Raw genomic sequence first — 56460 nt, forward strand, 5'->3', positions numbered from 1 at the left:
GAACCGCTGCTGCCCGGGTGCTTCCACATCGACACGCCTTGGGCTTATCACAACCCCTACACCGATGACCCGATCCGACTGGGTCAAATCTGCGCCGAGTTGCTGGAGCGCGAGATCGTCTTTCAGGGGCCAGACACGGTGGCCGCTTTCATTGCCGAGCCGGTGCAGGGCGCGGGCGGGGTGATCGTGCCGCCGGCCAACTACTGGCCACTGGTGCGCCAGATTTGCGATAAATACGGTGTGCTCTTGATCGCCGACGAGGTGGTGACCGGCTTTGGCCGCAGCGGCGAGCTGTTTGGCACGCGCCTGTGGGGGGTGAACGCCGACATGTGGTGCCTGGCCAAGGGCATTTCTTCCGGCTACATCCCACTGGGGGCCACGGCCATCAACCGCCGCATTGCCGACGTGTTTGACGCAGACACCACGGGCACGGCTTCGGTCTCGCACGGCTACACCTACAGCGCGCACCCGATCGCAGCCGCTGCGGCGCTGGCCACGCTCGACCAGATCGAGGCGCTGGACATCCCCGGCAACGCCGCCCGTGTGGGCGCGCACTTGCAAACCCGCTTGCGCAAGTTGGTGGACACCTGCAGCTTTGTGGGCGATGTGCGCGGTGTGGGCCTGATGCTGGGCATCGAGATGGTGAGCGACAAGGCCAAGCGCATTCCCATGCCCCGCACCAGTGACATCCCGGCGCGGGTGGCCAAGGCCGCCTACAAAGCGGGCTTGATGGTGCGCATCTCCGGCCCCAACCTGATCCTGTCGCCCCCGCTGGTCATCACCCGTGAGGAGGTCGACTTCATGTGCGACGTGCTCGAAGCCGCCTTTGCCGCCGTGCAGGAGGGCCGCGCATGAAGAGCCCGGTCATCCTGATCGTCGGCACGGTCGACACCAAGAGCGACGAGATCGGCTTCATGCGCGAGCAGGTGCTGGCCGCTGGTGGCCAGGCGCTGGTCATGGACGTGGGGGTGCTGGCCAAAGGCCGGGTGGTCCCGGACATCGCCAACACCGACGTGGCTACGGCTGCAGGCGTGACGCTGCAGCAGGTCATGGACAGCGGCGACGAAAACAGCGCCATGGCTTTGATGGCGCAAGGCGCATCTGCCTTGGCTGCCCAACTGCAGCGCGAAGGCCGCATGGACGGTCTGCTGGTGCTGGGTGGCACCATGGGCACCGATCTGGCGCTGGATGTGGCCAGCAGCTTGCCGCTGGGTGTGCCCAAGGTGGTGCTGTCCACGGTGGCGTTTTCGCCGCTCTTGCCGCCCGAGCGCATGCCGCCCGATTTGATGATGGTGCTTTGGGCCGGGGGCTTGTACGGCCTCAACAGCCTGTGCCAGTCGGCCTTGGCCCAAGCCGCAGGCGCGGTGGTGGGGGCGTGCCGCGTGGCACGCGTGCCGCGTTTTGACAGGCCGGTGGTCGGTATGACTTCTTTGGGCTCGAGCTGCCTCAAATACATGGTGCAGCTGCAGCCTGAGCTGGACAAGCGCGGCTTTGATTTGGCCGTGTTTCACACCACCGGCATGGGGGGCAGGGCGTTTGAATCGCTGGCCGCACAAGGCCAGTTTGCCTGCGTGATGGACTTCAGCTTGCAGGAGATGGTCAACCAGATGGGCGGCTCGGTGGTGAGCGCGGGGCCTGACCGTTTGATGGGCGCAGGCAGCAAGGGCGTGCCCATGATCGTCGCCCCTGGGGCCACCGATCTGGTGGATTACCCCGCCTGGGGCCAGATGCCCGAGCGCTTTGCCGGGCGGCCCTCGCACGACCACAACCGATTGATCGCTTCGGTGGGCATCGACGCCGACATGCGCCGCGAATTCATCCGCGAGCTGGCCAGCCGATTGCGACAGGCCCGTGGCCCGGTGCATCTGGTGTTTCCACTGCAAGGCATAGAAGAGTGGGACCGGCCCGGCGCGCCGCTGCATGATGCCGAGGGTTTGGCGGCTTTGATGGATGAATGTGGCCAATGCGATTGGGGCGCGGCCGAAGTCTCGCGCATCGACGCGCACATCAACGACGCGGCTTTTGTGCAGCAGGTGCTCAAGGTCTTTGACGACTGGCTGGCCCGTGGCTTGGTGGAAAAGGTCGCGCCATGAGCGCCGCATCGACCAAGGCCTTGGTGCTGGACTTTGGCGGAGTCATCAGCCGCACCCTCTTTGAAACGCATGATTTGAGCGAGGCGGCGCTGGGTTTGCCGCCCGGCACGCTGACCTGGCGTGGCCCCTTTGATCCGGAGACCGATGCGCTTTGGCAGGCCATGCAGGCCGACCACATCACCGAACGCGAGTACTGGATGGCCCGCACCCGCAGCGTGGGTGACCTGGTGGGTGAAGAATGGAACAACATGCAGACCTTCGTGCAGCGAGCACGGGGGGCGGATGTAGAAGCGGTGATCCGGCCTGAAGCGGTGGCCGCCGTTCACCAAGCCAAGGCGGCGGGTTGCAAACTGGCGGTACTGTCCAACGAGCTGGACCTGTTTTATGGCGCGAGTTTTCGCGAGCGTTTGCCTTTGCTGCAGCTCTTTGACGTGATCATCGACGCCACTTACACAGGCATCCTCAAGCCCGACCGTCGGGCTTACGAGATGTGCACCGAGGCGCTGGGTGTCGCGCCCGCAGACTGCGTGTTTGTGGACGACCAGAGCCGCAATGTGCTGGGTGCGATGAGACTGGGTTGGCAAACGGTCCAGTTCGATGTGATGAATCCGGCGGATTCTTACCAACGGGCTTTGAAATTGCTGGGTATTCGATAAAGCGCTCAGTGGCATGTAGACCTTGTTTGCGGATAATCATCCGATGTTTGCCAAGGGAAAATTCATTCCCAATCCTTTCCGTTGAGAAAACAGGTCATGACCCCATGCCAGAACTTGGAAGTATTTAAATGAGCACATCGGAATGGATAGGCCGCAAGGTATCCGGTTGGTTGCCATCAGGGAAAAGCAAGGTGCAGACCTTGACACCCGTTCAACCCCAGACGACAGATGTCCGACATCAAAAAGCTGTCGGTCCAAAAGAGGTGCAAGTTCGCTCTTCCAAAGAACGCCTCAATGCTACTTTGCGTCAAAAAGAGGAAGCCCTGTCCCCGCGTGTTTTGCGCAGAACGTTGAGTGAGTTGCAGGCCATCGTGGACCCCAGTGTCAGCGAGGTGGAGGGTGGAAAACGTGCCAAGGGTGTCGCCCAGTGGTACAGCAAAGCTCCACCCGAACAGCGCGAAGACTGCTGGCTCCTGATGAGTGAGCAATTTGCCCCCGATGCCACGAAAGTCAGGGCTGCGCGTGAGCATTACGAAGCCGCCTTGGGCACCCCCGATGAAGGGGTGGCTGAGATCCGCATGCGCAAAGCTTTGGTGTCGCCACGCACGCGTTTGCTTCAACGTTTTGCCGTATTTCCAGAAGGCATGCGTTTCCTCGTCGATTTGCGCCAAGAATTGATGCCTGCGCTCAAATCCAACAAGCGTTTGTTGGCCCTCGAAGCGGAATTGGAAAACCTGTTCACCACCTGGTTTGATGTGGCGTTCTTGGAATTGCGTCGGATCAGCTGGGACTCCCCGGCCAGTTTGGTCGAGAAATTGATCAAATACGAGGCGGTGCATGACATCAAAAGCTGGGGAGATGTGAAAAACCGGCTTGATTCCGACCGCCGTTGCTATGGTTTTTTTCACCCCCGATTGCCCGATGAGCCCTTGATCTTTGTCGAGGTTGCTTTCATGAATGAGATCGGCGTCAGCATCAGCCCCTTGTTGGATGAAGCGGCTGAAGCGGTGGATCTGAGCCGAGCCACCACGGCCATTTTTTATTCCATCAGCAATACACAACCGGGTCTCAAGGGTGTGAGTTTTGGTGATTCGCTCATCAAAAGGGTGGTGGAAACTTTGAGGGCTGACTTTCCCAAGCTCAAAACCTTTGCCACCTTGTCGCCCATTCCTGGTTTTCGGACTTGGTTGAACAAAAATGCGGCCCGCATGTTGGAAGCCACCCCTGAGAAATTGCGATCTCAACTTGGACGAGCCGTGGGCTTTGAACCTGCGGCGGCTGGCCATGTGTTGTCGGCATTGGACCAGGTGCCCACTTTGTCAGATCGCTCGGTGTTGCGGCAATGGTTGTTGTCTTGTGCAGCGCACTATTTGGGCAAGGAAATGAGTGACGACCGTCCTGTTGACCCAGTGGCGCGTTTCCATTTGGGCAATGGCGCCCGCGTTGAGCAAATCAACTGGGCTGCCGATCCGTCGGCAAAGGGTTTCAAACAGTCTTTTGGGCTGATGGTCAACTATCTGTACGATTTGCGAAAAATCGACCGCCATCGCCATGGCCTGTCTCAAGGTAAAGTGCCTGTTTCGGACAACCTTGAGCAACTGTATTTTTGAATTAATTGTTGAAATTAAAAATAAGGAGACCTTCATGCAGCTTTTTCCACATTCTTTTGAACGGCGTGACCTGTTGAAACTGGCCGTTTCAGCCGCTGCGGCCAGTGTTTGGAGCGCTCAAGCACAAAGCACTTGGCCCACCAAACCCGTGACCATGGTCGTTCCCTTTCCTGCTGGGGGCGGCACAGATGCTTTCGCGCGCCCTCTATCAGCCCAATTTGCCAAGCTGACCGGTAAGCAACTCATCATTGACAACCGGGGAGGCGCAGGTGGCACCTTGGGCGCAGGGATCGCCGCCAAATCCACGCCCGATGGTTACAACTATTTCATGGGGGCTGTTCACCACACGATCGCGCCCAGCATGTACCCCAAGTTGGATTACGACTTGGAACGTGATTTGGTCCCCTTGATTTTGGTTGCCAATGTCCCCCAGGTTTTGGTGGTCAACCCCAAAAAAGTGACTGCCGCCGATTTCAAAGGCTTTTTGGAGTTCGTCAAGAAAAATCCCGGCCGCTTGAACTACGGTTCTGCCGGGGGGGGCACCTCGCACCACTTGGCTGGGGAGTTGTTCAAGCTTCAAACCAAAACCTTCATCACACACATCCCTTACCGAGGAGCAGGACCTGCTTTGCAGGATTTGATTGCTGGCAACGTGGACATGATGTTCGACGGATTGGGTTCTTCTGCCGCTCATATCAAAGGGGGTAGGATCAAGGCACTGATGGTCTCGGGTGCCAAACGCAATGCAGCTTTCCCGGATGTCCCGTGTTCTGCAGAGCTGGGTTTGCCAGACTACACCGTGTCAACTTGGTACGGCGTCTGGGCGCCCAAAGGAACACCAGCCGATGCGCTAGGTCGTGCCATTGAAGAGATTCGCCGTGCTTGCCTGACCGATGAGGCCAAGGCGGTTTGGGCCAACCAGGGTGCCGAATTTCCCAACTTGACCACCAACCAATTTGAGGCGTTCATCAAAAAAGAACTCACCAAATGGTCGCAAGTGGTGAAAGCCTCCGGCGCCAAACTCGACTGATTACCTTCAACGATTTTCATGGGCCTGCTCGCAGGCCCATTTTCACGCTCACTTTGAAATCATGAAAAACCAGAACTTGTTCACAGCCCTGCGCGCTGCGTTCCCAGCAGATGTCTCGGCCATTGCGATCGAAACCGATGAGGGTCTTCAGTACAGTTGGCGTGACCTGGACCGTGCCACGGCCATGATGGCCAATCTTCTGAAGTCGCTGGCTTTGCCCGAAGGCAGTCGGGTGGCCGTTCAGGTTGAAAAGTCGGTCGAAGCCTTGATGCTGTACTTGGCCACTTTGCGAGCTGGGTATGTGTTTTTGCCCTTGAACACCGCCTATCAAAGTGCAGAAATTGAATATTTCCTTGGCAATGCCGAACCTGCTGTGGTGGTCTGCAGTGGTGCCAACTTTGGCTGGGTCAGCAAAATCGCCTTCAAGGCGGGCACCCAACATGTGTTCACCTTGAATGAGGACCGCACAGGCAGTTTGCTAGAACGTGCTGCGCATCAAAGCGATCAACACCAGGCAATCCCTCGTCAAGCCGACGATTTGGCCGCTATTTTGTACACCAGTGGCACCACCGGTCGCAGCAAAGGGGCCATGCTCACGCATGGCAATATGCTGAGCAACGCACTCACGCTCAAGGATTATTGGGGCTGGAAAAAGGGCGATGTGCTCATCCACGCCTTGCCCATTTTTCATGTGCACGGTCTTTTTGTGGCCATTCATGGGGCCCTGATCAATGGCAGCAAGATGATCTGGATGGCCAAGTTCGACCCTAAGCGTGCGATCAGCTGCATGAACCAAGCCACCGTTTTCATGGGTGTGCCCACCTTGTATGTGCGCATGCTGTCCGAGTCGAGCCTGAACAAAGCAGCGGTTAAAAACATGCGTTTGTTCATCGCTGGTTCTGCGCCATTGCTCATTGAGACTTTTACCGAGTGGCAAGAACGCACAGGCCACACCATTTTGGAACGCTACGGCATGAGCGAAACCGCCATGCTGACGTCCAACCCTTATGGGCCTGACACGCGTTATGCCAAGCAGTCAGAGCGCCGTGGTGGTACTGTGGGTTTCCCTTTGCCGGGTGTTTTGCTCCGCGTCATGACGGACGATGGCCAAAATTTACCGGTCGGAGAAATCGGCGGCATTCAGGTCAAGGGCCCGAACGTGTTCAAGGGGTACTGGCGCATGCCTGAGAAAACCGCCGAAGAATTCACGGCCGATGGTTTCTTCAAAACCGGTGACGTCGGTCAAGTCGATGAAAGAGGTTATGTGACCATCGTGGGACGGAGCAAAGACCTGATCATCAGCGGCGGTTACAACGTCTACCCGGCTGAAATCGAGGGTTACATCAACGAGATGAAGGGTGTTGCTGAAAGCGCAGTGGTGGGCGTGCCCCACCCGGACTTTGGTGAGGTGGGGGTGGCGGTGGTCATTGCCAAACCCAATGCAAGCGTTCAGCCCGAGGTCGTTTTGGCCGAACTCAAGGCAAAACTGGCCAATTTCAAAATTCCCAAGCGCTGTTTTGTGGTGGCCGAGCTGCCTCGCAACACCATGGGCAAGGTTCAAAAAAACCTGCTGAGGGACCAGTACAAGTCATTGTTTACCGGATGACCGCCTCCGCATTGGCCAAGCGTGTGCTTGGCCAATGCCCGAGTGACTTAACGCAGCACCAAAACGGGGATGTGCGAATGGGTGAGGACCTGCTGGGTTTCACTGCCCAAAAGTAGGCGCTTGATGCCTTTTCTCCCGTGCGATGCCATCACGATCAATTCGGCTTTGTGTTTTTTGGCCGTCGCAATGATGGCTTCGGACACCACATCCGACTTCACGGTCACGGCTTTCACGACAACCGATTTGGCTTTTGCAGATTTTTCGATGACAGCCAATTGCGCCTGAGCCGACTCGGTCCATTGTTTTTCAATGCGGCCGATTTCTTCCGCTGACAATGGGATGCTGCCTTCAAAGTAAGCGGACGGGTAGCGGGGCACCACTTTGAGTGCAATGAGGTCTGCGCCACAAGTCGCTGCGAGTTGAATCGCACTGGTAACGGCTTTTTTAGACAAGTTCGAGCCGTCGGTGGTCACAAGAATTCGCGTGTACATGGTGTGCTCCAGAAGTTGAGGGAAGACACAGAATAAAAGTGCAGTCTGTCCGGCCACTTGATGTACATCAAGGATTGAGCCTCTTTTTTGACGTATCGTTGAGGCATGACTCAAGTCAAGGAATTGCCTCCATCGCCTTTGGCTGAACGGCCCGATACGCCAGATCAGCAAGCACAGCTTTTAGACGAAGCTTCAGAATGGACCGCCTTCAGCTTGCCAGAGAAATCCGAAAACGGGTGCTGGCGCTCCAGTGTGGTTTTTGAAGGCATGCACTGCGCTGCTTGCGCCATCACCCTCGAAGACGCTTTGTTGGCGGTGCCTGGTGTGAAGTCGGTTCAAATCAGCGGAGCCAGTCATCGTGGGCAAATCGTTTGGTCCCCTGATCAAACCCGGCCCTCGGAATGGATGCATTCTGTCGAGCGACACGGTTACAAAGCCTTGCCCGCCAATGACGCGCACGCTCACCAGCGTCGTCGTGAAGAGGCCCGCCGCATGGTATGGCGCTTGGCCGTCGCGGCCATGTGCATGATGCAAGTCATGATGTACGCGACGCCAACGTACCTGTCTCAAGCCGGTGAAATTTCTGACGAGGCCTTGTATTTGTTGCGTTGGGCATCTTGGGTTTTGTCTTTGCCTGTGCTGTTTTTTTCATGCACGCCTTTTTTACGCAATGCTTGGCGCGATTTGCGTGAACGCCAAATCAGCATGGATTTCCCCGTTGCCTTGGGGATGGTTGTCACATTTGGTGTCAGCACGCTGGGGACTTTTGAGCCCCATGGGCCTTTTGGGGCGGAAGTCTTTTTCGACTCATTCACCATGTTTGTGTTCTTCTTACTCATGGGGCGCTGGTTGGAGCAGCGCATGCGCGATCGCACAGCCGGAGCCTTGGAAGCCGTTTTGAACCGATTGCCGGACAGTGTTCGCAAACGGGAAACTGACGGCTCTTGGCGGCTCATGTCGATTCGGAAACTTCAAGTGGGCGACGTGATCGAGGTTCTGCCTGGAGAAGCTTTTGCGGGCGATGGTCTGGTCGTAGCGGGTCAAACCCAAGTGGACGAGGCATTGTTGACGGGTGAATCGAATCCGCTCAGCCGAGGCGCTGGTGATCGGGTGATTGCTGGGAGTCACAATTTGAGCGGCACCTTGGAAGTCCGGATTGAACAGGTGGGGGCCTCGACGCGTTATGCGCAGATTGTGGCTTTGATGGAAAGTGCGTCCAGCTCCAAACCGACCATGGCCTTGCTGGTAGACCGCTGGGCGAAACCCTTTTTGTTGGCTGTTCTGGCGGCATCTTTGGCCGCGGCCGTCTATTGGTGGCCCACCGACCCAGCCCACGCGATCATGGTGGCCGTTGCTGTCCTCATCGTCACTTGCCCTTGCGCATTGTCTTTGGCTACCCCGGCAGCCATGTTGGCCACAGCCGGGGCATTGGCCAGAAGCGGTGTGTTGGTTCGCAGACTCAGTGCCTTGCAACACCTGGCCAACATCGACACCGTGATTTTTGACAAAACAGGCACTTTGACCCGCGATACCTTTCAGGTGCTGCATACCCACACCCGAACCGGCGTGAACACGTCACAGGTTCTGGGTTGGGCCGGTACTTTGGCGCAGCATTCTTTGCATCCAGTGTCTCGGGCCTTGTGGTCAGAGGCCAGAAAACAAGCAGAGATGGCAGGGCAACTGAAAGCGTTGGAGGCCATGGTGGTGCAAGACGTGACCGAATTGGCCGGGCAGGGTGTTCAGGGGCAATTGCGCTTGGCCAATTCAATGGCCTTGGACTTGAGACTGGGGTCGTCCCATTTTTGTTCTGCCCCAGCGTTGACGGGTCACCACTTGCAAGTCAGCTTGGCCGATGCGTCGGGTTGGTTGGCCACGTTTGAATTGGCCGAAGAAGTGCGTCCTGAAGCTGAACGGGTCGTGAAGCACTTGTTGGTCATGGGTTTCAAGCTCCAGGTCTTGTCGGGTGACGGCCAAGCCGCGGTGTTGCAAGTGGCCGAATCGGTAGGCATTGACCATGCACAAGGCGGCTGCAGTCCGCAGCACAAATTGCAAGCATTGCAAGCCTTGCAGGCCCAAGGCCATCGAGTGGCCATGGTGGGCGATGGCTTGAACGACGGTCCGGTTTTGGCGGGCGCCGATGTCTCATTTGCCCTGGGCCAAGCGGTGCCATTGGCCCAGTCCAAATCTGACTTTGTGTTGATGGGCGGTCATTTGGATGCCTTGGTGGACACCGTGATCCGCAGTCGAAACACCATGCAAGTGGTCCAACAAAACCTGGTGTGGGCAGCCTTCTATAACGCCGCCTGTGTGCCATTGGCGCTGATGGGTTGGTTACCAGCTTGGGCAGCAGGTCTGGGCATGGCGTTGAGCTCGGTCATTGTTGTGCTCAACGCTTTGCGTCTGTCAAAGCCTCTGTCTGAAAAGGGTGCTTTGATCAATACGGCATCTGCGCTGCCCTGAAAAAAGCTCTAGAAAGTACCTATGGATATTTTGTACCTTTTGATTCCTTTGTCCGTGATCCTGGTTTTTGCCATCTTGGCGGGGCTGTGGTGGGCCATCGACAAGGGTCAATTTGAAGACATTGAGGCCGAAGGGGAGCGCATTTTGCGTGACGATTGATTTTGATCAAGTCTCATCGGTATATACCCGGTCACACTGTGGCGTAGTTTTTGTAATAGAAGAGGTAAAAATGATGTTTGCCAATGCGCAGGCGACGACCTACAACGACAAAGTTGTCAGGCAGTTCGCCATCATGACGGTGGTTTGGGGTGTGGTGGGCATGCTGGTTGGCGTGATCATTGCGGCTCAACTGACCTGGCCGGAGCTCAATTTCGGCATTTCCTGGCTCAGCTATGGCCGCCTGCGGCCCTTGCATACCAACGCGGTCATCTTCGCGTTCGGTGGTTGCGGTTTGTTTGCGGCCGCCTATTACGTGGTTCAGCGGACCTGCAACGTGCGCCTGATCAACGACCAAGTGGCTGCCTTCACTTTTTGGGGTTGGCAGCTGGTCATCGTCTTGGCGGCCATTTCTTTGCCTTTGGGCCTGACCCAAAGCAAGGAATACGCTGAACTCATTTGGCCCATCGACGTGCTGATCGCCGTGGTCTGGGTGGCGTTTGCCTTTGTCTTTTTTGGTACAGTGGGCATTCGCAAGGTGCGCCACATTTATGTGGCCAATTGGTTCTTCGGTGCCTTTATCATCGCCGTGGCTTTGTTGCACATCGTCAACAACATCCAGTTGCCCACAGGCCTGCTGCACTCGTACTCTGCTTATGCAGGCGTTCAAGACGCCATGGTGCAATGGTGGTACGGCCACAACGCCGTGGGCTTTTTCTTGACAGCTGGTTTCCTCGGCATGATGTATTACTTCATCCCCAAGCAAGCCGAGCGTCCTGTTTACTCATACCGCCTGTCGATCGTGCACTTCTGGGCGCTGATCTTCACTTACATGTGGGCCGGTCCTCACCACCTGCACTACACCGCCTTGCCGGACTGGACCCAGTCTGTGGGCATGGTCTTCTCCCTGATTTTGTTGGCACCCAGCTGGGGCGGCATGATCAACGGCATCATGACCTTGTCAGGCGCTTGGCACAAATTGCGTGATGACCCGATCCTGCGTTTCCTGATCGTGTCCCTGTCTTTTTACGGCATGTCGACCTTCGAAGGTCCGATGATGTCCATCAAGACCGTTAACGCGTTGAGCCATTACACCGATTGGACCGTGGGCCATGTGCACTCGGGTGCCTTGGGTTGGGTGGGTTTGGTGACCATGGGTTCCATGTACTACCTGATTCCCCGTTTGTTCGGCCAGAAAAAGATGTACAGCGTCAAAGCCATCGAAATCCACTTTTGGACCGCCACCATCGGCATCGTGATCTACATCGCCGCCATGTGGATTGCCGGTGTGATGCAGGGCCTGATGTGGCGCGCCATCAACGCTGACGGCACCTTGACCTACACCTTTGTGGAGTCCGTCAAAGCCACTTTCCCGTTCTATGCCTTGCGCTTGCTGGGTGGTTTGTTGTACCTGAGTGGCATGGTCATCATGCTCTGGAACACATTCAAGACCGTGGCCATGGGCCGGTCGGTGGAAGTCCAGATCCCGACACTCGCCCCCGCACACTGAGGAGAAATTAAGAATGGCTCAAAACCCAAAATCAGGCGGCTTGTCTCATGAGAAAGTCGAGACCAACAACTTCTTGATGATCGTTCTGATCTTCGTCGTCTTGTTGGTGGGAGGCATGGTTGAAATTGTGCCTCTGTTTTTCCAAAAATCCACCACTGAACCGATTGCGGGTCTCAAGCCTTACACCGCTTTGCAAGTGGTGGGGCGCGACGTGTATGTGCGTGAAGGTTGTTACAACTGCCACTCGCAGATGATTCGTCCCTTCCGGGCTGAAACCTTGCGTTACGGCTCTTACTCATTGGCCGGTGAATTTGTCTATGACCGTCCCTTCCAGTGGGGCAGCAAGCGTACGGGTCCTGATTTGGCCCGCGTGGGTGGCCGCTACAGCGATGAGTGGCACCGCATTCACTTGACCAATCCCCGAGATTTGGTCCCTGAATCCAATATGCCTGCATATCCTTGGTTGGAAAAGACGGCAGCAGACCACGGCACGGTGGTGGCGCACATGTCGGCCTTGCGCACGCTGGGCGCACCATATACCGACGAAGAGATGGCCAAGGCCACTGATGAAGTCAAAGGCAAAACCGAATTGGATGCGGTCATTGCCTACCTGCAAGTGCTCGGCATTCACCGCAAATAAGGCTCAGCCATGGACATCAATACTTTGCGATCCATCGTCACCGTCCTCGCCTTCATTGCCTTTGTCGGCATCGTGGTTTGGGCATGGTCTCGGCGCAATCAGGCCAGCTTTGACGAGGCGGCGCTATTGCCGTTTCGTCAGGACGACTGAGCGGTCCTCCAGAACTCAAAAAAATACTTCAAGGAAATTCCATGAGTGACTTCATCAGCAACTTCTGGCACTTGTATGTGGCCGGCATCACGCTGGTCAGCATCATTGCCTGTCTGCTTTTGTTGTGGTTCAGCGGCAAGGCCAAGGCCATGACCGCCAACGACAACACCACCGGCCACGTCTGGGACGGGGACTTGCGCGAGATGAACAACCCCTTGCCCCGCTGGTGGGTGGGCTTGTTCATCATCACCATCATTTTTGCCTTCGTTTACCTGGCCATGTACCCCGGTGCGGGCAACTTTGCCGGTAAATTCGGTTGGTCTTCGGCTGGTCAGTACGAGACTGAAGTGGCCAAGGGCAATGCCGAAGTGGCGCCTTTGTATGCCAAGTTCTCTGGCATGCCACCCGAAGATGTGTCCAAAGACCCACAGGCTTTGGCCATTGGTGACCGTTTGTTCATGAACAACTGCGCCCAGTGCCACGGTTCCGACGCACGTGGCAGCAAGGGCTTCCCCAATTTGGCCGATGCCGACTGGTTGTATGGCGGCTCGCCCGATGCGATCAAAACCACTTTGGTGCAAGGCCGCATGGGCAACATGCCCCCCATGGCCGCAGCGGTGGGCACACCGGAAGATGTGCGCAACGTCGCGCATTACGTGCTCAGCATGTCGGGCAGCCCGCACGACTCCTTGCGCGCACAGCTTGGCAAATCGAAATTCGGTGCTTGCGCGGCTTGCCACGGCATGGATGGCAAGGGTAACCATGCTGTCGGGGCGCCTAACTTGACCGATGACATCTGGTTGCATGGTTGGGGTGAAAACGCCATTGTCAACATGATCAACAACGGGAAGGTCAATCAAATGCCTGCGCAAGCCGCCAAGTTGACTGAAGGGCAAATCCATGTTTTGGCTTCTTACGTTTGGGGCCTTTCTAACAACGCGACGGCCAAAGTAGCGACCGTGGCCAAGTGACGTGAACCCTGGGCGGCAAGTGCTTCTTGCCGCCCGTTTTAGCAAGGTCTGCATTTTGTCCTCCCCAGAAGATCGTCCCCGTTCAGTGATTCCTATCAACCCGATTCCTGTTGAGGAAGACGGTGTCATGGTGTCTTTGTACCAAGCACAACAAAAAATCCATCCCCGCAGTGTTCAGGGTGTTTTTGCCCGTTGGCGCTGGTTGATGGTGGTCATCACACAGCTGGTTTTTTATGGCCTGCCTTGGCTGGAGTGGGGTCAGCGTCAAGCCGTTCTGTTCGACTTGGGTGCGAGACGTTTTTATATTTTTGGCTTGGTGCTTTACCCGCAGGACTTCATTTACCTGACGGCTTTGCTCGTCATCTCGGCTTTGTCGCTTTTTTTGTTCACTGCCGTTGCCGGGCGTTTGTGGTGTGGTTTTGCGTGTCCTCAAACCGTTTACACGGAAATCTTCATTTGGATCGAGCGCCAGTTTGAGGGAGACCGTTCTGCCCGAATGCGCCTTGACGATGCACCTTGGAACTTGAACAAGGTTGGGCGCAAAACCGGCAAGCAATTGGCCTGGATTGTTTTCTCGTTGTGGACGGGCTTCAGCTTTGTCGGCTACTTCACCCCCATCCGTGAATTGTCTGCATCTGTACTGTCGCTGGGTTTTGGCCCGTGGGAAATTTTCTGGATTCTGTTTTACAGCTTTGCCACCTATGGCAATGCGGGCTTCATGCGAGAGCAGGTGTGCAAATACATGTGCCCCTATGCCCGCTTTCAAAGCGCCATGTTTGACAAAGACACGCTGATCGTCACTTACGACGAAGCGCGTGGTGAACCCCGTGGCCCCCGCTCCAAAAAGGCCGACCCCAAAGCCCTGGGCTTGGGCTCTTGCGTGGACTGCACACTGTGCGTGCAAGTTTGCCCCACTGGCATCGACATCCGCAAAGGCTTGCAATATGAGTGCATTGGTTGCGGTGCCTGCGTGGACGTGTGCGACAACGTGATGGACAAGGTCGGCTATGACCGTGGTTTGATCAAGTTTTCCACGCAAAATGCCATGGATCAAGGCTGGAGTTGGGCGCAAACCGTTCGTCGTATTTTCCGTCCACGTGTATTGATTTATACAGCTGTTCTCTGGTCTATCATCATCGGAGTGGGTGTTTCTCTTTGGCTGCGTGAACCTTTCAAGGTGGATATCGTGCGCGACCGCGCCACCATGGCACGTATCGTTTCCGGTGGAAAAATCGAAAACGTTTATCGCCTTCAAATCATGAATGCTGCGGAAGAGACTTTGTCCTTCCACCTTCAAGTTGAGGGCTTGCCTGGATTGCTCCTCGCGAGTGAATCTGCGGTGCAAGTCAACGCCACTGAATCACGCTGGGTTTCGGTTCAACTGCAGGTGCCCTACGATGCTGCGCCCTCAGGCTCTCACCCGATTCAATTCCACATTGAGGCCCGAAAGCCATTCGCTTCTACGGATGCACCAAACGTCGGTCATTTGCGTGAAAAAACCGTCTTCTTGATCCCTCGGTGAGTGATCAGACAAATAGAAAGAGACTCATGAGCAGCACTTCCAATTCAACTCAAGTGAGCCAGCCTTGGTGGCGCTTTGGCATGGTCTGGATGGTGGTGGGCGGACCTGCCGTGGTGGTCGTGGCGGGTTTGACCACCTTCTACATTGCTGCGAGCCATCCTGATCCTGTGCTCACAGTGACGCCCCGAACGGCCACACAAGAGCGGCAAGGGATCACCAACGCACCTGCGATGCAAGGCCGTAATCACGCCGCGACAGGCGAGTTGCCCAAGCTCAAAGAAGCAGGGAGCCAAGCGAGTTCAGAGCCTGCCGAAGCGTCTGTCTCTGTGCCCACCAAACCCTGAAGGACAAAACAATGCGCACCCAACGCTGGATGTGGATCGCCTGGCCCTCTTTTTTGGTGGCTGGTTTGATCGAAGTGCTTGCCTTTGCTTTTGTCGATCCACAAGATTTGCACTGGTTTGGTCATGAACTGGAACTGTCACGACAGGCCATTTACACCCTGGCTTTTTTTCCCTTTTGGGCGATGACCATGCTCTCCAGTGCGCTGACGACTTTGTTGGCTCTGTCTTCAGAAGAGGTCAATGGCTGACCACTGAAGTAAGGGGTGATTTATTCACAATGGATTGTGTTGTTCACCAAACGCTGCAATCCTTCTGTGTTCAAAATGCGAACATGGCGCTGCTTGACTTCAACCATGCCTTCCTCCACAAACTTTGAAAAAGTGCGACTCACCGTCTCAAGTTTGAGCCCTAAGTAACTGCCAATTTCTTCACGGGTCATGCGCAAGACCAACTCGGATTGCGAGAAACCTCTGGCATGCAAACGTTGAACCAAATTCAATAAAAAGGCAGCCAATCTCTCCTCCGCACGCATGCTGCCCAAAAGCAACATGACACCATGCTCACGCACAATTTCGCGGCTCATGATTTTGTGCACATGGTGCTGCAAGGCTTTGACCTCGCGGGAAATTTCTTCAATTCGGTCAAAGGGCATGACGCAAACTTCTGCATCTTCCAGTGCTACCGCATCACAGCTGTGCTGGTCATTCACAATGCCGTCCAGCCCAATGATTTCCCCCGCCATCTGAAAACCTGTGACCTGATCTCGGCCGTCTTCTGTGGCCAAACAGGTTTTGAAAAAGCCTGTGCGGATGGCATAAAGCGATGTGAATTTTTCGCCGTTGGTGAACAATGTGTCACCCCTCTTGACCTTGCGTCGCACCGCCACCAAGTCATCAAGACGCTTCAAGTCTTGTTCACTCAAGCCCACGGGCATGCACAGTTCGCGTAAGTTGCAATTCGAGCAGGCGACTTTGATGGCTTCGGGGTGCATGTTTATCTCAGGGTTGAAGAGAGGTTTTGCCTTGGATCAAGCATTGAGCTTAAACCGAAAAATCTTCCAAAATTGATTCAATACCCGGTCTGTGTAGAAAATCCCGGAAAACAAGTATTCCTTTTGACTTGCGTCAAAACCCATGTCGGAGCGAGAGGGCAAAGTCGATCCCGTCATTTGCATTCAATTGAACCCAGGGTCAAGCCATGTCCATCATCAGCCCAGAATTGTTGTCCCGTTTTGATGTGCCGGGTCCTCGCTACACCTCATACCCGACAGCCGATCGGTTTGTGGATACCTTTGGAGAGGACGACTACATCAAGGCACTGACCCATCGTCAATCGGGTACGGTGGGCAAGCAACCACCTTTGTCCTTGTACGTGCACATTCCATTCTGTGAATCACTTTGTTATTACTGTGCCTGCAACAAAATCATCACCAAACACAAAGACCAAGCCGCTGTTTATTTGGATTATTTGAGTCAAGAGGTGGCGCTTTACTCTAGGCATTTAGGTCAAGGCCAATCGGTCAGTCAGCTGCATTTGGGTGGTGGAACCCCCACATTTCTGAGCGATGATCAGTTGAGACAACTGATGAATATGCTGCGTAAACAGTTTGTCTTGGTTCCCGGCGGTGAGTATTCGATTGAAGTTGACCCACGCACCGTCGACGAAAGCCGTTTGGCCGTTTTGGCAGCGTTGGGGTTCAACCGTTTGAGTTTTGGTGTGCAAGACTTTGAGCCTGATGTCCAAAAAGCAGTACACCGCATCCAACCCGCCGATCAAGTGTTCAAATTGGTGGTGGCAGCTCGGCGTTTGGGTTTTGAGTCGGTGAACGTCGACCTGATCTATGGCTTGCCTTTGCAAACAGCGGATTCTTTTGACCGCACGTTGGATCAGGTCAAGCGCTTGCGCCCCGATCGCATCGCCTTGTATGCCTATGCTCACCTGCCTGAACGTTTCAAACCGCAGCGCCGAATCCATGCTTCAGAGCTCCCCACCGCAGAGGGTAAGGTTCACATGCTTTCGCGCTCACTGGATGCATTGACCGATGCCGGATACGTCTACATTGGCATGGACCATTTCGCTTTGCCACAAGACAGCTTGGCGGTGGCCAAACGCCAAGGACGTTTGCACCGCAACTTTCAGGGCTACAGCACCCAAGCGGACAGTGACCTGATTGCCCTGGGTGTGTCCTCGATTGGGAAAGTAGGCGCCACCTACAGCCAAAATGCCAAAACCATGGACGAGTACCGCGACTTGCTCGATCTGGGGCATTTTCCTGTGGTCAGAGGTTTGGCGCTCACACGAGATGATTTGATTCGACGCTCTGTGATCATGGCGCTCATGTGCCAAGGGCATTTGGAGTTTGAAGCCATCAATTTGGCTTGGCTGATCGATTTCAAAACGATGTTCGCGCCAGAGTTAGAGCAGCTGTTGTCCATGCAGTCGCAAGGCTTGGTCAAGGTGCAGAACAGCGGCATTCATGTCACCGACATGGGCTGGTTTTTTGTACGCGGTGTGGCCATGGTGTTCGACCGTTACCTGCAAACCAACCTCGATCGAAGCCGTTTTTCTAAAATCATCTGATGGAGCACGGGTATCTGGGCTGCATCGCAGACAATGTGGCCATTGACCTTGAAGCGGATACTCCATGCAAAGTTCTCTGGCCATCACGGCCTTGATGATGGGCGTGCTGGGCGGACCCCATTGCGTGGCCATGTGCGGTGCAGCTTGCGCTGGCTTAGGGCAAGCTGCAGGTGCACGTCGAGGCCAAGCCCTGCTGGCTTTCCAGATTGGGCGCTTGGCAGGTTACACACTGCTTGGCGCTGTGGCTGCGGCCAGCGTTCAAGGTTTGGGTTGGTTGACCACCCAGTCCGCCGCCATTCGACCTGTTTGGACATTGCTCCATTTGGCCGCATTCACGCTTGGGGTCTTGCTGCTGCTGCAGGCTCGGCAGCCCGTATGGTTGGATGGCGCTGCAAGAAGAATCTGGGCGAAAGTTCGTGCATTCAATAACCGCTGGGGGCGTGCAGCACCTTGGATGGTGGGTGGACTTTGGGCATTGATGCCTTGTGGCTTGCTCTACTCGGCCTTGATGGTGGCGGCTTTAACGAGTCAGCCATTGGAAGGTGCAGTCACCATGGCATTGTTTGCGATGGGCAGCAGCATCAGCCTTTGGATTGGCCCTTGGTTGTTTTTGCGCCTGCAAACCTTGGGGGATGGCGCCTGGGGCATCCGGTTGGCAGGATTTGCATTGGCTGGAGTCTCTGCTTGGGCTTTGTGGATGGGCTTGGTGCATGACCAAGCCCCTTGGTGCATCACACCCGCGTGATCAAGCGACCAGCCCTTTGTAAAGCATATAAGCCGCCAATACATAAAGCACACTGGCAAACACACGCTTGAGCTGCTTGACAGGCAACTTGTGCGCTGTGGCCGCACCGATCGGCGCCATCAAGACACTGCAAACGGCAATTACCACCAAAGCGGGGAGCCAGAGGTAACCAAAACTGAGTTCGGGCAAGTTCTGAACACCTTGGCCGCTGACGATGTAACCGGTCACGTTGGCTAGAGCGATAGGAAAGCCCAAAGCGGCACTGGTAGCCACGGCATTGTGAATGGCCACATTGCACCAAGCCATGAAGGGTACGCTGATGAAACCACCGCCAGCACCGACCAAACCAGACAACAAGCCAATCAAGCCGCCAGCCCCGAGCAGACCTTGGAAGCCGGGCACTTGACGACTGGGGGCAGGCTTCTTGTCCAGAAACATTTGAGTGGCCGAAAACCCCACAAACAGCGCGAAAAACAAGGCCAAGTAAGTACCCTTGGCAAAGGCAAAAATACCCATGCTGCCGACCAAGCTGCCGATGACGATGCCGGGGGCCAAGCCTTTGACCAAGTCCCAGCGAACGGCTTTCTTTTTGTGGTGAGCGCGAACGCTCGAAACCGAAGTGAAGATGATGGTTGCCATAGAGGTGGCAATCGCCATCTTGACCGCCAAATCAGGGCTGACGCCCCGACTGCCCAGCATGTAGGTGAGAAAAGGCACCATCACCATGCCACCGCCGATGCCCAGAAGGCCAGCCAAAAAACCTGTGCACAGGCCAAGAACAGCCAATTCGGCCAACAACAGGGGTTCAATGATCATGGGGGGATATCGCGATGTGAGGAAAAAGGTGTCTGCGAATGCCACCGGACCGGCATCCTGAACCGGGGTTCAGGTGGGCGAGGGCAGACTGGCGTTGGGTTCATCTGACGCGAGATGATCACGCTCACCAGCCAATGTACCAAGCCCGGGCTCTAAGAGCATTGGTTCAAGGAAATATAAAGCCCGGCATGCACCGCAGACTTGCTGATTGTAGGCGGATCCAATGAACCTTCACGGCGCCATGTGGGCTTTCAGATCAATTGACCGTCTTGTTCCAAAACCTGATCGAGTCGTTTGAGCAAGTCCGTCAAACGTTCTTGGGCTGCAGGAGGAACATCTGGCACGTCAGGTTGACCGACTGGCGCAGCAGCAGTTGCCTCTCCTTGATCAAATGCGAGATTCAAGGCTGCCAAAACAGCAATGCGATCACGCGCTTTGATTTTCCCGGCATCTCGGATCTTGCACATGGCTTCATCCACTTTTCGCACTGCGGACAATAAACGGTCTTCACCACCCACAGGGCAACCCAAAATATAGCTCTGGCCCATGATCTGGACGTCAAGTTGTTTGTTGCTCATGCTGTGGCCTCAGGAGATGCGGGGGTATTGCTAACCGGAAGGCGTTCAATCAGCGCATCGACACGAGCGCGGGCTGCAGCCAGGCGAGACTTGAGTTGGTCACGTTCAAGTGTGAGAACCTGAAGCTGTTGTGTCAACAAAGCATTGGTGCGCTGAAGCTCTTCGTGGCGCAGCAACAAATGATCCACACGCTCAGCTATTTGATCAATGGTGTCGAAATGGGCCATGGCAAACAATGGAAAGTAATTTCATCATTGTAGATGCTGGGGCTATTTTGTAGGCTGACAGACAGCTTGGCACCTAAAATGAAAGTTGTTGGTGCTCGCGAGCTGGTTCACGGCGCGCAGTTCAACGGGAAGCAGGAGGGATAAGCCATCATGGCTGACCTAACCTGCGCTGCCCCCGCAACGGTAAGCAGACGGGTCTTTATTTGCATGAAGACTCCGCTTTCATCTGAAACCACTGATGGCTCTGAAACAGGCCGCCGGGAAGGTGATGAAAGTCGATCTGCCAGCCCGGATACCGGCCAACAAGGTGACTTGTCGAAAGACAGGTTGGATACCCAAGCACTGTCGGGGAAGGCGGTGAGGGCGCTGTACTTGTTGTTTTATGAAAATTCATTCTTTTCGTGCGCTTTTATTAGCGCCACTTTGTTCCTATTTGTCTTTGAATACGGACCTGGCTTGGGCCCAAACGGCACCTTCTCAAATTGTGGTGACCGCGAGCCGAACAGAGCAAATCCTGACCGATGTCTTACCTCACACCACTGTTTTAGGTCGTGATGCCATCGAGCAATCACAAGTCCTCGATTTGCCAAGTTTGTTGGCCCGTGAGACTGGTTTTCAATTCACTCAAAGTGGCGGGCGAGGTGGTCAATCCACCGTTTTCATGCGTGGGGCTGCCTCGTTGCAGGTCCTCGTGTTGGTGGATGGTGTTCCCATCACCAAGCAAGACACCACGGGCGCTGTGAGCTTGGAACACATCATGCTCGATCAGGTCGAGCGCATAGAAATTGTCCGGGGTAACGTATCCGCAATGCACGGCGGCGGCGCTGTAGGCGGGGTGATCCAAGTCTTTACACGTCAAGGGACCGGGCAGCCGACGATGTACGCTGCGGCGGAGCAGGGTTCTTTGGGGTCACAGCGTGCCAACTTGGGCACTAGCGGTTCAGTGGGACCTTTTGCTTACGCCTTGTCTGTCAGCCGAACCCGCACGGACGGTATCAATGCACTTAATTTATTGCAAACCACCCATGCCAATCCAGACAAAGATGCTTATCTCAACGAGAGCCACTCTTTACATCTCTCCTACCAATTGACTGCTGAACATCAAATGGGCTTGCGTTCTTCAAGCGCCAAAGGTCATTTTGATTACGATGTGTCAGGAAGTTTTGCGACACCACAAGATCTTCACAAAGGTCGGACTCAGCTTGACTCCCAAACCCTTTACTGGGCAGGTCGCTGGAGTCCTCAATGGACGTCCCGCCTCAGTTATTCCTTAGCCAAAGAAGGCAACCACACCGATACCGTAGGAGGCTATTCTTTCACCACCATGGCTGAAACGCAGACCCGTTTGTTGTCTTGGACGCACCAGTTTGATTTGCCTTCCATGGTGTTGAGTGCGGGCTTGGATCACCAGTCACAAGGGATAGACATGGCCACCGATGGTGTCTCGGGTCTGTCCCGTGAGCGCACCGCCAAAGCGATTTTCGGTGGTGTTGTTTTCAAAAAAGAAGCTCACAATATTCAGCTCAATCTGCGACGCGATGATGTTCAAGGGCTGTCGGTCAAAGACTCTGTGTATGTAGGCTATGGGTACGACTTGAATGCCCAATGGAAACTGATCGCCAGCCACGCGACGGCGTTCAACATGCCCCCCTTGGGGTACTTGTTTGATCCGTACAGTGGCAATCCCGATTTGCGACCTGAGTCTGCCAAAACACAAGAAGTGGGTGTGCAATGGGCAACTGGACTGCATCGGTTGCGCTCGACCTGGTTTGTGTCGCGCACCCATGATTTGTTGCTGTACGACATGAATACTTGGCAATTTGGCAACATCAGCAGTGCTAAAAACAAAGGTCTGGAAACCAGCTACAGCGGCCGGTTCAACAAAACCGATTGGCGCGCAAGTGTGACTTTCCAGGATCCTCTGAATGAGGGGACAGGTCAAAGATTGGTACGACGGGCCAAAACCATGGCTTCTTTGTCGGTGTCTCAGCCTATTGGTTTGATGACACTGGGGGCCAGTGTTCGTTACACAGGATCACGTCCAGACATTGAAGGCGTGCCCCACTTGCCCAGCAACACTTTGTTGGATCTGACCGCTCGCTATGACCTGGGTCGCGATTGGACACTCTTTGGACGAGTTGAAAATGCAACAGACAGCGTCTACCAGACCGCGTACGGGTACAACCAATTGCCGCGCACCTTCACACTGGGTTTGCGCTGGAAAATGAAGCACTGAACCCAATTTTCATGTCACAACTTTTGCCTCAACGCATCGTCTGTCTCACCGAAGAGACAACGGAGTGGCTCTATCTGTTGGGGCAGGAGCAGCGCATCGTGGGCATCTCGGGGTACACGGTGCGCCCGCGCCGTGCCCGAGAAGAAAAGCCCAAAGTCAGTGCTTTTTTGAGCGCCAAGATCGACAAGATCCTGGCGCTCAAGCCAGATTGTGTTTTTGGGTTTTCGGACCTGCAGGCGGACATCGCGTCTTTGCTGATCAAAGCGGGCGTTCAGGTCACCGTGTTCAACCAGCGCAGCGTCGATGAAATTTTCTCCATGCTCTACCAAGTGGCTGCCATGGTCGGCCAGGCTGAGCAGGGCTTGGATCGCCTGCTGGCCATGCGTGCCGAATTGGATGCGATCGCGCAACGGGCTGGGGGTTTCAAGCGCCGTCCCAAGGTATTTTTTGAGGAGTGGGACGAGCCGCACATCAGCGGCATCCGTTGGGTGTCAGAGTTGATGGGGATTGCTGGCGGCGACGATGTTTTTCCGGAGCTGGCGCTGCAGTCGCTGGGTAAAGACCGGATCATCGCCGACGGCCAAAGCATTGTGGATCGTGCGCCTGACATCATCATTGGCTCGTGGTACGGCAAGAAATTTCGCCCAGAAAAAGTCGCGGCACGGCCGGGCTGGCAAGACGTGCCCGCTGTGCGGACGGGGCAGATTTTTGAAATCAAATCGGCTGACATTTTGCAGCCCGGTCCTGCTGCGCTCACCGATGGTGTGGCGCAGATGCACCGCATCTTCAGCCAATGGGAAGCGCTGCATGGCTGAGTTTTTCAGAGTCTGGGTTCAATCCTTGGCCTTGGTGGGGGTCGTTTGGGCGTGTGCGCAACCCGCCCAAGCTGTCACCGTGCTCGACGACCGCCAGCAAAAAGTGCTGATCACCCAAGCCCCGCAGCGCATTGTGAGCTTGCTCCCTTCCCTGACCGAGACCGTTTGTGCCTTGAAACAGTGCCACAACTTGGTTGGCGTTGACCGTTATTCCAATTTTCCCGAGGCTGTCAAATCTGTGCCGCGTGTGGGCGGGGGGCTTGACCCGAACATCGAGAGCATCGTCGCGCTCAAGCCCGACCTTGTGTTGGCGGCAGGTTCTACCCGGGGTGCGGACCGCTTGCAGGCCTTGGGCTTGAACGTGCTGCGCCTGGAGCCCCGCAACCACGCCGATGCGCAGCGCGTTTGGCGAACTGTGGCGCAGGCGCTGCATGTGCCGGCCGCAGACAGTGACCGCACTTGGCAAGGCATTCAAGCGGGCGTACAGGCGGCGGTGCAATCGCTCAGCCCTGCTGCGAGGCAGCAGCGGGTTTACTTTGAGGTGAGTCCCGCACCCTATGGCGCAAGTGCTTCGTCTTTTTTGGGCGAGACGCTCACGCGCATGGGTGTGACCAACATCCTGCCCGCATCGATGGGCCCGTTTCCTCAGGTCAACCCCGAATATGTGGTGCAAGCCCAGCCCGACGTGATCATGGCGGGCGACAGCAGCCGTGTCAGCATGTTGCAGCGCCCGGGCTGGAGCCGCTTGCGGGCCATGCAAAGCCAGCGCTTGTGCGTGTTCAAGCAGGATGAATCGGACATGTTGGTGCGGGCTGGCCCGCGCATGGCCGAAGGCGCGCAGCTGATGGCCGACTGTCTTAACCGCGCTGCGGGCACAGCCCCAGCCGCGATGGGATCAGCACGATGAACGCGAACACCCGTGCACCCCTCTGGGCGCTGATGCTGTTGACTTTGGGCTTGACCGTGGTCTCGTTCGGCACTGCCGCTGGCAGTCAAGGCTGGCAGGCCTGGTGGTCGGCGGGGGGCGATGTGGTGTCGCGCCAAATCGTGTGGGACATCCGTTTGCCGCGCAGCTTGGGCGCATGGTTGGGCGGAGCCTTGCTGGGTCTGGCCGGGGCGGTGGCGCAAGGCCTGTTTCGCAACCCGCTGGCCGATCCATATTTGCTGGGCAGTGCCTCGGGGGCGTCGCTGGGCGTGGGCGTTTATTTGAGCTTGTGGGGAGGCAACGCCTGGGCCATGAGCAGCTGGTTGGGCTTGGGCCTCACGGGCGCGGCCTTTGTGGGCGCGGTGTTGGCGGTGGTGTTCACGCTGCTGTTGGCCCGTGGTGTTCAACAAACGCTGCGCCTGTTGTTGGCGGGCGTGGTGGTGGGCGTGGTGCTGGGGGCGGTGACGTCCTTGATCTCACTGCTGCAGCCCCAAGTCTTGCAGGCGATGCAAGGCTTCATGCTGGGCTCGACCGCTTTTGTCAGCTGGAGCGCCTGCTGGACCATGGCGTCGGTGCTGGCCGTGTGCGTGGCTTTCTCTTGGGTCTTTGCCCATGTGTTGGACGCGTTGAGTTTGGGCGAAGCCACCGCACAAAGCCTGGGCGTGCCGCTGCCACTGGCGCGCATCGTGTTGGTGGGTGTGATTTCGCTGGCCACAGGGGCGGCGGTGGCGCATATCGGTCTGGTGGCTTTTGTCGGTTTGGCCGCGCCGCATTTGGTGCGCTCGCTCGTGCGCTGCACACACGCTTGGCGCTTGGTTTTATCGGCCTTGATGGGCGGGGCCTTGCTGGTGCTGGCCGATGTGATGGCCCGCGTGCTGTTGGCGCCGCAAGAGCTGCCTGTGGGCGTGCTGACGGCGGTGCTGGGCGGTGGCTATTTGCTTTGGCGCGTGTACCGAGATGCCGACCCGGGAGCGCGCTCATGAGCGCCGCGCTGCAAACCCGGCAGCTGAGTGCCGAGTTGGGTGGCCGCCAAGTCCTCAAAGCCGTCGACCTGCAGATCACGGCGGGCCGCTGGACCTGCGTGGTTGGCCCCAATGGCGCAGGCAAATCGAGTTTGCTCAAGGCGATAGCGGGCTTGCTGCCGCACAGCGGGCAAGTGCTGTGGCAGGGGCACCCGCTGGCATCGCTCACCCGTCAGCAAAGGGCCTTGAAACTGTCTTGGTTGGGGCAGGGCGAGTCCAGCACGCTGGACTTGCGGGTGTGGGACGTGGCCATGCTGGGCCGCTTGCCACACCAAAGTTGGCTAGGTGGGCCGTCAGCGCAAGACGCGCAGATGGTGGAAGCCGCACTCAAGGCTACACAGGCCTGGGATTGGCGCGAGCGCATGCTGGGCGAGTTGTCGGGCGGCGAGCGCCAACGCGTGCTGCTGGCCCGCGCCATGGCGGGCATTGCGCCCACCATGCTGATGGACGAACCCTTGGCCAACTTGGACCCGCCGCACCAAGTGGACTGGCTTGAGCAGGTGCATTGCCTCTTGGCGCAAGGCACCACGGTGGTCAGCGTCCTGCACGAAATCGGCATGGCGCTTCATGCTGACGACATCGTGGTCATGCGCGAAGGTCAGGTGCTGCACCATGGGGCAGCCAGCGATGCGGCGACACACTCAGCCATCGAATCTGTCTTCGACCAGCGTATTCGCATCCGCGCCTTGGATGGTCAGTGGGTGGTTTTGCCCCGCATGGCCTGATTGGCTTGTACCCGTTTTCTTTCGCTAGAATTTGAAACATGGAACTCAAAATCGTCGTTTACTCCAAGTCCGCATGCCCCCAGTGCGAATCCGCCAAGATGGTGCTCAAAACCAAGGGCTTGGCTTTTGAAGAAATCAAAATCGACGGTGAAGCCGAGCGGATGGCATTCTTCGAAAAATGTGGTCCTTCGGTACGTCAAATGCCGCAAATTTTCATCAACGACCAGCGGGTGGGTGGATTTGCAGGCTTACAGGCCGCTTTGGTTCAACTCGGTCTCTGAATCAGGCCCTGGGCCTCAACCAAAATGAGGGAACGGCCATGGGTCTGATCATGAAGCAAGCGATGTCCGGGCCAGCGGTGTGGAAGGGTCAGGACTTGGAGGGTGACTCCTCTTGGGTGCACCCCTTGAGCCCCAAAGTGTTGGCCATCCTCGATGCCGCTTTGGCCCATGTGAAATCCAAAGGGCTGTCTTTTCCCCATTTTTCTCGGGAAGATTTCCCCATTGGTGACTGGGCCCACGAGCTGAAAACCCACAGCGACGAACTGGAAAACGGCCGGGGCTTTTTGGTGCTGCGGGGCTTGCCTGTTGAGCGCTACAACGAAGAAGACATTCAAATCATCTACTACGGCATTGGCCTGCACATGTGTGTGCCCGTTCGGCAAAACCCCAAAGGGGATCTGCTTGGCGTGGTCATGAACGTGGGCGATGTGACGAAAAAAACCACCCGCGTTTACGAAACCAACCTGTACCTGCCGTACCACTCTGACCCCTCAGACGTGGTGGGCCTTTTATGCCTTCGCAAAGCCAAGCAGGGTGGTTTGAGCTCGCTGGTGAGCGTGGCGGCGATCTACAACGAGATCCTGCAGCACCACCCCGAGTACCTGGGGCTGTATTACCGCACTTGGTATTTTTCGCACCTTTGCGAAGACTTGCCCAGCCTGTCGCCCATCTTCAGCCACCACCAAGGCAAGCTCAGCTGCCGCTACCTTCGCCAGTACATTGAGTTGGGCCACGAAATCCGCAACCTGCCGCTGTCCAAGGTCGAAATCGAAGCGCTCGACTTGTTTGACGAGATCATGCACCGCGATGATTTCCGCTTGAGCATGATGCTCGAGCCCGGTGACCTGCAGTTCGCCAACAACTATGCCGTACTGCACTCGCGCAACGGGTTTGAAGACCACGGCGTGCACGAGCTCAACCGCAAGATGCTGCGCCTGTGGGTCAAGATGCCCAACGCGCGGACACTGGCCCCCGAGTTTCCGGGGCGCAACGGTTTCCCGGCACCCGCTGTGCTCGCCTGATCGCACCGAGCACCAGCGCTCCCCCTACGGGCGGATTTTGGCGGCGGGTGAGGCTTTCTTGGGCGTTAACTTGGCCTTGCCGGCTTCGTCCAGACACAGCAGCGTGTCCACATGTGCCATGAACCTGTTGAGATACTCCGGTGAAATATTGCGCATCAAGCCCAGCGAGCGCAGCACCAACATGTGAGAGTTGATGGGGCCCGCATTTTGCGGTGCTTGGGCAATGGCTTGGGTGACCTGCTTTTGCACGCTGATCTGGCTCAATTGCTTTCTGAACTGCTGAATGCGAGGGCTCTCATGCCCCCATCCTGTCGTTGTACTGGAGGCTTGCGGGGTATTTTTCGATCCCATGTCGTGCAGCAGTGTGGCCAAGGGGGAGGATGTGGCAACCTGTTTTGCCGGAGGCTCAGTCGCTGCGCTCATGCGGGTCTCCAAACGCACAAGAGCCTCTTGCAGTTTGACCACGAGCTTCAGTTGCGCAGGGCCCGATTGTTCACGCGTGCGCTTGGCCAGTGTTTCGATGTAATGCCAACCCACAGCATCCACCCGCGCCGCGCCCGACGCACGCAAGGCGTCAAGGTCGGGCAGCTCTGGCGTGGTTTCGTTCATGGTTTGACGGTTGGCTGTTGGGTGCTGGCCGCATTGGCAGCTTTGGGCACAGGGGCCATTTCCACGCGGCGGTTTTGGGCGCGGGCCTTGTCGCTGGTGTTGGCCACCAGGGGTTGCTCTTGGCCGAAGGCCGCAGCAAACAGCGCCGATGACGGCATGCCTTCTTCAATCAAAGTGCGCGTCACCGTCAAGGCTCGCTGGGCAGAAAGCTCCCAGTTGTCTTCGAATTGGCGGTTACGGTTGCTGACCGCTTTGTCATCTGTGAAACCACTGACCATCAGCATCTCGTCACGCGACTGCAGGTAGCTGCGCAACGGCACCACCAGGCTCTTGAGCAGCTGGCGTCCTTCGGGTTCGAGCTTGTCGGAGTTGAGCTCAAACAGCAGCTTGCCGCTGATGCCGATGCGGCCATTGTTCAAGGTGATGCGGCCACTGGCCAGTGGAATGGCCAAGGCTTGTTCCAACGAGAGGCGCTTTTGCTCTTCGACTTGGCGTTTTTGCACCTCGTCTTCGAGCTTGGAGGCCATGTCCAGTTGCGCTGCCATCACCCCCACCAACAAGAGGACAAAGGCCCCCAGCAGGCCGGTCATCAAGTCGGCAAATGAGATCCAAGTGGGCGTGGTGGATTCGCTCTCGGCTTCGATTTCCAGCATCAAGCGGCTCCTTCGGCTTGACGCTGCTGCAGGGCTTCCAGCACATCTTTTTGGCTGCCAATGCTCAGGTCAATCATTTCACGAGCCTGCGCCACGTAATAGGCCAGTTGCTCGTCACTGCGCGTCATGGATTTCTCGATCGCTTGCTCGATGCGCTGAAGGTTGGTCATGAGCTTTTCGTTGGTCTCGCTGAACGAGCGAACGGCAAAGCCAAAGCTCTCGCCCAAGCTGGCCACATCCACCGCGCTGGCCGTGACTTGCGCCGCGATGTCGCCCAGCTTGCCCGTCTCGGCCGCCACGTGTTCGCGGAACTCACCGCTGGTCTGGCTCAGCGTGGCTTGGCTGGCGGTGACCATGGCGTCGATCACGCCGCGCTGTTCGGTCGAGGCATGGTTGATCGCGTCCAGCAAAGTGCTGAGTGTGCCCAGAATGCGGGTGCGCTCTTCGAGCAAGGCGTTGTCTCGCGCCACACTGACCGAGATTTCTTGCCGCAGCTGGCCAATAACTTCGGCTGCGGCTTTGGGGGCCTCGGAGGCGGTTTCGATCAGGCGTGTGATCGGATCTTCCAGGGCGGTGCCCAGCGTGGTCAGGTGGGCAGTCACCGCGCTTTGCAGCTCGCTCAGGCGAGCCACGGCGGTTTGACCGCGCACGTCTTCGGCATCCCGCAGGGCCGAGAGTTCCTGGCGCAGCACGGCCGCGAGTTCTTCGGCGCGTTGCTGGTGCCCTGCAGTCCACTGCACCTCTGTGGCGATGCGCTCGCGCATCAGTGCTTCGCTGCTGGCCATCAGGCGTGTGATTTCGGCCAAGGTTTGCGTGGCCTGGGTTTGGGTGTGAGTCATGATGTCTTGCGCCGTGCGGGTCAGCGTGACGCAAATGGTTTGTTGCTGCGCCAGGGTTTGCGCGCCTGCACTTTGCCACTGCTGCCCCAAGCTGCCCGCCGTGGCTTCGAGCGAGGCTTTCCATGCTTCCAGGCGCGCTTGGTCGGCTGCTGCGCGTTCGTCGTGCAAGCGCGTGATGTCGGCCAGTGTCTGGCTGGCATGGCTTTGTGCGTTCGATTGAATGGCTTGAGCCGTTTCGCCCAAGGTATCGCAAATCGCTTGCTGTTGTGCCAGTGTCTGTGTGCCAGAAGCCTGCCACTGGCTGTGCAGTGCCGTGGCCATTTGTTCCAATGCGGATTGCCAAGCTTGCAAGCGTTGTTGGTCGGCGCTGCTTTGCAGGGCTTGTTGTGCGGTTTGCGCGTCGCCGACTTGGTCGACCAGGGCCTTCGCACTGCGCTCGAAATTCTGGCTGAACGCGTCCAGTGTTTGCCCGACACGCTCACTCATTTGGGTACTGGCTTGCGCGTGGCGTGTCAGTGTCTCGGCACTGGTCTGCGCCACGGTGGCTGCCGTTGCGGCCATTTGCGTCTGCAGTTCGCCCAGTTGCTGCTGCGTGTTGAGCAGCAGGCGGTCGTTCATGGTCTGGGCTTGTTCGCTCAGTTGCGTCATGGTGGCTTGCACCACGGGGCGAATGCCGTCGCTGGCCAGTTGCATGCTTTGGCTCAGACTGCTGCGCAGCGATTGGTCCACCGATTGCGCCAGACCTGTGTAGGCCGAGTGCACTTGCGTGTGGAAACTTTGCTGGTTGGCCAGCAAGCGTTCATTCATTTGCTGACTCGTTTCGGCCATTTGCGCCATAAGGGTCTGTAGTTGCTGCACCACTTGCGGCAGCGCTTGCGACTGTTGTTGCAAGGCCTTGAAGGTTTCTTGCCGTTGGTGCACCAGAGAAAAACCGCGCAGGCTGCTCACCATGAGCGTGTCCAGCTGCTGAGTCGCTAGGGCACGTTCACGCCGGGCTAAGCTGCTCATCAAGCCCAGCATGGCCGAGGTGGCCACGCCAGCCACCGACGTGCCAAAGGCCAGACCCAGACCTTTGATGGGTTCGGAAAACGCGGACCGAATGCCCGCCACGTTGGTCGAGCCTTCGAGTGCGAACACTGCGCCATTGAGCGTGACCACCATGCCCAAAAACGTGCCCAGCATGCCGAGCATGACCAACAAGCCCACCAAATAGGGTGTCAATGCCGGACTCGGTAGGCCCACGCGCTCACCCTCGACGCGTTGGCGGATTGGGTTTTGCAAACCCGATGGCAGGGTGATCAGCCAATCATTGAGGTTTTGCAACTGGGGGGGGATATTGGCTAAAGCTTGGTTCAGCGCAGCGGTCGCGAGCCGGTATTGGTGCAGCTCGATCGTGCCGAAAACATACACCCCGCCAATGACCGCCGCCATGATCAAGACCAGCAGGTTCGAGGTGGCCACAGCAGCCGCGACCCAAAGCACGGCCAATGCGCCCAGCCCGAAGGCGATGTGAAAGGAATATCGTTTCATTGTTCTTGTGGTGTGTAGGTGTGGAAGGCTTCGAGAAGGCCCAGAACAGGTTGCAGTCGTGTGTCCAACTCTGCCAGCAATGCGGTGCGCATGGCTTGGCGTATTGGTAACAGCCAGACACCCATCGCAGGGGCGGTCGTGGCTTCGGCGCCTGCATCAGCGGCTTCGGCTTGTTTCTTGAGGTGTTGTTTGAGGGCTTGTGCAAAGCACTTTTCGTGCAGCTTGGAGACTTTGCCCAGCAACACCGCCTCACGCTCACTCAGGATATTTTCAAAGGCGGCATCGAGTGCGGCCAGCTGCTGCAGGCGAGGCGAACTTTGACTCAATTGCCCCCGCACTTGCGAACGCAAAGTTTGAATGGACGTTTCCATTTGTCGCTGGTGGGCGGCATAAAACCGGCGGTAGGTCTCAAAAGCTGTTTTGGGCTCAATAGGCTCGTCAATTTCAGCAGGGGGCATGTCGATGCGAGCCAGACCCGAGCCAGGGGGCGCACCTTGCGCGATGGACTGCTCAAGTTGGGCCCGCACTTTGTCCACATACCGGGTCAGTGCTTCGGCTGTCATCGTCCCCGCTCGACGCAGGTGCGCAGGCTGTGGCGCGGCAGAGGGCTGCTCCGGGTTGAGCACGCCGTGCAAGGCAATCGCATGGCGAAAGTTCAACCAATCGCCCAACTTCTGTCCCACATCGTCCGCGACAGGGACGGCATCGATCATGGCGTTTTCAGTCAGAAAACGCGTGAGTCTGGAGCTGTTGAGGTGGGTACGCGGCAGGGCTCGCGTCATGGGCAGGTCGGATCGGGTTCGAAAAGCAGAGCATCGCGCTCTTGAGGCAACGGTGGCAAGGGCCATCCATCGAGGAGCTGTCCAGCTGGACAGAGGCCCAAATTTTACCCGCCCTGTGCTGGCGCCTAGAAGGGTTGGTCTTGAAATATGAGTCCCTAAGAACTCAATTTCCAGAGCTCCATCAGGCCGTTTTGGGTTTGAAGTCGCAAAAGGCGGCCACCGCGCACTGCCCGCACAACGGTTTGCGGGCCTGGCACACATAACGCCCGTGCAAGATCAACCAGTGGTGCGCGTCCACCAGGTACTTGGTTGGAATGCGTTTGAGCAGTTTGAGCTCCACCGCCAAAGGTGTTTTGCCGGGGGCCAGGCCCGTGCGGTTGCCTAGGCGGAAGATGTGTGTGTCCACCGCCATGGTGGCCTCGCCAAAGGCCGAATTCAAGACCACATTGGCGGTTTTTCGACCTACACCGGGCAGGGCTTCCAAGGCTTCGCGCGTGCGGGGCACTTGACCGCCGTGCTGCTCCACCAAAATGCGGCAGGTTGCCATCAGGTGTTTGGCTTTGCTGCGGTACAGGCCAATCGTCTTGATGTAGCTCTCCAGTCCCTCCAGACCCAAGTCCAAAATCTTTTGCGGCGTACCCGCCACCGGGAATAATTTGCGTGTGGCTTTGTTCACGCCCACATCTGTTGCCTGGGCCGACAGGAGCACGGCGGCCAACAGCTCGAAAACGCTCGTGTATTCCAGCTCGGTCACGGGCATGGGGTTGGCGGCTTGCAGTGTGGCAAAGAAGGATTCGATCTGTGCGGGTTTCATGAGGGTCAAAAGTAGGTGTGCAGATGTTGGCAAAATGACGACCAAGACAACCCGGGAAGATACACCATGCCTTTGCAATTTGCCGACCGCCTGAACAACGTCGAAACCTCCGCCATCCGCGAGCTTTTCAAGCTTTTGGGCAAGCCCGGGATCATCAGTTTCGCGGGCGGTTTCCCCGACAGCGCGATGTTTGACGTGGACGGCATCCGCGAAGCCAGCAATGCCGCCTTGAACCAAGACCCCGGCGCGGCCCTGCAGTACGGCGCGACCGAAGGCTTTGGCCCGCTGCGCGAGCAACTGGCCCACTTCATGGCGCAAAAGGGTGCCAAAGAGGTGTCCGCAGACCAGCTGATCGTGACCACCGGCAGCCAGCAGGGGTTGGATTTGATCGGCAAAACCATGATCAGCCCCGGCGACAAGGTGATCGTGGAAGGCCCGACCTTTTTAGCCACCATCCAGTGCTTCCGTTTGTATGGGGCTGAACTCATCAGCGCCCCGGTGGACGGCCACGGCGTCAAAACCGACGAGCTGGAAAAACTGATCGCCGAGCACAAGCCCAAGTTTGTTTATTTGATCCCCACCTTTGGCAACCCGAGTGGTGCCTTGCTGAGCGCCGAGCGCCGTAAAAAGGTGCTGGAGATGGCGGTCAAGCACCAGACCCTGATTGTCGAAGACGATCCTTATGGCGATTTGTATTTTGGCGAAGCGCCACCACCCAGCTTGCTGGCCTTGAGCAGCACGGTGCCCGGCAGCCGCGAGTTGCTGGTGCATTGCGGGTCGCTGTCCAAAGTGCTGTCGCCCGGACTGCGTGTGGGCTGGATGATCGCCCCAGCCGAATTGCTGGCCCGCGCCACCATGTGCAAGCAGTTCAGCGATGCGCACACCAGCACCTTTGCCCAAGCCACGGCCGCGCAGTACCTGTTGGCTGGCCGGATGCCAGCCACTCTGGACAAAGTGCGTGCTGTGTATGCCAAGCGCGCCCAAACCATGGGCGACGCGTTGCGCCGCGAATTGGGCGATGCGGTCGAATTTGTGCAGCCCCAAGGCGGTTTGTTTGTGTGGGCGCGTCTGACAGGCGCTGGCGACAAGGTGAATGACGGCAATGCGTACGCCAAACGCGCCATCGAGCAGGGCGTGGCCTTTGTGCCGGGCACGCCGTTCTTCTGCGCCAACCCCGACCACGCCACTTTCCGCTTGAGTTTTGCTACGGTGGGCGAAGACAAGATTCTTGAAGGCGTCTCGCGTTTGGCCAAGGCGCTTTGAGCCATGGCTGCGGGAACCGAACTGTGCATCACTGTCAACGGCACTGACGTTTGGCTGCAAGGGCAGGGTGACGAGGTCATTCTCATGCTGCACGGCTGGCCGGATACCCGTGCCCTGTGGGACGGCACCGTGGCTGCCCTGCAGGACCGCGCCACCTGTGCGCGCTTGACGCTGCCGGGCTTTGAGTCAGGCCCCTCGGCAACAAGTCTCCACGACATGTGCCAACTGCTGCTCCAGATCGTGGACCGAATCAGCCCGGACAAACCCGTGACCCTGATGCTGCACGACTGGGGCTGCATTTTTGGCTATCAATTCGCCATGCGCCACGCCGAGCGGGTGGCCCGCGTGGTGGCGGTGGACGTGGGCGACCACAACTCGGGTACCTTGTTGCGCAGCTGGGGCGTCAAGGAAAAGCTGTCGGTGATGGGCTATCAGGTCTGGCTGGCCTTGGCCTGGAAAATCGGCGGCAGCCTGGGCACCCGCATGACCCGCGCCATGGCCCGCTGGCTGCGCTGCCCCACAGACCCGGCCACCATCACCTACAAGATGAACTACCCCTACGCCATGCAGTGGTTCGGCTCGGCGGGCGGCTTCCAGAGCGCGGCGCAAATTCAGCTGCCCATGCCGCTGCTGTTTGTTTATGGCGAGCGCAAACCTTTCATGTTCCATTCGGCCAAATGGCTGGAAAAAGTCGCCACCACGCCCGGCAGTGCGGTGAAAGGCTTGCCTTGTGGACATTGGGTCATGATCTCGCGGCCCGAGGCGTTGCATGCCCGCGTGCGTGAATGGCTCTGGGGCGGGGTGTGAGGGCTAGGCCATGAAGCCCGAAGACCTGACGAAGCTGGTCACCATGCCCATGCCCTTTGGCAAGCACAAGGGCATGCTGATTGCCGACTTGCCCGGCGATTACCTCAACTGGTTTGCGCGTGAAGGATTCCCCAAGGGCGAAATCGGGCAACTCCTTCAACTCATGCAAGAAATCGACCACAACGGGCTGAGCGATCTACTCAAACCTCTGCGCCGCTGAGGCCTTTTGTAGGAGCGGCGCCCTCGCCGCGAAAGACTGTTCGCAGACCACAAGCCATTGCCCCGAGGGCGGGGCTCCCACAAACCTGTAGGAGCGAGGTCCCCGTCGCGATAAAGCCTCGGCAGAAACGCTCAGGCCTGAACGACTTCCAACAGCCGGTCCAGCCCGCCTTCATTGATCGCGACCATGGCCTGCTCGCGCACCTTAGGCTTAGCGTGATACGCCACTGACAAACCTGCCACGCCCATCATGGGCAGGTCATTGGCACCGTCCCCGACGGCGATGCATTGTTGCGGCTCGATGCCCATCAACGAGGCCATTTCCAGCACCGTTCTGCGCTTCTCGGCTCCGTCGCAAATGTCGCCCCAGCTTTGCATGACCAGGTTGCCTGTGAGTTCACCGTTCACCACCTCCAGCCGGTTGGAACGGGCGAAGTCGATGTTCAAGCGCTCTTTCACGCGGTCAGCAAAAAAGGTAAATCCACCAGACACCAGCAGCACCTTCATGCCCACCTTTTGGCAAGCGGCGATCAACTCGGCTGCGCCGGGATTGATTTTCAGGCGCTCGGTGTATACGCGCTCCATGTCGGCCAGCGTCACGCCCTTGAGCAAGGCCAAACGGCGGCGCAGGCTTTCCTTGAAGTCTGTGATCTCGCCGCGCATGGCCGCTTCGGTGATGGCCGCCACCTCGGCCTTGCGGCCCACGGCGTCGGCAATCTCGTCGATGCACTCGATGCTGATGAGCGTGGAGTCCATGTCAAACGCGATCAGCTTGAACTGGGACAAAGACAGGGGGGCGATGAAGCCTTGGATGGCAAGGCCGGGGGCGAATTCGGTAACAGTGGTCATGATTCAGGATTATCGAAGATCGTGGAATGGACTCAAGCGGTGGTCGTTTCTGATTTGGGTTGACCCAAACTCCGCAGAACATCCCGCACCATCTGCGCCCGCGCTTTGGGGTCGGGCAGTTCGCGCTCGATGCGGATTTTGTCGTTGCCCGCCAGCTTGATGTGTTTGTTCTTCTGGATCAGGCCAATGATGGCCATAGGGTCCACGGGCGGGTTGGGTTTGAAGGTGATTTGGATCACGCCCGGGGCGGCGTCGACCTTGATGACGCCATAAGGCTGGGTCAGCACGCGCAGGCGGTGAACATCGACCAGCGTTTGCGCTTGCGGGGGCAGTTTGCCAAAGCGGTCCACCAGCTCTTCGAGCAGGGCGTCGATCTGGTCGCTGGTTTTGGCGGTGGCCAGCTTTTTGTAAAAACTCAGGCGCAGGTGCACATCGCCACAGTAGTCGTTGGGCAGCAGGGCGGGGGCGTGCAGGTTGATGTCGGTCGTGACCGACAGGGGGCTGAGCAAATCGGGTTCTTTGCCCAACTTCAAGCAGCGCACCGCCTCGGACAGCATTTCGTTGTAGAGCTGAAAGCCCACTTCGAGCATGTTGCCGCTCTGGTTTTCGCCCAGCACTTCGCCAGCACCACGGATCTCCAGGTCGTGCATGGCCAAATAAAAGCCGCTGCCCAGTTCTTCCATTTGCTGGATTGCGTCCAGCCGCTGGGCCGCCTGTTTGGTCAGGCCTTCGATCTCAGGGACCATCAAATAGGCATAGGCTTGGTGGTGCGATCGGCCCACTCGCCCGCGCAGTTGGTGCAGCTGGGCCAGGCCGAATTTGTCGGCGCGAGAGATCACGATGGTGTTGGCCGTGGGCACGTCGATGCCGGTCTCGATGATGGTCGAGCACAGCAAGATGTTGTAGCGCTGGGCCACAAAGTCGCGCATCACGCGCTCCAGCTCGCGCTCGGGCATTTGGCCGTGGGCCACGGCGATGCGGGCTTCGGGCAGGATTTCTTCGAGCTTTTGCTTGCGGTTCTCGATGGTCTCGACCTCGTTGTGCAAAAAGTAGCACTGGCCGCCGCGCTTGAGCTCGCGCAGCACCGCCTCGCGGATCACGCCCGTGCCTTCGTTGCGCACAAAGGTCTTGATGGCCAAACGGCGTTGCGGCGCAGTCGCAATCACGCTCAAATCGCGCAGGCCCTCCAAAGCCATGCCCATGGTGCGGGGGATGGGGGTGGCGGTGAGTGTGAGCACGTCGACCTCGGCCCGCAGGCCTTTCATGGCCTCTTTGTGGCGCACACCAAAGCGGTGTTCTTCGTCGATGATGAGCAGGCCCAGGTCGTGGAATTTGGTGGATTCGCTCAGCAGCTTGTGCGTGCCGACCACGATGTCCACTGTGCCGTCGGCAATGCCCTTGAGGGCGGCGGTGACTTCTTTGCCAGAACGAAAGCGCGAGACTTCGGCCACCTTGACGGGCCATTTGGCAAAGCGGTCTTTCAGGGTTTGGTAATGCTGCTCGGCCAGCAGCGTGGTGGGGGCCAGAATGGCCACTTGCTTGCCCCCCGTGACGGCCACAAAAGCAGCCCGCAGCGCGACCTCGGTCTTGCCAAAGCCCACGTCGCCACAGACCAAGCGGTCCATAGGGCGGGGGCTGATCATGTCTTGAATCACGCAGTGGATGGCGGCCTTTTGGTCGGCGGTTTCCTCGAAGCCAAAGTCGTTGGCAAAGGTTTCGTAGTCTTGTGGGCTGTAGCGGAAAGGGTGGCCCTCGCGGGCGGCGCGGCGGGCGTAGATGTTGAGCAACTCGGCTGCGGCGTCGCGCACCTGCTCGGCTGCGCGGCGTTTGGCCTTTTCCCATTGGCCTGAGCCCAGCTTGTGCAGGGGCGCTTCGTCTGCGCTCACGCCGGTGTAGCGGCCAATCAGCTGCAGCTGGCTCACCGGCACATAGAGCGTGGCCTTGTCTGCGTATTCCAGGTGCAAAAACTCTTGCAGGGCGGGCGTGCCGTCTTCGTTTTTCTGACCCATGTCCATGTTGACCAGACCCCGGTAGCGGCCAATGCCGTGGGCACTGTGCACCACCGGGTCGCCAACGTTCAGCTCGCTCAGGTCTTTGATCAGCGCTTCAACGTCGCTGACCTGTTCCTGCTTCTTGCGGCGGCGTGTGACTGCCCCAGCCGCGAAGAGTTCAGTCTCGGTGACCAGGTCGATGTTGTGCTCGAACCAATGGAAGCCGCTGACCAGTGCAGCGGTGGCCATGCCGACTTTTTCGTCGCTGGTCAAAAAGTCTTGCAGGCTGTCGAACACAGGCGGCGTGAGGCCACTGGAGCGCACGAAGTCGAGCAGGCTTTCGCGGCGGCCATCGCTCTCGGCCAGGATCAGCACGCGGCTGGTGCTGCTGCGGATGTGCGCTTGCAATCGTGACAGCGGGTCTTCTGCGCCGCGCACCACCGTCAGCTCGGGCAGGGGTTGGGCCAGCGTGTTGTCGGGCACATCGCTGGTGCCTGCGCGCAGGGCCAGTTGCGCGTGGCCGTTGGTCAGGGTGTAGAACTGCTCGGCGCTCAAAAACAGCGATTCGGGCGGCAGCACCGGCCGCTCGGGGTCGCCCTGCACAAGGCGGTAGCGGTCGCGGGTGTCCTGCCAAAAGCGCTGGAAGGCGGGTTCCAGATCGCCGTGCAGCACCACGGTGGCGGCATCGGCCTGTCCAGCCCCCAGGTAGTCAAACACCGTGGCGGTTTCTTCAAAAAAGAGCGGCAGGTAGTACTCGATGCCCGCCGTGGCCACGCCGTTGCCCATGTCTTTGTAAATGCGGCTCTTGGTCGGGTCGCCTTCAAGCAGTTCGCGCCAACGGCTCCGGAACCGCGCACGGGCCGCCTCGTCCATCGGAAACTCGCGCCCGGGCAGTAGGCGAACCTCGGGCACGGGGTAGAGGCTGCGCTGGCTGTCGGGGTCGAAGGTTCGAATGCTGTCGATTTCGTCGTCGAACAGGTCCACCCGGTAAGGCACCAAAGAGCCCATGGGGAACAGGTCGATCAAGCCGCCTCGCACCGCGTATTCGCCGGGGCTGACCACCTGGCTGACGTGCGAGTAACCCGCCAGGGTGAGCTGGGCCTTGAGCTGGGCTTCGTCGAGCTTTTGCTTGACCTTGAACTCGAAGGTGTAGCCCGCCAAAAAGGATGGTGGGGCGAGACGGTACAGCGCGGTGGTGGCGGGTACCAGCACCACATCGGCGCTTTCGGCATGGTTGCGCTGCTTGATGCGCCAGAGCGTGGCCAGGCGCTCCGAGATCAAGTCCTGGTGCGGCGAGAAGGTGTCGTAGGGCAGGGTTTCCCAGTCGGGGAACATCACGCAGCGCAGATCGGGTGCAAAAAACACCAACTCGTCCATCAGGCGCTGGGCGTCGGCTGCGTCGCTGGTGACGATGGCAGTGAGCTTGCCTGCTTTTTTCTCGCGCTCAGCCAGTTGGGCCAGCAGCACGGCATCGGCCGATCCGGCCGGACGGGGCAGGGTGAAACGTTTGCCGGAAATCAGGCTGGGCAGTTGCATGGTGGCGTTGGGCAATGGCGGTGAAAAAAGCAAAACACCCCCCGCCGACATGGAGGGGGGTGGAAAAGTTTGCAGACACTGCATTGTAGAAGTGGTGCCCAAGAGCCCCCACTTTGGCCATGGCCATGGGGCGCCGTTCAGGCGCAGAGCGACCTCCTACAATCTGAAGCCATGTCTTTGACTTCTGCCCATCCCCGTTTTCACGCCCTGATCCCTTGCGCGGGCACTGGCAGCCGTGCGGGCACCCCCATGCCCAAGCAGTACCAGACCGTGGCCGGGCAGCCGATGGTCATGCACACCGTGCAGGCCTTGGCGCAGGTGCAGCAAATCGCGCAGGGCTGGCTGGTGTTGTCACCCGATGATGATTTTGTCTGGCCGAACGGCGCTCTTTGGCCTGAGCGCTTTGCCAGGCTGAACTGCGGCGGAGCCACCCGGGCAGAAAGCGTTTTCAACGGGCTGAGCGCCATGTTGGCCACTGGTGTGCCCGCCCAAGACTGGGTGTTGGTGCACGACGCAGCTCGTTGTCTGGTCACGCCCGAGGCGGTCACCTTGCTGATTGAGACATGTCAGGATGACCCGGTCGGCGGTTTGCTGGCTTTGCCGCTGCCAGACACGCTCAAGACACAGACACAGGGTGATGTGCCCCGCGTGGAGACCACCGTGCCGCGTGAAGGCAAATGGTTGGCGCAGACCCCGCAGATGTTTCGTGTGGGTCCGCTGCACCAAGCGCTTGCGCAGGTGGCAGCCTCCGGGTTTGCGGGCATCACCGACGAAGCCAGCGCCATGGAGCGGCTAGGTTTGTCGCCCCGTTTGGTGCCAGGCTCGGCCATGAATCTGAAAGTCACTTACCCGGCAGACTTTGCGTTTGCCGAGGCTGTATTAAAGGCAAAACCATGAATATCCGCATCGGTGAAGGCTGGGATGTGCACGCTCTGGTGCCCGGACGGCAGCTGATTTTGGGTGGGGTCGAAATTCCCCACACCGCTGGCCTTTTGGGGCATTCCGACGCCGATGTCTTGTTGCACGCCATCACCGATGCGGTGTTGGGGGCGGCGGGCTTGGGCGACATTGGGCGGCATTTTCCCGACACGGATGCGAAGTTCAAGGGTGCCGATTCCTCAGTCTTACTGGCCGAAGCCATGCGCCGCGTGCGTGCGCAAGGCTGGGAACTGGTGAATGTGGACAGCACCATCGTGGCCCAAGCGCCGAAATTGGCGCCTCACATGGCGGCCATCAACGCTGGCGTGGCCAAGGCGCTGGGTGTGAAAGCGGATCAGGTGAATGTAAAAGCCAAGACAGCTGAAAAACTGGGCCCCGTGGGCATGGGGCAGAGCATGGAAGCGCGGGCTGTGGTCTTGCTGGTGTTCAATTCGGCTCAGCCTGCCTGAACTTCATCAGAGCCATCAAGCCCCCCGCGCTGTTGTTGAACACGGAAAACGTGCCCCCCATGCGCTGAACCGAGCGCTCCACAATGGCCAGGCCCAGACCGGAACCTGTGGCCGAAGTTCTGGCAACATCCCCCCTGAAAAATGGTTGCGTGAGATTTTTCAGAGCTTCAGGGGATACGCCCGGGCCTTGGTCGCGCACGCGCAGCAACACCCAGCCTTCGTGCACCCTGGCCACGATTTCGACGCGAGTGATGCCATCGCTCGGACTTTGACCGTAGCGGCGGGCGTTTTCCAACAGGTTGGACAACACCCTCGAAAGTTCCACTGGCTCGGCATGCACTTGCAGGTCTTCTGCCACATCGACACTGATATCAAAGCGCGGGTTGTTTCGCCAAGGCGCAATGCTTCTGCTGATCACGCCAGAGAGCAAGACTGGATCTAATTCGGTGGGTTCAGGCCTGGCGTAGTCGAGGAATTTGTCGATGATGGCGTCGAGCTGCGCGATGTCGGCGGCCATCAAATCGCGGGTTTCAAGATCTGCCACGCTCAATTCGGTTTCTAGGCGCAAGCGAGCCAGTGGCGTGCGAAGGTCATGCGAGATGCCAGCCAGCATCAATGCCCGCTCTTGTTCGATTTTGGCCAAGCGCTCAGCCATCCGGTTAAAACCAATGTTGACTTCACGGATTTCAGAAGTGGCGGCGTCTTCGTCCAGGGTCGATGTGCTGAAGTGCCCCTCGCGCACTTGGCTGGCGGCAAAAGACAATCGTTTCAGGGGCCGGTTGATGAGGCCCGCCATCAAGGCAGCACCTCCCAAAGACAGCGCCAAAGTCAGACCTAGCCAAGTCAGCCATGCAGAGCCGCCCAGTGGCCGCAGCCGAGCAGGGTCCATTTGCAACCAGTAACTGTCACGCTCGATTTTGAAACCAATCCAAAGACCGGGTTCCCCATTCACCTCGGACGCAATCAGCGTATCGGGGCCCAAGCGCTTGACCATTTCATCCACCAATTGGCGTTCTAGGCCTGATGCGCCAAACTGAACAAATTGGTCATTGGGCTCGCGCGTCTGGATGCCAACATCTTCCTCGTCTGCCAACATTTTCAAAAGAGACACACGGGCAATGGCGTCGGTGTGAATGAGGGCGGTGCGGGTCAAATTGACCACCGTGGCGATTTGGTGGGCATTGCGCAAGACGCGCGGCTCGTACTCTTGTGTGCGGAACATTTGCAGCCAAGCCAAGCTGCTGCACAAAATCAACAAGACCAACAGAAAGAAGGTTCGCCAAAAAAGACTCAGTTTGACCCTGCGGGGCGCCCGGTCAAAAGCGTCACCCTCAGATGGTGGGGCTTGAATTGGCGTCACGCTTGACCGTCAGGCACGAACACATAGCCGACACCCCAGACAGTCTGGATGATTTTGGGTGAAGCGGGATCGAGCTCAATCATCTTGCGCAGTCGAGAAATCTGGACGTCCAGACTGCGGTCAAAGGGCTCGAACTCACGCCCCCGAGCCAATTGGGCCAGTTTGTCGCGAGTCAGGGGCTGCTTGGGGTGGCGCGCCAGTGCTTTGAGCATGGCGAATTCGCCGCTGGTCAAGGGCATGTCTTCGCCGTTTTTGGTCAGCGAACGGATACCCAAATCCAGTGAAAAAGCCCCAAAGACGATCACTTCGTGGTCAGCAGAGGAGGGGGCGCTGGGGGACTCGCTTTGGGGTCTGCGGCGCAAAACCGCATGGATTCGGGCCAACAACTCACGCGGGTTGAATGGCTTGCCCAGATAGTCATCTGCCCCGATTTCAAGGCCGTTGATGCGGTCCACATCCTCCACTTTGGCCGTCAGCATGATGACCGGAGTTTTGATTCCTGCAGTGCGTAAACGGCGGCAAATGCTCAAACCGTCTTCGCCCGGCAGCATCAAGTCGAGCACCACCAAGTCGATGGTTTCCCGTTGCAAGATCCGGTCGAGGGCGCGACCATCTTCGGCCAACAAGACGTCAAAACCCTCTTGCGACAAATAACGGCGCAACAAGTCACGGATGCGGGCGTCGTCATCGACGATGACGATTTTGTCCAAGCGAGAAGAAGTGCTCATGGCCAGACTTATTGGGCAGTCCAGCCGCCGTCCATGTTCCAGGCGACGCCGCGCACGTTGTTGCCTGCTGCAGAGCAAAAGAATACGGCCAGCTCGCCCAGTTCTTCGGGCGTGGTGAATTGCATGGAGGGCTCTTTTTCTTGCAGCAGTTGTTTTTTGGCTTCTTCATTGGACAAGCCCATGGCCACCGCTTTGGCATCCACTTGTTTTTGCACCAAGGGGGTCAGCACCCAACCCGGGCAAATCGCGTTGCAGGTCACGCCCGTGGTGGCGTTTTCTAAGGCCGTGACTTTTGTCAAACCCACCACACCATGTTTGGCTGCGACATAGGCCGACTTTTCAGCAGAACCCACCAAGCCGTGGATAGAGGCCACGTTGATGATGCGGCCCCAATTGGCAGCTTTCATGGCGGGCAAGGCCAAGCGTGTGGCGTGGAAGGCGCTTGAGAGGTTGATGGCGATGATGGCGTCCCAGCGCTCAATGGGGAAATCCTCGATCTTGGCCACATGCTGAATGCCAGCGTTGTTCACCAGAATGTCCACGCGACCAAATGTGTCGGCTGCGAATTTCATCATCGCTTCAATTTCAGAGGCTTTGCTCATGTCAGCGCCGTGGTACGCAACTTTGACACCCAGCGCAGCGATTTCAGCCTTGGGGCCTTCGGCATCGCCAAAGCCATTCAGAACAATGTTGGCGCCTTGTTTGGCCAAAGCCTTGGCGATGCCCAGACCGATGCCGCTGGTGGAACCTGTGACCAACGCTGTTTTACCTTGCAACATGAAGATGACTCCGAAAGATGAATTAGGATGTTCAAAAGTCCATTATGGCGCTGTCATCGCCCTGTTTTTGACGCCCAGCTCCGAGATTGTTTCTGATTGTCATGACCACTTACCCGCCACTTCAAAGTTCTCAGCCTCAACATGAGTGGGTTGATTGCCCGCATCCTGAAGGCCAGCACCGCATGGCCTATGTTCATTGGGGTCAGCCAGATGCGCAAAGAGTGGTGGTTTGTGCGCACGGGCTGACCAGGCAGGGCCGTGATTTCGACCTTTTGGCCCAAGCGCTGGTCGCGAAAAGCGCAGAGCCTTTGCAAGTCATTTGCCCCGATGTGGCGGGACGAGGCCGCAGTCAGTGGCTTGACAACCCGGCGCTCTACCAAATTCCGCAATATGCATCAGACATGTTGGCCATGCTCAGCCAAGTGCAAGCCAAATTAGGGGGTGCAAGCATGCAAAGCCTCGACTGGGTTGGCACCAGCATGGGCGGTCTGATTGGCATGGTTTTGGCGGGTCAGCCCGGTTTGCCTTTGCCTGTCGGTATTCACCGCCTGGTGCTGAACGATGTGGGTCCGGCCATCACTTGGTCATCGGTTGAGCGGATGAAGACCTATGTGGGTCAATACGGACAGTACCGCGACCTGGATGAGGTGGCCAAGTCGTTGTGGTCGCTGTCCCAAGGCTTTGGACCCGTGTTGCCCGAAGTCTGGCGCGAGATGTCTTCACACATGACCCGTACCGGCAACGATGGCGCTTTGACCTTGCATTACGACCCCGCCATTGGCACACCCCTGAGGGCCATGACGCCTGACATGGCAGTGGCAGGTGAGGCCGCTTTGTGGGCTTTGTATGACCAAATCACGGCCCAAACCCTGCTTATTAGGGGACAAGACTCCGATTTGTTGACCCCAGAGACGGCCATGGAGATGACGCAGCGTGGCCCTCTTGCCAAACTTGAAACTTGGCCCGGCTTTGGACATGCACCCACTTTGACCGGGAATGACCAAATTCAGAAGATTGTCTCTTTCCTGTTGGGCGATTGAGGCCATGGTCAGTCCCACCATCAGCCATTCCGCAAGCCCCATGACAACGCCTGGCCGCTTGCATGGGCCCACCTCGCGCAAGCCTGTCGACTCCGATTTGCCACCGGTCATGTTGGCCACGGCTGAAGTGGAGGAGGCGGGCACGCTTGCCAAGGCCCGTGCATTTGCCGAGCCCCTGATTTCTGGTGAGTCGCTCGATACGGGCGAAAACATACTGGCCCATGCCGATGCCGTAGCGCATATCTTGGCCGACATGGGCGGCTCTGTGGCCATGCAGGCGGCCAGTTATTTGGTCTACACCTGCCCCCACCTGAACAAGCCCGAAGAGGTGATTGCCAAAGCATTTGGCCCGCAGCTGGCGCAATTGGCCATCCAAACCAACCATTTGGTGCATGTTCAGCGCCTGTCGCGGGCAGCCGAGTCCCACATCCAAGGCCCCGACAACACGCCCTTGAGCCCACAGGTTCAAACAGAAAACGTGCGCAAGATGCTGCTTGCGTTCAGCCGAGATTTGCGGGTGGTCATGCTGCGCTTGGCCTCACGCTTGCAAACCTTGCGCCATTACGCGGCCACCAAGCTTTTGGTGCCACCCGCTTTGGCCAGTGAGTCTCTGCAGGTTTTTGCGCCATTGGCCAACCGCCTGGGCATTTGGCAAATCAAATGGGAACTGGAAGACCTGTCCTTCCGTTTCTTGGAGCCCAGCACCTACAAAGAGATTGCCAGCCTGCTCGATGAGAAACGTACCGAGCGCGAGCGTTACATGGTGGCCCTGCGCGAGCGTTTACAAGACGCTTTGGCAGCTCAAGGCATCCAGGCACAGGTGGATGGCAGGCCCAAACACATCTACAGCATTGTTCGCAAAATGCGTGGCAAGTCGCTCGCCTTTGACCGGGTTTTTGACATTCGCGCCTTGCGGGTGGTGGTGCCTCAGGTGGCCGATTGTTATCAAGTCCTCAGCTGGGTACATGAGCAGTTTTCCCCCATTGCTGAAGAGTTTGACGACTACATCGCCAAACCTAAATCCAACGGATACCAATCGTTGCACACCGTGGTGCGCGACACCGATGGCGGCCCCATCGAAGTCCAAATTCGCACCCAAGCCATGCACGATCACGCCGAAAACGGGGTGGCCGCGCATTGGGCCTACAAAGAAGCGGGCGCAAAAGGCTATGCAGGTGTTTCGGCCAACAGCGCCTACGACACCAAAATTGCTGTACTCAGGCAGTTGCTGGCATGGGAGCGCGATTTGTCGGGGGCAGCTCAAGAAAAAGCACCTGGCAGCCCCCTGTTTGATGACCGCATTTATGTGCTGACCCCGGACGCAGCGGTCGTGGAGCTGCCGCAAGGTGCGACCGCGATCGACTTTGCTTACACCGTTCACACCAACTTGGGTCATCGCTGCCGAGGTGCCAAAGTCGATGGCGTCATGGTGCCCTTGAACACCCCGCTGGGCAACGGCCAAACGGTGGAGATCACCGCCATCAAAGAAGGTGGCCCCTCACGCGATTGGCTCAATCCAGAGCTGGGTTTTTTGGCCAGCCCGCGTGCGCGTGCCAAAGTGCGTGCTTGGTTCAACGCCCAAGTCAGCGAAGAAACCATCGCCAAAGGACGCGAAGCGGTCGAAAAATCCTTACAGCGCTTGGGTCGAACCGCGATCCGTTTGGAGGATTTGGCCAGCCAGTTGGGCTTCAAATCTGCCGACAGCCTGTTCGAAGTGGTCGGCAAGGACGAGTTTTCACTGCGCAACATCGAGGTGTTGCTCAACCCACCGGAACCAGCGCTGGAGCCGGACGAATACTTTCAAAAGAAGTTCAAGGGAGCTGTTGCCCGTAAATCGCCCTCTGGCGTGTTGGTGGTGGGGGTAGATTCATTGCTCACGCAACTGTCCAAATGCTGCAAGCCGGCACCACCCGATGCCATTGGTGGTTTTGTGACCCGGGGCAAGGGTGTGAGCATCCACCGTCAAGACTGCAGCAACTTTCGCGAACTGGCTTCTCGCCATGGCGAAAGGGTGATCGATGTTCGCTGGGGCGAAGGTAAAAACGCTGAAGGATCGGTCTATCCCGTGGATGTATCAGTAGAAGCCATGGACCGCCAAGGACTGCTGCGGGATATTTCCGAAGTGTTTGCCAAAGAAAAGATGAACGTGATCGGCGTACAAACCCAATCTGTCAAAGGCACGGCTTGGATGACTTTCACGGTGGAGATTGGCGATGCTGACCGTCTGAGCAAAGTATTGGGCACGGTGCGTGGCGTCAAAGGGGTGAGGGCAGCACGCAGACGCTAAACACGTCTAATTGAATCACGCTCTGAAAAATCGATTTTTGACGCTATAATTCGAGGCTTAGCAGGCGCGTAGCTCAGTTGGTTAGAGCACCACCTTGACATGGTGGGGGTCGCTAGTTCGAATCTAGTCGCGCCTACCAAATTCGGTAGGAAAAACAAGCACTTAGCGGAAACGCTAGGTGCTTTTTTTATGCCAATTTGCATGACCGATGAACCCACTCAGCCTCTATGCCAATGCATCCATTGGCCTAGGCGGCCTTTGACGCACAGATTCCGCTCTCAGCGCTAAGCGAAAAATTTTTGGCTTAACCAAGCGATATTTAACGCCTAGTACAAATTGACACCTATACTGCCAATACAATTATTTGGCTTGTATCGCTCTTGCTTGTGACTTATTCCGGCATTTGAATCTGACGCGGTTGTGGCCGTCGGTTGAGCCGTGAAAAAAATTTTTTCGACTTCATGGGTCGAAACCCCCAACGAGGATCAAAGATGGCTGCGTTACGCAAAATCAATCTGCAAGATGGGGTGGCTGTTGTCACCGGAGCAGCTGGAGGGATTGGCGCTGCTTTGGCTTTGCAGCTGGCTGAAAAAGGCTGCCACTTGGCATTGGCCGATGTGAATGGCGCTGGCTTGGCCGAAGTGGCTGCTAAGGCTCAAGCTTATGACGTCAAAGTCAGTACGCTGGTGCTGGACATGGGCCAAGCTGAATCGGCCCAAGGGTTGCTGGATCATGTCCGGGCACACCATGGGCGGGCCACTGTGCTGATCAACAATGCTGGCGTCGCTTTGGGCGGTCAATTCGAGCAAGTATCGGAAGAAGACTTTGACTGGTTGATGAGCATCAACTTTGGTGCGGTTGTGCGACTCACCCGTGTCTTTTTGCCCTTGCTGCAGCAGTCGCAAGCTGCCCAAATTGTGAACATGTCCAGTATTTTTGGCATCATTGCCCCGCCGGGTCAGACGGCTTACAGCGCCGCCAAATTCGCGGTGCGGGGGTTTTCAGAGGCTTTACGCCACGAGTTAGAGGCCGGGAATTCGTCTGTTCGAATGACCCTGTTGCATCCAGGTGGGGTGCGCACGGGTATTGCCACCAGTGCCCGTTTACCGGCGAGCGTTACAGCGCAAGAAATCAAGTTGCATCAAAAAAACTGGCAAAAAGCCTTGCGCTTGTCGCCCGAAGCTGCGGCTCGGCGCATCTTGCGTGGCATTGAGAGGCGCGAGCCACGCGTTTTGGTTGGCGATGACGCAGTGGCGGCGTCCTGGATTCAACGTTTGTTACCAGTGACGTATTGGCGGTGGGTGGCGCGGGGCATGTCGCGTTCTTTCCGCGATGCTGTTTGAGTGCATGCACAAGGATTTTTTATGAATAAAGCAAGTTGGCAAGCCAAATTGGCCGCCTATGTGGTGCGCCGCCGGGTCAAACCCCGTCTGGCCAATATGCGCGACATCGCTTCTGTGCGAGCAGCTTTTGGTACGCCATTGCCCGCACCGAAAGGAGCGATTTACACATCGGCCGAGGTTGGTGGTGTGTCTGGGGAGTGGGTCCAAGCCCGCACCGGTGTATCAGACAACGAGACAATTTTGCTGTACCTGCACGGGGGTGGCTTTGTGGGCTGCTCAGCCCGCACTCACAGGCCCATCACGGCCGCTTTTGCCTTGCAAGGCTTGCGGGTATTTGTGCCCAATTACCGTTTGGCACCTGAACACGCCTTTCCCGCTGCGCCACAAGATGTGTTGGCGGTTTACCGCGCCTTGCGTGCCCAAGCGCCCCATGCGCGTATCACGGTGGCGGGTGACAGTGCGGGCGGCAACTTGGCTTTGGGGTTGCTGTTGACATTGCGTGATGCGGGCGAGCCTCTTCCGCAAGCGGCGGCCTTGTTTTCTGCCGCCTTGGACCTGACTGGAGCCAGCCCATCCTTCACACTCAATGCCAAACATGACGCGATGTTTGACCCCGAGCAGTTACCTCATTTGACCGAAGCTTATTTGGCCGGTGCAGACCCGGCTCAGCCATTGGCCTCGCCCTTGATGGGTGATATGAACGGTTTGCCGCCAATGCTGCTGCATGTGGGCGAGTCTGAGCTGCTGCGGGACGACTCGATCCGACTGGCTCAAAAGGCAAGGGAGGCGAGTGTGACGGTGCAATTGAAGGTGTTTGCTGCTGTTGCACATGTGTGGCAGTTGGTGCATCAGTTGCCAGAATCGCGCCGTTCAGTTCGTGATGCAGCAAAGTTTTTGATGACTGCCGAACCCCAAGAACAGCCAGAGGCTGTGGATGTGCTGATCATTGGAGCGGGCTTGTCGGGCGTTGGCGCCGCCGTTCACCTACAGCGCGATGCCCCCAACAAGTCGTTTGCTTTGCTCGAAGCGCGCGAGGCCATCGGGGGCACCTGGGATCTTTTCCGTTACCCGGGCATACGCTCCGACTCGGACATGTACACCTTGGGATACGAGTTCAAACCCTGGCGTGCTGCCAAGGCCATAGCAGACGGCGCTTCAATTCGCGAGTACATCCGTGATACGGCGCTGGAGCACGGTATCGGTGCTCACATTCGCATGCAGCACCGAATGGTCAGTGCCGATTGGTCAGAAGCCGAGGGTCGATGGACGGTTGGCATCGAAAGAGGTCCACAGCGCGAGCGATTTCAGATGAAGCCCCGGTTTTTGATGTTTTGCACCGGCTATTACAACTACGCACAAGGACATCGGCCGCACTTCTCGGGCGAGGAGGACTTCCATGGGCGCGTGGTCCACCCTCAGTTTTGGCCCGAAGATCTGGATTACACAGGCAAGCGTATGGTGGTGATTGGCAGTGGTGCCACAGCGGTCACTTTGGTGCCGGAAATGGCCCGCAAGGCCGCCCATGTGACCATGTTGCAGCGCTCACCTTCTTATGTGGTCGCGCGACCGGCGGTGGATACGGTGGCCGAAAGTCTCAAGCGGTGGCTGCCTGAGGGCCTAGCGTACCGATTGATTCGTGGCAAGAATGTATTGGTGGGCATTTACCTCTTCCACTTGCTTCGGAAATATCCACACCAAGCCAAATCGAGGTTGGTGAAAATGGTCAAGGAAGAATTAGGGTCAGACTTTGATGTGGCCAAGCATTTCACGCCCAGTTACAAGCCCTGGGATCAACGCCTGTGCTTGGTGCCCGACGGAGATTTGTTCAAAACTTTGCGCGAAGGTCGGGCTTCGGTGGTCACCGACCACATTGATCGATTCACGCCTGAAGGTATTTCGTTGCGCTCAGGCGAGGTTTTACCTGCCGATGTCATCGTTACCGCCACTGGATTGCAGTTGAACCTGCTGGGTGATGTCAGGTTGAGCCTTGGCGGTGTGCCTGTGGACACATCCGACATGCTGGTCTACAAAGGCATGATGTTCAGTGGTTTGCCCAATGTGGTCAACACCTTTGGTTACACCAACGCCAGTTGGACTTTGAAAGCAGATTTAACGGCGCGTTATTTCTGCCGATTGCTGCGCCACATGGATCGGCATGAGAAAACGGTGTTCACGCCCACGCGCGACAACAAAACTCAGCCGGAACCATTTTTGGATTTCACGTCGGGTTATGTGCAAAGGGCTGCAGCTTGGTTGCCCAAACAAGGTGACCGCAAACCTTGGCGGCTCTACCAAAACTACGTGCTGGACCTTTTGACATTGCGCTTCGGTCAAGTGGACGATGGGGTGATGGCCTTCAAGGGAGAGCCCAAAGGCTGACCCCATGGCGTTGTCCTTAGAGCTTAATCAAGTCGCTCAACGGCGGGCATGAGCCACGTCGCTTCAACAGCAGATGACTTAGGCCAGTAAAGACGGGCATTGAGTGAAAAAGCTTGGTCAGGTTTGACGGGAAGCCAATTGCTCAGAGGCTGTCCAGTGGGTTCGCTCGACTGTATCCACAAATCCAATGAGCCGTCGGGGTTGTAGACCAAGGGGTCTCGGTCACCGAGAGCAAAACGCTGGAGGGGGTTGTCGATCAAGTAATCGTCATCTCCGTAAGCTGTCAAGGACCAAAAGGCGTTGACCGGTGGCAAGCTGCCAGGCTTGAAATGCAGTTTGTAGCGGTGCTTACCGTTCAGACTTTGGCCGTTGGCATCACCCCGGGTGATGGGGTAGGTGGCATCTGCCGGCAAGTTGGCGCCCAAACCAATGATCGCCACACCAGCGCGAATGTTGTAGTAAGTGCCATATTGACCCAAGATGGCTGGGGGTGTTGACCAGCCGCGCTTGGCATCGCTGAGTTTGTTCAGCTCTTGGGAAAGTTTGAAGTCGGCGATCCAGCGCCCCACACCGACCCCCATGCGATCGAGCCAACCCCATTGAGGTGTCTGGCCGGGCACCAGGCCGATGCGCGCGAGCTTCATGACCATCGGACCATCTGCAGCAGCGGGGGGGTTGTCCACCATGAGCGCACTCAGTCGATCAAAGAAGGCCTGTGTACCCATGGCTTTCATGGAGGCTAAAGGCGCGAGATCGTTGGCAGAGGGACTTCGCACCGGATTGGCTGGCTCGGCCAATGGCTCTGGGGTGGAATCGAGTCGGCTCAGCTTTAAGCCATCTTGCAAGCGATGCACGACGGGAAAGTCCGAAGCGCCATTGGTTTGCGTGCGGCCAATCAACCAGACCATGCGTGTGGGTGACCGCAGAAGTTGCATGCCTGCTGGAATGGCTCCATTCCAGCCGGGGCCTGCTAGTAAAAAGGTACCGCCAGCCGTACCGCTGGTGCGCGTTCCGGGCGAGGCGAATACATTGGTCCAGGCGTCCATGAAAGGCATCAGTTCATAGCGTGTGCTGTTGGGTGCCATCTCAAACACCCAAGGGCCTTGCGCCATGTCGATGAAGGCCGTGGTGTAAAGCGTGTCCACATTGGGTCGGACCACGTTCTTGAATTGGGCATCTGGAAATTGACGAACCCGGTGGAGTTCATTTTCGGGCCCCAGATTCTGATTGGAGCGCTCCCTCGTCACGTCCATGATGACCAAGGGGTAGCCGTAGACGTAGGCTTCTGCACCTAACACAATATGTTCGGATTTGGCATACAGAAAGCACCCGAAAGCGGCCAGGATGGCCAACAGGCTCAATAGCCCACGCATCAAATTTTGACGTGCAGTGGTTACGTTGCGTTTCATCTTGGTTCTCCCCTCAAAATCGTACGAAATCCCAAATGGCTGGTGGCCAAGTCCGTGTCTTGCGGTTGGCGTGCGCCGGGTCGGTAACGCACGCAATAATTGGGTGCGCACAAAAATGATCCGCCCTTGATGACATGTTGGGCAGCAGACGTGGAGCGCTTGGCTTGGGGTGGCGCATCTGGTCGGTCGATGTGGTGCGCGGTATGGAGGTTCGGCGTCCAAGCATCCGCTGTCAATTCCCAAACATTTCCAATCATGTCGAACAGCCCCAGCGCATTGGCCGGGTAGCAGCCTACCGGGGCGAGGCCCGCAAAGCCATCTTCGGCCAAATTGATCACGGGAAACAGGCCCTGCCAAGTGTTGGCTTTGGGAGGCTGCTCGTGTGTCGAGGTGGTTTCGGTGCGGGCCGTACGCGCTGCCCATTCCCATTGGGCTTCACTGGGCAAGTCTCGGCCTTTCCAGTTGGCATAAGCGCGGGCGTCTGCAATCGTCACGGCCACCACAGGAAATGAGCCTTTGCCTTTGATGTCGCTTGCAGGCCCAGCTGGGTGACGCCACTGGGCACCTGGTGTGTAACGCCACCATTGAGTGACGTCTCCATGGCCACGTACATCGTTGGGCATCACGAACACCACCGCCCCAGGTTGCAGCATGGGGGCGCTCAGTCCTGGGTTTTGAGAAGGGTTGATGGGCCGCTCGGCCTCGGTGATGTAGCCTGTGGCTTTAACAAAAGCGGCGAATTCATCGTTGGTGACCTCGGTGCGATCCATCCAGAAGCCAGGCACCTGTACTCGTTGTGGTGGGCCCTCTTCGGGGTAGAGCGTACTGCCCATGTCGAACGTCCCCTCTGGCACCCAGACCATGCCCGGATGCGGTGAGTTCGACAAGGGTGAGGGCAGGGCGCAAACCAAAGGCTCTCGGCTGGCATTCTGTGCTTGGCTACCTCCCCAAAACCACACGCCCAACAAACCCAGCAGACCTATGGCCAATACCCAGATCGTGACGCGTCGAGTCAGCGATTTTTCCCTTGGATTGGTCATGTCTTGCGGTGAAGGTGTTGGGTTGGACAAGCCGTGACGGTCATTCGAGCAGTTGCAATCAGATTACACGTGGGAACACGGCAGTCCATGAACGCAGGTGACAAAGCCCTCGAGGGAGGTCTTGAAAATGTATTTGCATTGACAGTGCCATATTTTTAGTGGTGATGCAAGAGGGCTTGTGCCGATTGCTGTGTTGACCTTGTCGCTTCAAAATGAAGATTACTGCCTCTCTCTTTACCAAAGGCCATGCGATGAAGCGTTCTGTGAAATTGTGGGGGCGTGCCAGCCTTATTCTGGTGGTGCTCGCCGCATTGGCATGGTGGCAACGGGGGCCGATCACGGTGGCTCTGATGCAGCGACAAGTCAGTGCTTTGACGTCGATAGCTGATCCGCTGGCAGGTTTGTCTGACGGTCTGCATGTGGGATTGTGCGGAGCCGGCTCACCCTTTCCCGATGCCAAACGAAGTGGTCCGTGCACCGTGGTGGTGGCTGGCCAACGCATGTTTGTGTTTGATGCGGGTTCGGGTGCCAGTCGCAACATTGCCTTGATGCGATTGAACGCCGGACAAATCGAAGCCTTGTTCCTCACCCATTTCCATTCGGATCACATCGATGGCTTGGGCGAATTGCTGATGCAGCGCTGGATTCAGCGCACCGCCCAGCAAGCTTTGCCTGTGCATGGCCCTGAAGGCCTTGAAAAAGTCTTGCAGGGCTTCAACGACGCCTACACCTTAGACAAGGACTATCGCATAGGTCACCATGGTGAGGCTGTGGCGCCAAAGGCTGGATTTGGTGGTTTGGCGCAGCCGTTCACATTGCCAGATGACACGGGACGCAAAGTGCTGTTGTCCGAGCCTGATTTGGAGATCGTTGCGTTCCGTGTATCCCATGGCCCGGTGCATCCAGCCGTGGGTTACCGGATCCGCTACAAAGACCGTACGATGGTGATCAGTGGCGACACATCGAAAAGCGCGGCTGTGCAACGCGAGTCTATGGGGGTCGATCTGTTGTTGCATGAGGCCCTTTCCCCGCCTTTGCTGGGTGTCGTTGAAACAGGATTTGCCGATGCTGGGCGCGCACACTTGGCCAAAATCATGCATGACGTGCTCAATTACCACACCACACCCGAAGAAGCGGCAGAGATTGCGCTGGCGGCCAACGTCAAGGCTTTGGTGTTCAACCACATCGTGCCGCCATTGCCTTTGTCGGGTTTGGAGCAAAGCTTTGCCAAAGGTGCACAGCAGATCTACAAAGGCCCACTGCGCATCGGCACCGATGGCGACTGGTTTACCCTAGCAACCGGCAGTACAGCGATTGAAATGGGCAAACGGCCTTGACATGGCAGCCTGCACACTTTTGAACATCGAGGAGTCTTTTTCATGTTGAAACGCATTGCCTGGGCCTTGTTGGCTTTTTTGGTGGTGGCCACCTTGGCTTTTTACGCGGTGGGCGGTCGACCGGGTGTTCTGCTGCTTTTCGTGAAATACGTCATGCACCAAAAATACGCCCCCACCCAAGAAGTGCGTTGGCAAGCTGGGCCTGATCAGCCAGATGCGACCCGCCGCCCGCCCAATGTGGTGCTGATCGTGGCAGATGACCTGGGCATCAACGACATCACGCATTACGGCGGAGGAATTGCGGGTGGCAAAGTGCCCACCCCGCACATTGACAGCATTGCCAAGCAGGGTGTTGATTTTCGCAATGGCTACTCAGGTAACGCCACCTGCGCTCCGTCCAGGGCAGCCATGATGACTGGGCGTTACGCCACACGTTTTGGTTTCGAATTTACGCCCACGCCCAAGCAATTCATGAAGGCGGTCACAGGCATGTCTCCGGCCGATCAATTGCATAAACCTCTGTACCACCCCGAGCGTGAGTCGGAATTGATTCCTTACGAAGACATGGGCTTGCCCACCAGCGAAATCACCTTGGCCAAACTGCTGCAAGGAGCCAATTACCACACGGTGCACTTGGGTAAATGGCATTTGGGGGACAACCCACAGTTTCGCTCCTACAACCACGGCTTCACCGAATCCTTGTCCCATTTGCATGGTGCGTCGATGTTCTTGCCCACCAAAGACCCCAACGTGGTCAATGCAATGCAAGACTTCGACCCGATTGACAAATTCCTGTGGGCCGCAGAGCCTTGGGCTGTGCGTTTCAAAGACGGTGCACCTTTTCAGCCGCCCAAGTACATGACCGATTACCTCACTGATGAAGCGGTCAAGGTGGTCGAAGCCAACAAGAATCGGCCTTTCTTTTTGTATTTGGCCTACAACGCTCCCCACACCCCCTTGCAGTCAACGCGTGAAGACTACGATGCGCTGAGTTTCATTCCAGACCACACCATGCGGGTCTATGCCGCAATGATTCGATCTCTGGACCGCAACATTGGCCGCGTTTTGCAGTCGCTGAAAGATCAGGGCGTTGACGACAACACCTTGGTCATTTTCACCAGCGACAATGGCGGCGCTCACTATATTGGCCTTGAAGGTTTGAACTCGCCTTACCGTGGCTGGAAAGCCACTTTCTTTGAAGGCGGCATCCATGTGCCTTTCTTCATGCGTTGGCCTGGCCAAATTCCCAAAGGCACTCAAGTCACCGCCCCCGTCAGTCACTTTGATATTTTTGCCACGGCAGCCGCTGCGGCCGGGCAAAAGCCACCCACCGACCGGTCCATTGACGGTGTGAATTTGCTGCCCTTTATCAAGGGTGAGGCGCCAGGGCGTCCTCATGATGTTTTGTTTTGGCGGACCGACCAATACGTCACGGTGCGTGCTGGCGACTGGAAGTTGCAAGTGTCGCAAAAGCCCAAAAAGAATTGGTTGTTCAATTTGGCCAACGACCCCACAGAGAAAAACAACCTGGTAGACAAAGAGCCTGAGCGTTTGGCCGCAATGCAAGCGCAGTTGGCAGAATGGTCAAAAAGTCAGCGCAAACCCTTGTGGCCCTCTATGGGTGCAGCCGCGATTGCAATTGACCACTCTCTGAAGCAACCCACCAAGGCCAGCGACGAGTACATCTATTACTCGAACTGAAGCGTCGTCATGAGCAACACCATTGCCTTGGATTCGATGCGGTTGACGTCCTGTTCAACTTCGGGGCTGTATTTGAGTCTTCGGGGCTTTGCACGTTTTCGTTTTCCTCCAACAGCAGGAGAGGGCTGATGGCTCGTCCATACATCCTTTACGGCTGGCATTTGTCTTATTTCACCGGCAAAGCCATGTGCTATTTGCGCTACAAGCAGACCCTGTTTGTGCAAAAACCGGTCGACATGCTGACCTTGTTGTGGCGCATCAAAAAAAAGACCGGTGCAGCCGTGATGCCGGTCTTGGTGACGCCTCAAGGCGAATGGATCAACGACACCAGTCGAATCATCGACCACATCGAAGCACATGCGCCAAACCCGTCGGTGCATCCAGCCACCCCGGTACAGCGCTTTGCCTCCTACCTGATGGAGGCTTGGGGTGATGAATGGTGGGTGCCGATGGCCATGCACACGCGCTGGACTTACCCCGAAAATTTCGCCTTGTTTGAGCGCGAAGCTGGAGATGCTTTGCTGCCTTGGTGGCCTGGTTTTGCCAAAAAACGTGCCGTTAAAGTG

53 protein-coding genes, 1 tRNA gene and 1 riboswitch (2 of these 55 cut by a window edge) are annotated in these 56460 nt (G+C 57.5%); of the genes, 37 read left to right on the forward strand and 17 right to left on the reverse strand.

Annotated features, from left to right (window positions below):
• From SWE17_RS00560 to SWE17_RS00585, 6 genes are all read left to right on the forward strand, one after another.
• Positions 1–855: the 3' portion of an aminotransferase class III-fold pyridoxal phosphate-dependent enzyme gene (locus SWE17_RS00560; RefSeq protein ID WP_322991188.1), read on the forward strand. 510 nt of this gene lie to the left of the window's left edge; the window shows 855 of its 1365 coding nt (coding positions 511–1365); its start codon lies off the left edge, out of view; its stop codon occupies positions 853–855.
• Positions 852–2093, forward strand: coding sequence for a Tm-1-like ATP-binding domain-containing protein (locus tag SWE17_RS00565; protein ID WP_322991189.1), 1242 nt, complete (start codon positions 852–854; stop codon positions 2091–2093). Before SWE17_RS00560 ends, SWE17_RS00565 begins: the two co-directional genes overlap by 4 nt.
• Entirely contained in the window at positions 2090–2749 is a 660-nt protein-coding gene (locus SWE17_RS00570) for an HAD-IA family hydrolase (protein WP_322991190.1), read from the forward strand. Before SWE17_RS00565 ends, SWE17_RS00570 begins: the two co-directional genes overlap by 4 nt.
• Positions 2750–2877: 128 nt before the next feature.
• Positions 2878–4359 carry a malonyl-CoA decarboxylase gene (locus tag SWE17_RS00575; RefSeq protein WP_322991191.1) on the forward strand — a complete coding sequence of 494 codons (1482 nt, stop codon included), beginning with the start codon at positions 2878–2880 and terminating at the stop codon, positions 4357–4359.
• A gap of 34 nt (positions 4360–4393) precedes the next feature.
• Positions 4394–5389 carry a Bug family tripartite tricarboxylate transporter substrate binding protein gene (locus SWE17_RS00580; RefSeq protein ID WP_322991192.1) on the forward strand — a complete coding sequence of 332 codons (996 nt, stop codon included), beginning with the start codon at positions 4394–4396 and terminating at the stop codon, positions 5387–5389.
• Positions 5390–5450: 61 nt separating this feature from the next.
• Entirely contained in the window at positions 5451–6995 is a 1545-nt protein-coding gene (locus SWE17_RS00585; RefSeq protein WP_322991193.1) for a malonyl-CoA synthase, read from the forward strand.
• A 47-nt stretch (positions 6996–7042) separates the two neighbouring features.
• Here SWE17_RS00585 and SWE17_RS00590 read toward each other — a convergent pair whose 3' ends face one another.
• Positions 7043–7486 carry a universal stress protein gene (locus SWE17_RS00590; protein ID WP_322991194.1) on the reverse strand — a complete coding sequence of 148 codons (444 nt, stop codon included), beginning with the start codon at positions 7484–7486 and terminating at the stop codon, positions 7043–7045.
• Positions 7487–7591: 105 nt separating this feature from the next.
• On the opposite strand from SWE17_RS00590, the gene SWE17_RS00595 reads away from it, so the two are divergent.
• The 9 genes from SWE17_RS00595 to SWE17_RS00635 all read left to right on the forward strand — a co-directional run bounded on the left by SWE17_RS00595 (position 7592) and on the right by SWE17_RS00635 (position 15487).
• Positions 7592–9946 (forward strand): cation-translocating P-type ATPase, encoded by a 2355-nt coding sequence (locus SWE17_RS00595; RefSeq protein ID WP_322991195.1) that lies wholly within the window; start codon positions 7592–7594, stop codon positions 9944–9946.
• Positions 9947–9967: 21 nt separating this feature from the next.
• A complete protein-coding gene (gene ccoS, locus SWE17_RS00600; RefSeq protein ID WP_322991196.1) occupies positions 9968–10105 on the forward strand; it encodes a cbb3-type cytochrome oxidase assembly protein CcoS in 138 nt (45 codons plus the stop codon).
• 70 nt (positions 10106–10175) lie between these two features.
• On the forward strand, positions 10176–11612 hold the full coding sequence (ccoN, locus tag SWE17_RS00605; protein WP_322991197.1) for a cytochrome-c oxidase, cbb3-type subunit I: 1437 nt from the start codon (positions 10176–10178) through the stop codon (positions 11610–11612).
• Positions 11613–11625: 13 nt separating this feature from the next.
• Positions 11626–12252: a cytochrome-c oxidase, cbb3-type subunit II gene (ccoO, locus tag SWE17_RS00610; protein ID WP_322991198.1), complete on the forward strand. Its 627-nt coding sequence runs from the start codon at positions 11626–11628 to the stop codon at positions 12250–12252.
• Positions 12253–12261: 9 nt separating this feature from the next.
• Positions 12262–12402, forward strand: a complete 141-nt coding sequence (locus SWE17_RS00615) for a cbb3-type cytochrome c oxidase subunit 3 (protein ID WP_322991199.1) — start codon at positions 12262–12264, stop codon at positions 12400–12402.
• A 41-nt stretch (positions 12403–12443) separates the two neighbouring features.
• Entirely contained in the window at positions 12444–13373 is a 930-nt protein-coding gene (ccoP, locus tag SWE17_RS00620; protein WP_322991200.1) for a cytochrome-c oxidase, cbb3-type subunit III, read from the forward strand.
• 55 nt (positions 13374–13428) lie between these two features.
• A complete protein-coding gene (ccoG, locus tag SWE17_RS00625; RefSeq protein ID WP_322991201.1) occupies positions 13429–14895 on the forward strand; it encodes a cytochrome c oxidase accessory protein CcoG in 1467 nt (488 codons plus the stop codon).
• 26 nt (positions 14896–14921) lie between these two features.
• Positions 14922–15239, forward strand: coding sequence for a nitrogen fixation protein FixH (locus SWE17_RS00630; RefSeq protein ID WP_322991202.1), 318 nt, complete (start codon positions 14922–14924; stop codon positions 15237–15239).
• A gap of 11 nt (positions 15240–15250) precedes the next feature.
• Positions 15251–15487: a hypothetical protein gene (locus SWE17_RS00635; protein ID WP_322991203.1), complete on the forward strand. Its 237-nt coding sequence runs from the start codon at positions 15251–15253 to the stop codon at positions 15485–15487.
• 20 nt (positions 15488–15507) lie between these two features.
• Here the strand turns inward: SWE17_RS00635 and fnr are convergent, their stop codons facing one another.
• On the reverse strand, positions 15508–16230 hold the full coding sequence (gene fnr, locus SWE17_RS00640; RefSeq protein WP_322991204.1) for a fumarate/nitrate reduction transcriptional regulator Fnr: 723 nt from the start codon (positions 16228–16230) through the stop codon (positions 15508–15510).
• A 206-nt stretch (positions 16231–16436) separates the two neighbouring features.
• On the opposite strand from fnr, the gene hemN reads away from it, so the two are divergent.
• Positions 16437–17819, forward strand: coding sequence for an oxygen-independent coproporphyrinogen III oxidase (gene hemN, locus SWE17_RS00645; protein ID WP_322991205.1), 1383 nt, complete (start codon positions 16437–16439; stop codon positions 17817–17819).
• 64 nt (positions 17820–17883) lie between these two features.
• Positions 17884–18564, forward strand: a complete 681-nt coding sequence (locus SWE17_RS00650) for a sulfite exporter TauE/SafE family protein (RefSeq protein ID WP_322991206.1) — start codon at positions 17884–17886, stop codon at positions 18562–18564.
• Here SWE17_RS00650 and SWE17_RS00655 read toward each other — a convergent pair whose 3' ends face one another.
• The 3 genes from SWE17_RS00655 to SWE17_RS00665 all read right to left on the reverse strand — a co-directional run bounded on the left by SWE17_RS00655 (position 18565) and on the right by SWE17_RS00665 (position 20185).
• Positions 18565–19380 (reverse strand): sulfite exporter TauE/SafE family protein, encoded by an 816-nt coding sequence (locus tag SWE17_RS00655; RefSeq protein ID WP_322991207.1) that lies wholly within the window; start codon positions 19378–19380, stop codon positions 18565–18567. It abuts the gene before it with no gap.
• A 251-nt stretch (positions 19381–19631) separates the two neighbouring features.
• Entirely contained in the window at positions 19632–19958 is a 327-nt protein-coding gene (locus SWE17_RS00660; RefSeq protein ID WP_322991208.1) for a cell division protein ZapA, read from the reverse strand.
• Complete coding sequence (locus SWE17_RS00665) at positions 19955–20185, reverse strand: DUF904 domain-containing protein (RefSeq protein WP_322991209.1); 231 nt, start codon at positions 20183–20185, stop codon at positions 19955–19957. Before SWE17_RS00665 ends, SWE17_RS00660 begins: the two co-directional genes overlap by 4 nt.
• Positions 20186–20257: 72 nt before the next feature.
• Positions 20258–20504, forward strand: a riboswitch (cobalamin riboswitch).
• A gap of 120 nt (positions 20505–20624) precedes the next feature.
• On the opposite strand from SWE17_RS00665, the gene SWE17_RS00670 reads away from it, so the two are divergent.
• From SWE17_RS00670 to SWE17_RS00700, 7 genes are read left to right on the forward strand one after another with little or no spacing between them, the layout of a single operon-like run.
• Positions 20625–22421 (forward strand): TonB-dependent receptor plug domain-containing protein, encoded by a 1797-nt coding sequence (locus SWE17_RS00670; RefSeq protein ID WP_322991210.1) that lies wholly within the window; start codon positions 20625–20627, stop codon positions 22419–22421.
• Between the two features lie 11 nt (positions 22422–22432).
• Positions 22433–23236 carry an ABC transporter substrate-binding protein gene (locus SWE17_RS00675; protein WP_322991211.1) on the forward strand — a complete coding sequence of 268 codons (804 nt, stop codon included), beginning with the start codon at positions 22433–22435 and terminating at the stop codon, positions 23234–23236.
• Positions 23229–24143, forward strand: a complete 915-nt coding sequence (locus SWE17_RS00680; protein ID WP_322991212.1) for a helical backbone metal receptor — start codon at positions 23229–23231, stop codon at positions 24141–24143. Before SWE17_RS00675 ends, SWE17_RS00680 begins: the two co-directional genes overlap by 8 nt.
• A complete protein-coding gene (locus SWE17_RS00685; protein ID WP_322991213.1) occupies positions 24140–25144 on the forward strand; it encodes an iron ABC transporter permease in 1005 nt (334 codons plus the stop codon). Before SWE17_RS00680 ends, SWE17_RS00685 begins: the two co-directional genes overlap by 4 nt.
• The gene (locus SWE17_RS00690; RefSeq protein ID WP_322991214.1) at positions 25141–25908 is read left to right on the forward strand and encodes an ABC transporter ATP-binding protein; all 768 of its coding nucleotides are present in this window, start codon (positions 25141–25143) and stop codon (positions 25906–25908) included. Before SWE17_RS00685 ends, SWE17_RS00690 begins: the two co-directional genes overlap by 4 nt.
• A gap of 38 nt (positions 25909–25946) precedes the next feature.
• Entirely contained in the window at positions 25947–26189 is a 243-nt protein-coding gene (locus SWE17_RS00695) for a glutaredoxin family protein (RefSeq protein ID WP_100173061.1), read from the forward strand.
• Positions 26190–26227: 38 nt separating this feature from the next.
• On the forward strand, positions 26228–27211 hold the full coding sequence (locus tag SWE17_RS00700; RefSeq protein WP_322991215.1) for a TauD/TfdA family dioxygenase: 984 nt from the start codon (positions 26228–26230) through the stop codon (positions 27209–27211).
• Between the two features lie 24 nt (positions 27212–27235).
• Here the strand turns inward: SWE17_RS00700 and SWE17_RS00705 are convergent, their stop codons facing one another.
• From SWE17_RS00705 to nth, 5 genes are all read right to left on the reverse strand, one after another.
• Positions 27236–27820: a DUF2894 domain-containing protein gene (locus SWE17_RS00705; RefSeq protein ID WP_322991216.1), complete on the reverse strand. Its 585-nt coding sequence runs from the start codon at positions 27818–27820 to the stop codon at positions 27236–27238.
• A complete protein-coding gene (locus SWE17_RS00710) occupies positions 27817–28473 on the reverse strand; it encodes an OmpA family protein (protein WP_322991217.1) in 657 nt (218 codons plus the stop codon). Before SWE17_RS00710 ends, SWE17_RS00705 begins: the two co-directional genes overlap by 4 nt.
• Positions 28473–30842, reverse strand: coding sequence for a DUF802 domain-containing protein (locus SWE17_RS00715; RefSeq protein WP_322991218.1), 2370 nt, complete (start codon positions 30840–30842; stop codon positions 28473–28475). Before SWE17_RS00715 ends, SWE17_RS00710 begins: the two co-directional genes overlap by 1 nt.
• The gene (locus SWE17_RS00720) at positions 30839–31624 is read right to left on the reverse strand and encodes a DUF3348 family protein (protein WP_322991219.1); all 786 of its coding nucleotides are present in this window, start codon (positions 31622–31624) and stop codon (positions 30839–30841) included. Before SWE17_RS00720 ends, SWE17_RS00715 begins: the two co-directional genes overlap by 4 nt.
• A gap of 181 nt (positions 31625–31805) precedes the next feature.
• Entirely contained in the window at positions 31806–32438 is a 633-nt protein-coding gene (nth, locus tag SWE17_RS00725; protein ID WP_322991220.1) for an endonuclease III, read from the reverse strand.
• 66 nt (positions 32439–32504) lie between these two features.
• Here nth and SWE17_RS00730 point away from each other — a divergent pair, with 66 nt between their 5' ends.
• The 3 genes from SWE17_RS00730 to SWE17_RS00740 are packed head-to-tail and all read left to right on the forward strand — an operon-like array spanning position 32505 to position 34728.
• On the forward strand, positions 32505–33701 hold the full coding sequence (locus tag SWE17_RS00730) for a PLP-dependent aminotransferase family protein (RefSeq protein WP_322991221.1): 1197 nt from the start codon (positions 32505–32507) through the stop codon (positions 33699–33701).
• A gap of 3 nt (positions 33702–33704) precedes the next feature.
• Positions 33705–34508 carry an alpha/beta hydrolase gene (locus tag SWE17_RS00735; protein ID WP_322991222.1) on the forward strand — a complete coding sequence of 268 codons (804 nt, stop codon included), beginning with the start codon at positions 33705–33707 and terminating at the stop codon, positions 34506–34508.
• 10 nt (positions 34509–34518) lie between these two features.
• Positions 34519–34728, forward strand: a complete 210-nt coding sequence (locus SWE17_RS00740; RefSeq protein ID WP_322991223.1) for a DUF3820 family protein — start codon at positions 34519–34521, stop codon at positions 34726–34728.
• Positions 34729–34859: 131 nt separating this feature from the next.
• On the opposite strand, the gene serB is transcribed toward SWE17_RS00740, so the two are convergent.
• On the reverse strand, positions 34860–35576 hold the full coding sequence (gene serB / locus SWE17_RS00745; RefSeq protein ID WP_322991224.1) for a phosphoserine phosphatase SerB: 717 nt from the start codon (positions 35574–35576) through the stop codon (positions 34860–34862).
• A gap of 32 nt (positions 35577–35608) precedes the next feature.
• Positions 35609–39103, reverse strand: coding sequence for a transcription-repair coupling factor (gene mfd / locus SWE17_RS00750; protein ID WP_322991225.1), 3495 nt, complete (start codon positions 39101–39103; stop codon positions 35609–35611).
• 171 nt (positions 39104–39274) lie between these two features.
• Here mfd and ispD point away from each other — a divergent pair, with 171 nt between their 5' ends.
• Together ispD and ispF are read left to right on the forward strand one after the other, a co-directional pair.
• Positions 39275–40000 (forward strand): 2-C-methyl-D-erythritol 4-phosphate cytidylyltransferase, encoded by a 726-nt coding sequence (ispD, locus tag SWE17_RS00755; RefSeq protein ID WP_322991226.1) that lies wholly within the window; start codon positions 39275–39277, stop codon positions 39998–40000.
• On the forward strand, positions 39997–40491 hold the full coding sequence (ispF, locus tag SWE17_RS00760; protein WP_322991227.1) for a 2-C-methyl-D-erythritol 2,4-cyclodiphosphate synthase: 495 nt from the start codon (positions 39997–39999) through the stop codon (positions 40489–40491). Before ispD ends, ispF begins: the two co-directional genes overlap by 4 nt.
• Here ispF and SWE17_RS00765 read toward each other — a convergent pair.
• The 3 genes from SWE17_RS00765 to SWE17_RS00775 all read right to left on the reverse strand — a co-directional run bounded on the left by SWE17_RS00765 (position 40469) and on the right by SWE17_RS00775 (position 43358).
• Complete coding sequence (locus SWE17_RS00765; protein ID WP_416234941.1) at positions 40469–41749, reverse strand: ATP-binding protein; 1281 nt, start codon at positions 41747–41749, stop codon at positions 40469–40471. The two genes, ispF and SWE17_RS00765, sit on opposite strands and share 23 nt — an antisense overlap.
• 98 nt (positions 41750–41847) lie before the next feature.
• Complete coding sequence (gene ompR, locus SWE17_RS00770) at positions 41848–42579, reverse strand: two-component system response regulator OmpR (protein WP_322991229.1); 732 nt, start codon at positions 42577–42579, stop codon at positions 41848–41850.
• Positions 42580–42587: 8 nt separating this feature from the next.
• Complete coding sequence (locus SWE17_RS00775) at positions 42588–43358, reverse strand: 3-hydroxybutyrate dehydrogenase (protein ID WP_322991230.1); 771 nt, start codon at positions 43356–43358, stop codon at positions 42588–42590.
• A 272-nt stretch (positions 43359–43630) separates the two neighbouring features.
• Between SWE17_RS00775 and SWE17_RS00780 the strand changes: the two genes are divergently transcribed.
• The 5 genes from SWE17_RS00780 (at position 43631) to SWE17_RS00800 (ending at position 50407) form a co-directional block, all read left to right on the forward strand.
• Positions 43631–44398: an alpha/beta hydrolase gene (locus tag SWE17_RS00780; RefSeq protein WP_322991231.1), complete on the forward strand. Its 768-nt coding sequence runs from the start codon at positions 43631–43633 to the stop codon at positions 44396–44398.
• A 40-nt stretch (positions 44399–44438) separates the two neighbouring features.
• Entirely contained in the window at positions 44439–46685 is a 2247-nt protein-coding gene (locus SWE17_RS00785) for a bifunctional (p)ppGpp synthetase/guanosine-3',5'-bis(diphosphate) 3'-pyrophosphohydrolase (protein ID WP_322991232.1), read from the forward strand.
• 62 nt (positions 46686–46747) lie between these two features.
• A tRNA-Val gene (locus SWE17_RS00790) sits at positions 46748–46824 on the forward strand.
• A 352-nt stretch (positions 46825–47176) separates the two neighbouring features.
• Entirely contained in the window at positions 47177–48028 is an 852-nt protein-coding gene (locus SWE17_RS00795) for an SDR family NAD(P)-dependent oxidoreductase (protein ID WP_322991233.1), read from the forward strand.
• A gap of 21 nt (positions 48029–48049) precedes the next feature.
• A complete protein-coding gene (locus SWE17_RS00800; RefSeq protein WP_322991234.1) occupies positions 48050–50407 on the forward strand; it encodes an alpha/beta hydrolase fold domain-containing protein in 2358 nt (785 codons plus the stop codon).
• Between the two features lie 23 nt (positions 50408–50430).
• Here the strand turns inward: SWE17_RS00800 and SWE17_RS00805 are convergent, their stop codons facing one another.
• The gene (locus SWE17_RS00805; protein WP_322991235.1) at positions 50431–51816 is read right to left on the reverse strand and encodes a DUF1254 domain-containing protein; all 1386 of its coding nucleotides are present in this window, start codon (positions 51814–51816) and stop codon (positions 50431–50433) included.
• Positions 51813–52856 (reverse strand): formylglycine-generating enzyme family protein, encoded by a 1044-nt coding sequence (locus SWE17_RS00810; RefSeq protein WP_322991236.1) that lies wholly within the window; start codon positions 52854–52856, stop codon positions 51813–51815. Before SWE17_RS00810 ends, SWE17_RS00805 begins: the two co-directional genes overlap by 4 nt.
• 251 nt (positions 52857–53107) lie before the next feature.
• Between SWE17_RS00810 and SWE17_RS00815 the strand changes: the two genes are divergently transcribed.
• The 3 genes from SWE17_RS00815 to SWE17_RS00825 form a co-directional block, all read left to right on the forward strand.
• The gene (locus SWE17_RS00815; RefSeq protein ID WP_322991237.1) at positions 53108–54193 is read left to right on the forward strand and encodes an MBL fold metallo-hydrolase; all 1086 of its coding nucleotides are present in this window, start codon (positions 53108–53110) and stop codon (positions 54191–54193) included.
• A 42-nt stretch (positions 54194–54235) separates the two neighbouring features.
• A complete protein-coding gene (locus SWE17_RS00820; RefSeq protein ID WP_322991238.1) occupies positions 54236–55894 on the forward strand; it encodes a sulfatase-like hydrolase/transferase in 1659 nt (552 codons plus the stop codon).
• A 128-nt stretch (positions 55895–56022) separates the two neighbouring features.
• Positions 56023–56460, forward strand: partial view of a glutathione S-transferase family protein gene (locus SWE17_RS00825; protein ID WP_322991239.1) — the 5' end (the start) only. Its footprint extends 699 nt past the window's final position; only the first 438 of its 1137 coding nucleotides appear in the window; it begins with the start codon at positions 56023–56025; its stop codon lies off the right edge, out of view.

The organism is Limnohabitans sp., assembly GCF_034680285.1.
In the GTDB taxonomy this organism is placed as follows: domain Bacteria; phylum Pseudomonadota; class Gammaproteobacteria; order Burkholderiales; family Burkholderiaceae_C; genus Limnohabitans_A.

Bases quoted from the DNA above. Each gene is read 5' to 3' on its own strand.
- SWE17_RS00570 (WP_322991190.1), top strand. From the start codon at position 2,090: ATGAGCGCCGCATCGACCAAGGCCTTGGTGCTGGACTTTGGCGGAGTC.
- SWE17_RS00775 (WP_322991230.1), bottom strand. From the start codon at position 43,358: ATGTTGCAAGGTAAAACAGCGTTGGTCACAGGTTCCACCAGCGGCATC.
- SWE17_RS00585 (WP_322991193.1), top strand. From the start codon at position 5,451: ATGAAAAACCAGAACTTGTTCACAGCCCTGCGCGCTGCGTTCCCAGCA.
- SWE17_RS00740 (WP_322991223.1), top strand. From the start codon at position 34,519: ATGAAGCCCGAAGACCTGACGAAGCTGGTCACCATGCCCATGCCCTTT.
- SWE17_RS00660 (WP_322991208.1), bottom strand. From the start codon at position 19,958: ATGAGCAACAAACAACTTGACGTCCAGATCATGGGCCAGAGCTATATT.
- SWE17_RS00635 (WP_322991203.1), top strand. From the start codon at position 15,251: ATGCGCACCCAACGCTGGATGTGGATCGCCTGGCCCTCTTTTTTGGTG.
- SWE17_RS00785 (WP_322991232.1), top strand. From the start codon at position 44,439: ATGACAACGCCTGGCCGCTTGCATGGGCCCACCTCGCGCAAGCCTGTC.
- ccoO (WP_322991198.1), top strand. From the start codon at position 11,626: ATGGCTCAAAACCCAAAATCAGGCGGCTTGTCTCATGAGAAAGTCGAG.
- SWE17_RS00580 (WP_322991192.1), top strand. From the start codon at position 4,394: ATGCAGCTTTTTCCACATTCTTTTGAACGGCGTGACCTGTTGAAACTG.
- ispF (WP_322991227.1), top strand. From the start codon at position 39,997: ATGAATATCCGCATCGGTGAAGGCTGGGATGTGCACGCTCTGGTGCCC.
- ccoN (WP_322991197.1), top strand. From the start codon at position 10,176: ATGATGTTTGCCAATGCGCAGGCGACGACCTACAACGACAAAGTTGTC.
- SWE17_RS00690 (WP_322991214.1), top strand. From the start codon at position 25,141: ATGAGCGCCGCGCTGCAAACCCGGCAGCTGAGTGCCGAGTTGGGTGGC.
- SWE17_RS00805 (WP_322991235.1), bottom strand. From the start codon at position 51,816: ATGAAACGCAACGTAACCACTGCACGTCAAAATTTGATGCGTGGGCTA.
- SWE17_RS00735 (WP_322991222.1), top strand. From the start codon at position 33,705: ATGGCTGCGGGAACCGAACTGTGCATCACTGTCAACGGCACTGACGTT.
- SWE17_RS00720 (WP_322991219.1), bottom strand. From the start codon at position 31,624: ATGACGCGAGCCCTGCCGCGTACCCACCTCAACAGCTCCAGACTCACG.
- fnr (WP_322991204.1), bottom strand. From the start codon at position 16,230: ATGCACCCCGAAGCCATCAAAGTCGCCTGCTCGAATTGCAACTTACGC.
- SWE17_RS00810 (WP_322991236.1), bottom strand. From the start codon at position 52,856: ATGACCAATCCAAGGGAAAAATCGCTGACTCGACGCGTCACGATCTGG.
- nth (WP_322991220.1), bottom strand. From the start codon at position 32,438: ATGAAACCCGCACAGATCGAATCCTTCTTTGCCACACTGCAAGCCGCC.
- mfd (WP_322991225.1), bottom strand. From the start codon at position 39,103: ATGCAACTGCCCAGCCTGATTTCCGGCAAACGTTTCACCCTGCCCCGT.
- SWE17_RS00655 (WP_322991207.1), bottom strand. From the start codon at position 19,380: ATGATCATTGAACCCCTGTTGTTGGCCGAATTGGCTGTTCTTGGCCTG.
- SWE17_RS00595 (WP_322991195.1), top strand. From the start codon at position 7,592: ATGACTCAAGTCAAGGAATTGCCTCCATCGCCTTTGGCTGAACGGCCC.
- SWE17_RS00795 (WP_322991233.1), top strand. From the start codon at position 47,177: ATGGCTGCGTTACGCAAAATCAATCTGCAAGATGGGGTGGCTGTTGTC.
- SWE17_RS00565 (WP_322991189.1), top strand. From the start codon at position 852: ATGAAGAGCCCGGTCATCCTGATCGTCGGCACGGTCGACACCAAGAGC.
- hemN (WP_322991205.1), top strand. From the start codon at position 16,437: ATGTCCATCATCAGCCCAGAATTGTTGTCCCGTTTTGATGTGCCGGGT.
- SWE17_RS00680 (WP_322991212.1), top strand. From the start codon at position 23,229: ATGGCTGAGTTTTTCAGAGTCTGGGTTCAATCCTTGGCCTTGGTGGGG.
- SWE17_RS00695 (WP_100173061.1), top strand. From the start codon at position 25,947: ATGGAACTCAAAATCGTCGTTTACTCCAAGTCCGCATGCCCCCAGTGC.
- ccoP (WP_322991200.1), top strand. From the start codon at position 12,444: ATGAGTGACTTCATCAGCAACTTCTGGCACTTGTATGTGGCCGGCATC.
- SWE17_RS00710 (WP_322991217.1), bottom strand. From the start codon at position 28,473: ATGCTGGAAATCGAAGCCGAGAGCGAATCCACCACGCCCACTTGGATC.
- SWE17_RS00705 (WP_322991216.1), bottom strand. From the start codon at position 27,820: ATGAACGAAACCACGCCAGAGCTGCCCGACCTTGACGCCTTGCGTGCG.
- SWE17_RS00820 (WP_322991238.1), top strand. From the start codon at position 54,236: ATGTTGAAACGCATTGCCTGGGCCTTGTTGGCTTTTTTGGTGGTGGCC.
- ccoS (WP_322991196.1), top strand. From the start codon at position 9,968: ATGGATATTTTGTACCTTTTGATTCCTTTGTCCGTGATCCTGGTTTTT.
- SWE17_RS00685 (WP_322991213.1), top strand. From the start codon at position 24,140: ATGAACGCGAACACCCGTGCACCCCTCTGGGCGCTGATGCTGTTGACT.
- SWE17_RS00575 (WP_322991191.1), top strand. From the start codon at position 2,878: ATGAGCACATCGGAATGGATAGGCCGCAAGGTATCCGGTTGGTTGCCA.
- SWE17_RS00675 (WP_322991211.1), top strand. From the start codon at position 22,433: ATGTCACAACTTTTGCCTCAACGCATCGTCTGTCTCACCGAAGAGACA.
- SWE17_RS00815 (WP_322991237.1), top strand. From the start codon at position 53,108: ATGAAGCGTTCTGTGAAATTGTGGGGGCGTGCCAGCCTTATTCTGGTG.
- SWE17_RS00615 (WP_322991199.1), top strand. From the start codon at position 12,262: ATGGACATCAATACTTTGCGATCCATCGTCACCGTCCTCGCCTTCATT.
- SWE17_RS00700 (WP_322991215.1), top strand. From the start codon at position 26,228: ATGGGTCTGATCATGAAGCAAGCGATGTCCGGGCCAGCGGTGTGGAAG.
- SWE17_RS00715 (WP_322991218.1), bottom strand. From the start codon at position 30,842: ATGAAACGATATTCCTTTCACATCGCCTTCGGGCTGGGCGCATTGGCC.
- serB (WP_322991224.1), bottom strand. From the start codon at position 35,576: ATGACCACTGTTACCGAATTCGCCCCCGGCCTTGCCATCCAAGGCTTC.
- SWE17_RS00665 (WP_322991209.1), bottom strand. From the start codon at position 20,185: ATGGCCCATTTCGACACCATTGATCAAATAGCTGAGCGTGTGGATCAT.
- SWE17_RS00730 (WP_322991221.1), top strand. From the start codon at position 32,505: ATGCCTTTGCAATTTGCCGACCGCCTGAACAACGTCGAAACCTCCGCC.
- SWE17_RS00800 (WP_322991234.1), top strand. From the start codon at position 48,050: ATGAATAAAGCAAGTTGGCAAGCCAAATTGGCCGCCTATGTGGTGCGC.
- SWE17_RS00590 (WP_322991194.1), bottom strand. From the start codon at position 7,486: ATGTACACGCGAATTCTTGTGACCACCGACGGCTCGAACTTGTCTAAA.
- SWE17_RS00650 (WP_322991206.1), top strand. From the start codon at position 17,884: ATGCAAAGTTCTCTGGCCATCACGGCCTTGATGATGGGCGTGCTGGGC.
- SWE17_RS00630 (WP_322991202.1), top strand. From the start codon at position 14,922: ATGAGCAGCACTTCCAATTCAACTCAAGTGAGCCAGCCTTGGTGGCGC.
- ispD (WP_322991226.1), top strand. From the start codon at position 39,275: ATGTCTTTGACTTCTGCCCATCCCCGTTTTCACGCCCTGATCCCTTGC.
- ompR (WP_322991229.1), bottom strand. From the start codon at position 42,579: ATGAGCACTTCTTCTCGCTTGGACAAAATCGTCATCGTCGATGACGAC.